At 37.6% G+C, this 57,671-nt stretch carries 52 protein-coding genes, 1 other RNA gene and 7 pseudogenes; 39 read left to right on the top strand and 21 right to left on the bottom strand.

Going from position 1 to position 57,671, the window contains the following annotated elements:
- Positions 1 to 309: 309 nt before the first annotated feature.
- The 9 genes from A3M5_RS0108305 to A3M5_RS0108250 all read left to right on the top strand — a co-directional run bounded on the left by A3M5_RS0108305 (position 310) and on the right by A3M5_RS0108250 (position 10,970).
- The gene (locus A3M5_RS0108305) at positions 310 to 1,128 is read left to right on the top strand and encodes a uroporphyrinogen-III synthase (RefSeq protein WP_018393302.1); all 819 of its coding nucleotides are present in this window, start codon (positions 310 to 312) and stop codon (positions 1,126 to 1,128) included.
- 239 nt (positions 1,129 to 1,367) lie between these two features.
- Positions 1,368 to 3,092 carry an assimilatory sulfite reductase (NADPH) hemoprotein subunit gene (gene cysI / locus A3M5_RS0108300; protein ID WP_018393301.1) on the top strand — a complete coding sequence of 575 codons (1,725 nt, stop codon included), beginning with the start codon at positions 1,368 to 1,370 and terminating at the stop codon, positions 3,090 to 3,092.
- A 210-nt stretch (positions 3,093 to 3,302) separates the two neighbouring features.
- The gene (locus A3M5_RS0108295) at positions 3,303 to 4,379 is read left to right on the top strand and encodes a bifunctional 3-deoxy-7-phosphoheptulonate synthase/chorismate mutase (RefSeq protein WP_018393300.1); all 1,077 of its coding nucleotides are present in this window, start codon (positions 3,303 to 3,305) and stop codon (positions 4,377 to 4,379) included.
- 330 nt (positions 4,380 to 4,709) lie between these two features.
- On the top strand, positions 4,710 to 5,189 hold the full coding sequence (locus A3M5_RS0108290; RefSeq protein ID WP_155894687.1) for a phosphatase PAP2 family protein: 480 nt from the start codon (positions 4,710 to 4,712) through the stop codon (positions 5,187 to 5,189).
- 26 nt (positions 5,190 to 5,215) lie between these two features.
- Positions 5,216 to 5,992: a uroporphyrinogen-III C-methyltransferase gene (cobA, locus tag A3M5_RS0108285; RefSeq protein WP_018393298.1), complete on the top strand. Its 777-nt coding sequence runs from the start codon at positions 5,216 to 5,218 to the stop codon at positions 5,990 to 5,992.
- Entirely contained in the window at positions 5,989 to 6,711 is a 723-nt protein-coding gene (locus A3M5_RS0108280) for a sirohydrochlorin chelatase (RefSeq protein WP_018393297.1), read from the top strand. Before cobA ends, A3M5_RS0108280 begins: the two co-directional genes overlap by 4 nt.
- 400 nt (positions 6,712 to 7,111) lie before the next feature.
- Positions 7,112 to 7,846, top strand: a complete 735-nt coding sequence (locus tag A3M5_RS0108270; protein ID WP_018393295.1) for a hypothetical protein — start codon at positions 7,112 to 7,114, stop codon at positions 7,844 to 7,846.
- Positions 7,847 to 8,516: 670 nt separating this feature from the next.
- Complete coding sequence (gene pdxR, locus A3M5_RS0108260) at positions 8,517 to 9,965, top strand: MocR-like pyridoxine biosynthesis transcription factor PdxR (protein WP_018393293.1); 1,449 nt, start codon at positions 8,517 to 8,519, stop codon at positions 9,963 to 9,965.
- Between the two features lie 297 nt (positions 9,966 to 10,262).
- Complete coding sequence (locus A3M5_RS0108250) at positions 10,263 to 10,970, top strand: IS6 family transposase (RefSeq protein WP_018393291.1); 708 nt, start codon at positions 10,263 to 10,265, stop codon at positions 10,968 to 10,970.
- Positions 10,971 to 11,126: 156 nt separating this feature from the next.
- Here the strand turns inward: A3M5_RS0108250 and A3M5_RS0108245 are convergent, their stop codons facing one another.
- The 4 genes and pseudogenes from A3M5_RS0108245 to A3M5_RS22595 all read right to left on the bottom strand — a co-directional run.
- Positions 11,127 to 12,605: an aminotransferase class I/II-fold pyridoxal phosphate-dependent enzyme gene (locus A3M5_RS0108245; protein WP_018393290.1), complete on the bottom strand. Its 1,479-nt coding sequence runs from the start codon at positions 12,603 to 12,605 to the stop codon at positions 11,127 to 11,129.
- A gap of 115 nt (positions 12,606 to 12,720) precedes the next feature.
- Positions 12,721 to 13,387: pseudogene (gene hemQ / locus A3M5_RS22600) on the bottom strand (hydrogen peroxide-dependent heme synthase); the annotation flags it as partial.
- A 7-nt stretch (positions 13,388 to 13,394) separates the two neighbouring features.
- Positions 13,395 to 14,708, bottom strand: a complete 1,314-nt coding sequence (locus tag A3M5_RS0108225) for an aminotransferase class I/II-fold pyridoxal phosphate-dependent enzyme (protein WP_018393288.1) — start codon at positions 14,706 to 14,708, stop codon at positions 13,395 to 13,397.
- 138 nt (positions 14,709 to 14,846) lie between these two features.
- A pseudogene (locus A3M5_RS22595) lies at positions 14,847 to 15,584 on the bottom strand (pyridoxal phosphate-dependent aminotransferase); the annotation flags it as partial.
- 728 nt (positions 15,585 to 16,312) lie between these two features.
- On the opposite strand from A3M5_RS22595, the gene A3M5_RS0108215 reads away from it, so the two are divergent.
- The gene (locus A3M5_RS0108215) at positions 16,313 to 17,020 is read left to right on the top strand and encodes an IS6 family transposase (RefSeq protein WP_018393286.1); all 708 of its coding nucleotides are present in this window, start codon (positions 16,313 to 16,315) and stop codon (positions 17,018 to 17,020) included.
- Positions 17,021 to 17,263: 243 nt separating this feature from the next.
- On the opposite strand, the pseudogene A3M5_RS22590 reads toward A3M5_RS0108215, so the two are convergent.
- Positions 17,264 to 17,413 (bottom strand): annotated as a pseudogene (locus A3M5_RS22590) (DUF6262 family protein); the annotation flags it as partial.
- A gap of 260 nt (positions 17,414 to 17,673) precedes the next feature.
- Positions 17,674 to 18,978, bottom strand: a complete 1,305-nt coding sequence (locus tag A3M5_RS22585; protein WP_018393284.1) for an APC family permease — start codon at positions 18,976 to 18,978, stop codon at positions 17,674 to 17,676.
- 131 nt (positions 18,979 to 19,109) lie between these two features.
- Here A3M5_RS22585 and A3M5_RS0108200 point away from each other — a divergent pair, with 131 nt between their 5' ends.
- A complete protein-coding gene (locus tag A3M5_RS0108200) occupies positions 19,110 to 20,006 on the top strand; it encodes a LysR family transcriptional regulator (protein WP_018393283.1) in 897 nt (298 codons plus the stop codon).
- 8 nt (positions 20,007 to 20,014) lie between these two features.
- Here A3M5_RS0108200 and A3M5_RS25330 read toward each other — a convergent pair.
- Positions 20,015 to 20,122 (bottom strand): annotated as a pseudogene (locus A3M5_RS25330) (IS6 family transposase); the annotation flags it as partial.
- A gap of 361 nt (positions 20,123 to 20,483) precedes the next feature.
- Between A3M5_RS25330 and A3M5_RS0108195 the strand changes: the two are divergent.
- The 3 genes from A3M5_RS0108195 to A3M5_RS0108185 all read left to right on the top strand — a co-directional run bounded on the left by A3M5_RS0108195 (position 20,484) and on the right by A3M5_RS0108185 (position 23,968).
- Positions 20,484 to 22,421 carry a primary-amine oxidase gene (locus A3M5_RS0108195; RefSeq protein WP_231373228.1) on the top strand — a complete coding sequence of 646 codons (1,938 nt, stop codon included), beginning with the start codon at positions 20,484 to 20,486 and terminating at the stop codon, positions 22,419 to 22,421.
- Between the two features lie 76 nt (positions 22,422 to 22,497).
- Complete coding sequence (locus A3M5_RS0108190) at positions 22,498 to 23,073, top strand: hypothetical protein (protein WP_018393281.1); 576 nt, start codon at positions 22,498 to 22,500, stop codon at positions 23,071 to 23,073.
- Positions 23,074 to 23,173: 100 nt separating this feature from the next.
- On the top strand, positions 23,174 to 23,968 hold the full coding sequence (locus tag A3M5_RS0108185; protein ID WP_018393280.1) for a helix-turn-helix domain-containing protein: 795 nt from the start codon (positions 23,174 to 23,176) through the stop codon (positions 23,966 to 23,968).
- Positions 23,969 to 24,626: 658 nt separating this feature from the next.
- On the opposite strand, the pseudogene A3M5_RS22580 reads toward A3M5_RS0108185, so the two are convergent.
- From A3M5_RS22580 to A3M5_RS0108165, 4 genes and pseudogenes are all read right to left on the bottom strand, one after another.
- Positions 24,627 to 25,058 (bottom strand): annotated as a pseudogene (locus A3M5_RS22580) (Fic family protein); the annotation flags it as partial.
- 93 nt (positions 25,059 to 25,151) lie between these two features.
- Positions 25,152 to 25,544, bottom strand: a complete 393-nt coding sequence (locus tag A3M5_RS0108175) for a hypothetical protein (protein WP_018393278.1) — start codon at positions 25,542 to 25,544, stop codon at positions 25,152 to 25,154.
- On the bottom strand, positions 25,544 to 26,344 hold the full coding sequence (locus tag A3M5_RS0108170) for a HipA domain-containing protein (protein WP_018393277.1): 801 nt from the start codon (positions 26,342 to 26,344) through the stop codon (positions 25,544 to 25,546). The genes A3M5_RS0108175 and A3M5_RS0108170 overlap by 1 nt, the downstream gene beginning before the upstream one ends.
- A 41-nt stretch (positions 26,345 to 26,385) precedes the next feature.
- Positions 26,386 to 27,375 (bottom strand): helix-turn-helix domain-containing protein, encoded by a 990-nt coding sequence (locus A3M5_RS0108165; protein WP_018393276.1) that lies wholly within the window; start codon positions 27,373 to 27,375, stop codon positions 26,386 to 26,388.
- A gap of 479 nt (positions 27,376 to 27,854) precedes the next feature.
- On the opposite strand from A3M5_RS0108165, the gene A3M5_RS0108160 reads away from it, so the two are divergent.
- Genes A3M5_RS0108160 through A3M5_RS0108150 form a run of 3 tightly spaced genes read left to right on the top strand, consistent with a single transcriptional unit; the run spans position 27,855 to position 30,000 of the window.
- Positions 27,855 to 28,991: a tyrosine-type recombinase/integrase gene (locus A3M5_RS0108160; protein ID WP_018393275.1), complete on the top strand. Its 1,137-nt coding sequence runs from the start codon at positions 27,855 to 27,857 to the stop codon at positions 28,989 to 28,991.
- An 18-nt stretch (positions 28,992 to 29,009) separates the two neighbouring features.
- The gene (locus tag A3M5_RS0108155; RefSeq protein WP_018393274.1) at positions 29,010 to 29,264 is read left to right on the top strand and encodes a hypothetical protein; all 255 of its coding nucleotides are present in this window, start codon (positions 29,010 to 29,012) and stop codon (positions 29,262 to 29,264) included.
- Between the two features lie 10 nt (positions 29,265 to 29,274).
- On the top strand, positions 29,275 to 30,000 hold the full coding sequence (locus A3M5_RS0108150) for a sulfite exporter TauE/SafE family protein (RefSeq protein ID WP_018393273.1): 726 nt from the start codon (positions 29,275 to 29,277) through the stop codon (positions 29,998 to 30,000).
- Between the two features lie 661 nt (positions 30,001 to 30,661).
- Here the strand turns inward: A3M5_RS0108150 and A3M5_RS0108145 are convergent.
- The 3 genes from A3M5_RS0108145 to A3M5_RS24040 form a co-directional block, all read right to left on the bottom strand.
- On the bottom strand, positions 30,662 to 32,014 hold the full coding sequence (locus A3M5_RS0108145; RefSeq protein ID WP_018393272.1) for an LLM class flavin-dependent oxidoreductase: 1,353 nt from the start codon (positions 32,012 to 32,014) through the stop codon (positions 30,662 to 30,664).
- 58 nt (positions 32,015 to 32,072) lie between these two features.
- Entirely contained in the window at positions 32,073 to 33,071 is a 999-nt protein-coding gene (locus A3M5_RS0108140) for an ABC transporter substrate-binding protein (protein ID WP_018393271.1), read from the bottom strand.
- 220 nt (positions 33,072 to 33,291) lie between these two features.
- On the bottom strand, positions 33,292 to 33,513 hold the full coding sequence (locus tag A3M5_RS24040; RefSeq protein ID WP_034298520.1) for a hypothetical protein: 222 nt from the start codon (positions 33,511 to 33,513) through the stop codon (positions 33,292 to 33,294).
- A 264-nt stretch (positions 33,514 to 33,777) separates the two neighbouring features.
- On the opposite strand from A3M5_RS24040, the gene A3M5_RS0108130 reads away from it, so the two are divergent.
- From A3M5_RS0108130 to A3M5_RS0108120, 4 genes and pseudogenes are all read left to right on the top strand, one after another.
- The gene (locus tag A3M5_RS0108130) at positions 33,778 to 34,545 is read left to right on the top strand and encodes an ABC transporter ATP-binding protein (RefSeq protein ID WP_018393270.1); all 768 of its coding nucleotides are present in this window, start codon (positions 33,778 to 33,780) and stop codon (positions 34,543 to 34,545) included.
- 25 nt (positions 34,546 to 34,570) lie between these two features.
- Positions 34,571 to 35,395 (top strand): ABC transporter permease, encoded by an 825-nt coding sequence (locus tag A3M5_RS0108125; protein WP_018393269.1) that lies wholly within the window; start codon positions 34,571 to 34,573, stop codon positions 35,393 to 35,395.
- A gap of 125 nt (positions 35,396 to 35,520) precedes the next feature.
- A pseudogene (locus A3M5_RS26820) lies at positions 35,521 to 35,601 on the top strand (IS6 family transposase); the annotation flags it as partial.
- A gap of 206 nt (positions 35,602 to 35,807) precedes the next feature.
- Positions 35,808 to 36,515, top strand: a complete 708-nt coding sequence (locus A3M5_RS0108120) for an IS6 family transposase (RefSeq protein ID WP_018393268.1) — start codon at positions 35,808 to 35,810, stop codon at positions 36,513 to 36,515.
- A 190-nt stretch (positions 36,516 to 36,705) separates the two neighbouring features.
- Here the strand turns inward: A3M5_RS0108120 and A3M5_RS22570 are convergent, their stop codons facing one another.
- Positions 36,706 to 37,029 (bottom strand): AbrB/MazE/SpoVT family DNA-binding domain-containing protein, encoded by a 324-nt coding sequence (locus A3M5_RS22570; RefSeq protein WP_018393267.1) that lies wholly within the window; start codon positions 37,027 to 37,029, stop codon positions 36,706 to 36,708.
- Positions 37,030 to 37,682: 653 nt separating this feature from the next.
- Here A3M5_RS22570 and A3M5_RS0108110 point away from each other — a divergent pair.
- Positions 37,683 to 38,666, top strand: coding sequence for a ketoacyl-ACP synthase III (locus A3M5_RS0108110; RefSeq protein WP_018393266.1), 984 nt, complete (start codon positions 37,683 to 37,685; stop codon positions 38,664 to 38,666).
- A 295-nt stretch (positions 38,667 to 38,961) separates the two neighbouring features.
- Here A3M5_RS0108110 and A3M5_RS0108100 read toward each other — a convergent pair whose 3' ends face one another.
- Together A3M5_RS0108100 and A3M5_RS0108095 are read right to left on the bottom strand one after the other, a co-directional pair.
- Entirely contained in the window at positions 38,962 to 39,231 is a 270-nt protein-coding gene (locus A3M5_RS0108100; RefSeq protein WP_018393264.1) for a hypothetical protein, read from the bottom strand.
- Between the two features lie 19 nt (positions 39,232 to 39,250).
- On the bottom strand, positions 39,251 to 39,610 hold the full coding sequence (locus A3M5_RS0108095) for a replication termination protein (RefSeq protein WP_018393263.1): 360 nt from the start codon (positions 39,608 to 39,610) through the stop codon (positions 39,251 to 39,253).
- 160 nt (positions 39,611 to 39,770) lie between these two features.
- On the opposite strand from A3M5_RS0108095, the gene A3M5_RS0108090 reads away from it, so the two are divergent.
- From A3M5_RS0108090 to A3M5_RS0108025, 14 genes and pseudogenes are all read left to right on the top strand, one after another.
- Complete coding sequence (locus A3M5_RS0108090; RefSeq protein ID WP_018393262.1) at positions 39,771 to 40,109, top strand: YolD-like family protein; 339 nt, start codon at positions 39,771 to 39,773, stop codon at positions 40,107 to 40,109.
- The gene (locus A3M5_RS0108085; protein WP_018393261.1) at positions 40,099 to 41,382 is read left to right on the top strand and encodes a Y-family DNA polymerase; all 1,284 of its coding nucleotides are present in this window, start codon (positions 40,099 to 40,101) and stop codon (positions 41,380 to 41,382) included. Before A3M5_RS0108090 ends, A3M5_RS0108085 begins: the two co-directional genes overlap by 11 nt.
- 442 nt (positions 41,383 to 41,824) lie before the next feature.
- Positions 41,825 to 42,021: non-coding RNA, 6S RNA (ssrS, locus tag A3M5_RS24035), on the top strand.
- 860 nt (positions 42,022 to 42,881) lie between these two features.
- Positions 42,882 to 43,103 (top strand): DUF6744 family protein, encoded by a 222-nt coding sequence (locus A3M5_RS25760; protein WP_018393258.1) that lies wholly within the window; start codon positions 42,882 to 42,884, stop codon positions 43,101 to 43,103.
- Positions 43,027 to 43,650, top strand: coding sequence for an AAA family ATPase (locus A3M5_RS23700; RefSeq protein WP_196803553.1), 624 nt, complete (start codon positions 43,027 to 43,029; stop codon positions 43,648 to 43,650). The genes A3M5_RS25760 and A3M5_RS23700 overlap by 77 nt, the downstream gene beginning before the upstream one ends.
- Positions 43,593 to 44,075, top strand: coding sequence for a hypothetical protein (locus A3M5_RS23695; RefSeq protein WP_051080831.1), 483 nt, complete (start codon positions 43,593 to 43,595; stop codon positions 44,073 to 44,075). The genes A3M5_RS23700 and A3M5_RS23695 overlap by 58 nt, the downstream gene beginning before the upstream one ends.
- Before the next feature lie 99 nt (positions 44,076 to 44,174).
- Positions 44,175 to 45,020 carry an ArdC family protein gene (locus A3M5_RS0108065; protein WP_018393257.1) on the top strand — a complete coding sequence of 282 codons (846 nt, stop codon included), beginning with the start codon at positions 44,175 to 44,177 and terminating at the stop codon, positions 45,018 to 45,020.
- Between the two features lie 209 nt (positions 45,021 to 45,229).
- Positions 45,230 to 45,628 carry an IS200/IS605 family transposase gene (tnpA, locus tag A3M5_RS0108060; protein WP_026221633.1) on the top strand — a complete coding sequence of 133 codons (399 nt, stop codon included), beginning with the start codon at positions 45,230 to 45,232 and terminating at the stop codon, positions 45,626 to 45,628.
- An 11-nt stretch (positions 45,629 to 45,639) separates the two neighbouring features.
- A pseudogene (locus A3M5_RS22560) lies at positions 45,640 to 46,752 on the top strand (RNA-guided endonuclease TnpB family protein).
- A 586-nt stretch (positions 46,753 to 47,338) separates the two neighbouring features.
- A complete protein-coding gene (locus A3M5_RS22555) occupies positions 47,339 to 47,542 on the top strand; it encodes a hypothetical protein (RefSeq protein ID WP_018393255.1) in 204 nt (67 codons plus the stop codon).
- Between the two features lie 537 nt (positions 47,543 to 48,079).
- Positions 48,080 to 49,294, top strand: a complete 1,215-nt coding sequence (locus A3M5_RS0108040) for an S-layer homology domain-containing protein (protein WP_018393253.1) — start codon at positions 48,080 to 48,082, stop codon at positions 49,292 to 49,294.
- A gap of 216 nt (positions 49,295 to 49,510) precedes the next feature.
- A complete protein-coding gene (locus A3M5_RS0108035) occupies positions 49,511 to 49,957 on the top strand; it encodes a hypothetical protein (RefSeq protein WP_018393252.1) in 447 nt (148 codons plus the stop codon).
- Positions 49,958 to 50,069: 112 nt separating this feature from the next.
- Positions 50,070 to 50,294 (top strand): hypothetical protein, encoded by a 225-nt coding sequence (locus A3M5_RS0108030; protein ID WP_018393251.1) that lies wholly within the window; start codon positions 50,070 to 50,072, stop codon positions 50,292 to 50,294.
- Between the two features lie 372 nt (positions 50,295 to 50,666).
- A complete protein-coding gene (locus A3M5_RS0108025; protein ID WP_018393250.1) occupies positions 50,667 to 51,557 on the top strand; it encodes an S-layer homology domain-containing protein in 891 nt (296 codons plus the stop codon).
- A gap of 404 nt (positions 51,558 to 51,961) precedes the next feature.
- Here the strand turns inward: A3M5_RS0108025 and A3M5_RS23690 are convergent, their stop codons facing one another.
- Positions 51,962 to 52,765 carry an RNA polymerase sigma factor gene (locus A3M5_RS23690; protein ID WP_018393249.1) on the bottom strand — a complete coding sequence of 268 codons (804 nt, stop codon included), beginning with the start codon at positions 52,763 to 52,765 and terminating at the stop codon, positions 51,962 to 51,964.
- A gap of 264 nt (positions 52,766 to 53,029) precedes the next feature.
- Here A3M5_RS23690 and A3M5_RS0108015 point away from each other — a divergent pair, with 264 nt between their 5' ends.
- Positions 53,030 to 53,770 (top strand): MBL fold metallo-hydrolase, encoded by a 741-nt coding sequence (locus A3M5_RS0108015; RefSeq protein ID WP_018393248.1) that lies wholly within the window; start codon positions 53,030 to 53,032, stop codon positions 53,768 to 53,770.
- 392 nt (positions 53,771 to 54,162) lie between these two features.
- Entirely contained in the window at positions 54,163 to 54,819 is a 657-nt protein-coding gene (locus tag A3M5_RS0108010) for an FMN-dependent NADH-azoreductase (protein ID WP_018393247.1), read from the top strand.
- Between the two features lie 534 nt (positions 54,820 to 55,353).
- On the opposite strand, the gene A3M5_RS25320 is transcribed toward A3M5_RS0108010, so the two are convergent.
- Positions 55,354 to 55,518, bottom strand: a complete 165-nt coding sequence (locus tag A3M5_RS25320; protein WP_018393112.1) for a hypothetical protein — start codon at positions 55,516 to 55,518, stop codon at positions 55,354 to 55,356.
- Positions 55,519 to 55,881: 363 nt separating this feature from the next.
- On the opposite strand from A3M5_RS25320, the gene A3M5_RS0107995 reads away from it, so the two are divergent.
- On the top strand, positions 55,882 to 56,529 hold the full coding sequence (locus A3M5_RS0107995) for a CAP domain-containing protein (RefSeq protein ID WP_018393245.1): 648 nt from the start codon (positions 55,882 to 55,884) through the stop codon (positions 56,527 to 56,529).
- A gap of 336 nt (positions 56,530 to 56,865) precedes the next feature.
- On the opposite strand, the gene A3M5_RS26815 is transcribed toward A3M5_RS0107995, so the two are convergent.
- On the bottom strand, positions 56,866 to 56,997 hold the full coding sequence (locus A3M5_RS26815) for a hypothetical protein (RefSeq protein WP_286130576.1): 132 nt from the start codon (positions 56,995 to 56,997) through the stop codon (positions 56,866 to 56,868).
- 1 nt (position 56,998) lies between these two features.
- Positions 56,999 to 57,671 (bottom strand): spore germination protein (locus A3M5_RS0107985; protein WP_231373227.1); only part of this gene is annotated, 673 nt, incomplete at its 5' end.

Genomic DNA, 57,671 nt, shown 5'->3' with positions numbered 1-57,671 from the left:
CATGAATCACTTTGCGTCCCATTCTCAAATGTTTATTAAATAATCTACAAGGCATAAAATCCGTTTTTTACGGTATCTTTGAACATTTCCTAAATTTAAAGCAGTGTATTTTGAAAATTGGTTGACTAAAAAAGCGCCAATGTGGACGGTTCCTTTTTTAAATGAGCATTTATGATTAAAGATAAATACTTTTTCTTGCCTTGCTGTTCGAAAAAACTGAATTTTTCGTCTGAAGCGTAGGGTGATAGCAATCTTTAATGCTAAAAAAGACGCAATAGAAAACAAATAAGTTGGAAAGAGGAAAGAAATATGGGAAATATACTGACTGGAAAAAGAATTGCAATCGGTGCTTCACGGAAAGTAGAAGAGATTAGTAACCTAATCGAAAGGCAGGGAGGTAATCCTATCGTTTTCGCTCTCCAAGGAACTGTGTTTTTAGCAGAGCAGGAGATAGAACCTGCTTTTAAGGAGTTTATTTCTGAAGGAGCAGACTGGGTTATCTTCACATCAGGAATTGGTACAGAAACGCTGATAAGCTTAGCAGAAAGATTAGGTGTAAAAAAACAATTTTTTAGCATCATGCAGCAAGCTAGGGTAGCTTCAAGAGGATACAAAACAATTTCCGCGCTTAAAAAAATCGGGATTAAGCCGGTTGCAGCAGATAGTGATGGGACTACTAGAAGCTTAATTCGCACTTTAGAAAAATATGATTTTTTAGGAAAAAGAGTGATGGTTCAGCTTCATGGAGAACCAGCAGCGGCATTAACAAAGTTTCTTGAAGAAAAGGGAGCTTTTGTATTGAAACTACTTCCTTATCAGCATATAGCTCCGGAAGCAGAAGTAGTGAAAAAATTGTGCGAAGAACTTCTGTCAAATGAACTGGATGCCGTTTGTTTTACAACGGCTATTCAAGTTCGGTCTCTCTTTACTTTTGCAAGAAAGCATGGCTGCCTGCCAGAGATTTTAGCGTCTTTTCAAGAGACACTTGCCGTTGCCGTTGGAAAAGTCACTGCAGAAGCTTTGGCGGAAGAAGGTATAGAACGAGTGATTGCTCCTGAACATGAAAGAATGGGTGCAATGATTGTTGAATTATCCCGCTACTATAAAAACCAATTGGTCATAGGATAAACTTTCTTCACTTTATTGGAATACTGCCTCTTACTTAACAGTTAAAGTGAGGATGCTATCGCCAGAAGCAATAAAGTATGGACTGCACGAAAAGTAAGTGGCTGGGGAAAAGTATCTGTATTGGATGGTTCTTTTTTAGGGATTTTTTTATCATAGTAAGAAAGAAGTTAACAGATTAAACTATCAGCTTTTTTGAAGTATCCAGGACTTGCAAAACTAGAAAAGAAGGGAGCTTTAAATTGGGTAATTTAAAACAAGCGTTAAAAGCACCGGAAGGCACTCCAAGTGACGTAGAACGTATTAAAAAAGAAAGTGACTATTTAAGAGGTACGTTGACTAAATCAATGCTGGAACCGCTTAGTGCAGGAATTTCTGATGACGATAACCGTTTGATGAAGTTTCATGGCAGCTACCTGCAAGATGATCGCGATCTTCGGAATGAACGGCAAAAACAAAAACTGGAACATGCCTATCAATTTATGGTGCGCGTCCGCAGACCAGGAGGCGTAGCGACACCAGAACAATGGCTTGTGTTAGATGAACTTGCACAAAAGTATGGAAATGGTACTTTGAAGCTGTCAACACGCCAGGCATTTCAAATGCATGGAATTTTAAAATGGAACATGAAAAAAACGATACAGGAAATTGATAAAGCTCTGATGGATACCATCGCAGCGTGCGGTGATGTAAACAGAAACGTAATGTGCAACCCAAATCCATACCAGTCAGAACTTCATGCTGAAGTATATGAATGGGCCAAAATGCTAAGTGACCAATTATTGCCGCGTACAAGAGCCTATCATGAAATCTGGCTGGACGAAGAAAAAGTGTCCGGTACTCCAGATGTAGAAGAAGTAGAACCGATGTACGGTCCACTTTATTTGCCAAGAAAGTTTAAAATTGGTATTGCGATTCCTCCTTCCAATGATATTGATGTTTTTTCACAAGACATTGGGTTTATTGCGATAGTAGAAAATGATAAACTTGTTGGCTTTAATGTAACGCTTGGCGGCGGAATGGGCATGACGCATGGAGACAAAGCGACATATCCGCAGCTTGGAAAACTCATTGGCTTTTGCAGACCGGAACAAATGTATGATCTGGCTGAAAAAGTGATTACCATTCAGCGCGATTACGGAAACCGTTCAAACCGTTCCAATGCCCGGTTTAAATATACGGTTGACCGCCTTGGACTGCAAGCGGTAAAAGAGGAATTGGAAAGCCGTTTAGGCTGGCATCTTGATGAGGCTAAGCCTTTTCACTTTGAACATAACGGTGACCGCTATGGCTGGGTAGAAGGCATAGAAGGAAGCTGGCATTTTACCTTGTTTGTTGAAGGTGGACGTATGATGGATGCTGGGGATTATAAACTTATGACTGGCTTGCGTGAAATTGCTAAGGTTCATACTGGTGATTTTCGTTTGACGGGCAATCAAAATCTGGTGATTGCCAATATTTCAAGCGAGAAAAAAGAACAGATTGCCGGATTGATTGAACAGTACGGTTTAACGGATGGTAAACATTATTCGGCCATACGCCGCAGTTCATTAGCGTGTGTAGCGTTCCCGACCTGCGGATTAGCCATGGCAGAAGCAGAGCGTTATTTGCCGGTTCTTCTTAATAAGATTGAATCGATCGTGGACGAAAATGGACTTCGCAACCAGGAAATTACGATTCGAATGACCGGATGTCCGAATGGATGTGCCCGGCATGCTCTTGGCGAGATTGGTTTTATCGGAAAGTCACAAGGCAAGTATAATATGTATCTTGGTGCCGCATTTGATGGAAGTCGCTTAAGTAAAATGTACAGAGAAAATATTGGTGAAGAAGAAATTCTTAGTGAACTACGTATCCTCCTTTCTCGTTATGCGAAAGAGCGGGATCAAGATGAACATTTTGGTGACTTTGTTATTCGTGCAGGTATTATTAAAGCTACAACAGAAGGAACCAACTTCCATGATTGATAAAAGGTATACAAAGTAAAAATGTTCCCTTCTGATTAAGGGGGCTGTTCCCCAATTTTTAAGACGGTGTTTAAACAGCTAGCCGCCGATACGCAACCGGCGGCTGATTGTTTAGTTTTGCTTGAATACGAATATGATCATAAGACTGAATAAGAAACAAATAATGGATAAGGAATATTTCGATTATCTATTTGAGGAAGGATGAAACACGTGAGCAACCAAGATTTGGAGCAATTAAGAAGTAAAATAGATGACATAAATATCCAATTACTGAAGTTAATTAACGAGCGGGCAGGGCTAGTTCAGGAAATCGGGCGTATCAAAGAAAAACAAGGCGTAAACCGTTATGATCCAGTTCGTGAACGCTCTATGCTTAATAATTTACTAGACAAAAATGATGGGCTGTTTGAACGTTCCACTATTGAGCATATTTTCAAAGAAATTTTCAAAGCAGGTCTCGAACTTCAAGAAGATGATCATCGAAAAGCGCTTCTTGTTTCAAGAAAGAAAAAGCAGGAAAATACTGTTGTGACGGTTCGAGGCTATAAAGTAGGCGATGGCAATGTTACATTTGTTTTTGGGCCTTGTGCGGTTGAATCATACGAGCAAGTAGCAGAAGTGGCAAAATCGATCAAAGGCAAAGGATTAAAAATGATCCGCGGTGGTGCTTATAAGCCGCGTACTTCTCCATATGATTTCCAGGGACTCGGCTTAGAGGGGCTGAAAATTCTAAAGCGTGTAGCAGATGAATTTGACCTTGCGGTTGTCAGTGAAATTGTTAATCCTGCCGACATTGAAACAGCCTGTGAATATATTGATGTCATTCAAATCGGTGCCCGTAATATGCAAAACTTTGAACTTTTAAAAGCAGCGGGAGCTGTGAAAAAACCTATTTTATTAAAGCGCGGTTTAGCGGCTACCATTGATGAGTTTATTAATGCAGCAGAATATATTTTGGCCCAAGGAAACGATCAAGTTATTCTTTGTGAGCGGGGCATTCGTACTTACGAACGTGCTACACGAAATACGCTTGACATTACGGCTGTACCGATTTTAAAACAAGAAACGCATCTTCCTGTTTTCGTGGATGTTACGCATTCAACTGGACGCCGTGATCTTCTTCTTCCAGCAGCAAAAGCAGGCATCGCAATCGGGGCAGACGGAATTATGGCAGAAGTGCACCCAGACCCGGCTGTTGCACTGTCTGATGCAGCTCAGCAGATGAATTTACAACAATTTGATGAATTTTATAATGAGATTTTAAAATCTGCACATGTAAAAGCATAAAATTAAGGTTCCTGTTTTTGTACGGGAGCCTTTTTTCACTAATACAGAAAATTGGATGGTTTAAATAGTATGCAATTGGATGGTTATAAGATTTCTAAATACCCTATAATAAAAAGTAGAATGCTTAATTAAGATATAAAATCCATTTAACAGGAATACAAATAGCTAATTTTGTGAAATGATTCACAAAGTTAGTGGTGAGTATCCACATATTTACGGACCGGTTCCGAGAAGTAGTAGATTTCCTTCATAGCCAATTACATTTTAGAAAGTGGAGATGCAAATGAAAAAAAGTTACCGTTAGTTGGAATCATGTCACTGAGCCTTTTAATGTCTGCCTGTAGTACAGAACATTCTGTACAAGAGGTGGAAGAAAAAGAAAAAGAAACAAAGGGCTTAGGCTGGACCCATGATCACCCTGCTGCTCCGACAGCTGGAGAGTGGGAGCCACTAGAACTTCTGGATGGAAGAGCCTATACCTTAGACCCGCCCCTTGAGAACAATTCTGATACAACAAAAAAAGATTTAAAAGAATTGCGTATACTAGCTGAAAATCGCACAGAAGAAGATATTCAAGTTATTAAACGCTGGTCTAGTGAAACAACGGGCCCGAATTCAAATTGGGTTGCCATAACGGAAGAGGTATTAGGAAAATATGGTTTAGCACCGCCAGAAGCTGCCAAGGTTCACCAAGTTGTCAGTGGTGCTATTTATACAGCGACTATTGCTGCATTTAATCAAAAGTATCTTTATCTTCGTCCAAGGCCGACAGATCTTGATCCAGATATAAATCAAAATAGAGAAGATTAACGCTCAATGAACAGGGAGGTGGCACGATGGGCAAGATATGGCTTGTCGGTGCAGGTCCGGGTGATCCGGATTTAATCACAGTAAAGGGTCTGAATGCAATCAAACAAGCTGATGTCATTTTGTATGACCGTTTAATCAGCATGGAGCTGCTTGATCATGTCAAAACAGGAACCGAGCTGATCTTTTGCGGAAAACTGCCGGACCGTCATTTTGTTCAGCAAGAGAACATTAATGAACTTCTTGTTAAACATGCGAAAGAAGGCAAGCAAGTTGTCCGTTTAAAGGGCGGTGATCCATACGTCTTCGGGCGAGGTGGTGAGGAAGCAGCGTTCGCTGTCCGTCACGGCATTGAATTTGAAGTCATCCCTGGTATTACTTCTGGGATTGCAGCTCCGGCCTATGCAGGTATCCCTGTTACGCACCGCGATCATGGCGCATCGTTCGCGATTGTAACCGGCCACCGAAAGACAGGAGCAGATGAGGAAATGAAATGGGCCTCTCTTGCTAAAGGTATCGATACAATCGCCATATATATGGGTGTTAAAAATCTTCCTTACATTCAAGAGCAACTTATCAAGCACGGCAAACCGCCAGAAACATCAGCTGCTCTTATTCATTGGGGAACGACACCAAAGCAGCAAACGGTCACAGGCACACTTTTAAACATATATGAGGTGGCTCAAAAAGAAGGAATTACGAATCCAAGTATGATCATTGTTGGGGAAGTCGTAAAAATGCGCGATCAACTGCAATGGTTTAAAGAAAAAGATGGATCTTTGACCGGAGGGGGCAGTGAACAATGAGAGCAATCCTCTACGTATGTCATGGTACCCGTGTAAGAGAAGGAGCAAAACAAGCAGCCGCATTTATTGAAGAAACAATGCCCATTGTTGATGCTCAAATTCAAGAAATTTGTTATTTAGAGCTTTCGGACCCATCGATTGCGGAAGGCATAGCGAAATGTGTAAAAAGAGGGGCCACAGAAATCATTGCCATGCCGTTTCTTCTGTTAACAGCTGGACATGCGAAAAAAGACATTCCAGAGGAACTAAAAAAAGCGGCACAGCAATATCCTGATCTTATGATTCGCTACGGACGCCCACTCGGTGTGCATGAACATATTGTTGATGTACTAATCGAACGAATGAAAGAAGCGGCACCTTTTCAAGAAGATGCATGTGTATTGCTCGTTGGACGCGGAAGCAGTGATCCGGAAACGAAACAGGACTTTGACCAGATTATCCATCTTTTTAAGAAAAAAACCAAGTTATCCGATGTACATATCGGATATTTAGCGGCCTGTGAACCTGCATTTGAAGATGCCTTGCATGAATTAGCTGCTACAAAGTCAAGACAGCTGTTTATCGTTCCATACTTGCTTTTTACAGGCATTTTAACGAAAACAATGGAGCGTACAGTAAGAAAACTTCAAACAGAAGCAGAGGTTCATTTATGCGGACATCTTGGCTACGACCCAGTACTTGGTCAAATACTCGCACAGCGTGTAGAAGAAGCGTTCTAATATATGAGGTGGCTCAAAAAGAAGGAATTACGAATCCAAGTATGATCATTGTTGGTGAAGTCGTAATAATGCGTGATCAACTGCAATGGTTTAAAGAAAAAGATGGAGTTTTGACCGGAGGGGGCAGTAAACAATGAAAGTGATAACATTGCCGGCCGGAAATTAGGAAAACAAATTGCAGAAGATATAATCAAGGGCTTGCAGGATGATGAAGCGCCCCTTGTTTATGAAGTGCCAAAACAAGCGGGTCACTAATGAAAAACTAGCTAACAGCTGAAATGCTTTTTAATTCAGAAAAAATTATCTATACTCTAATTTTATTGCATCAAGACCGCAAACAATTAGAAAGGAGGTAGTTTTCAAGATAGAAATTACAAGACGTAGAATAAAAAGACCTCCCATGACCAAAATTGAATACGAAGTATCAGTAAAAGAATATGTGGGGCTATGGTTTGAGAAAACATTTATTGTTGAATTTGAAAGTGATGTAATTGAAAGGACAGAAATCTTACACTTGCCTGTTGTTCCCCAAGATCTAGGGAGATTTAATATGATTTTTTACTTGAAGCCATTTTATAATAGAGACACTCTTTGGGATCAAATTGATGAACATCTAGGTGAAATTTTAGACTATTTGGCTTTTGAATATGGACTAAGTATAGAACGGGTCCAGCGTTTAGATGAGTTTTGTAAATCTTTTATTTTCGCAGGTACATGTGATTTTACTAAAGATCAAATAAGAAAAATGGAAGCAGAGCTTAAACAACAACAATATGATCCATACAGACGGCTTTACAGGATAGCTTTGCAAAATGAAGATCCAGTTGCTCGTTTTGTGCTTTTATACAATATTTTACTTGAAAAGCTGGGAGCCGGACAGGAAGGTAAAGAAGAACAGAAAGCGGTCGATGAGTTTATTCGTGTTCATTGTAAAGAAACATATAAAGTTGAAGAGGACATGCTTAGTTATGAAGAAAAGAGAGTTGAAACGATCTATACGTGGCTGAAAAACCAAATTGGACACACAAAAACAAACAGGGAAATGGAAGAAGTAAAATCAAAAATTCAAGAAAAACTAAGTGAATTATGCCTTATTGTACAGACAGCAATAAGACACGATGAAATTGTTCAATAATCTTTTCTTAATATTTTGCTTTTTTATTCCTACAGCTAGTTCCATTTAATATCATTTATTCCTGGCTATATAACAACAAGCCGTAGCTTTTTGGATTAAGCGATGTTTATAGCCTATTGGCTGCACTATGATTGTACAAAGCGTCCTGGAAAGTAATCCTTCGAAATCAGCAGCACCCATAAAGGTTTTGTTAAAAAGAGCAAATTTACATTCAGCGAACTTTCACTTTTTCTTGATGAGGAAAGAGGAGAAGTGGATGGTTACAATCATAAAAGTCTGGATTAATTTTACCTATAAAAAGATATTCTTGCCGATTTCTTTTATCTCATAAAAGGAGAGAAATTGTGAAAGTTGTTTATGCAATTATTGTAATAATTATGATCCTGGGGATTATCGGTACGTTGTTCGAAGCGGGAAATGTCGGCACAGATTGCGATAAGTTGACTAAGTGCAATATAAAGAATTTAATTATTATTTATGTTGTACTATTTCTTGGTTTAACTGCGGGTCTCTGGTAGGCAGTAGCTACATTTTAAGATAGGATGAACTATGATTTCTTTTGTTGGCCAATATATCTTCACTATCTAAAAATTTTTTACTCGAGGTTTGTGTAAACGGCCTTTTTTTGTACAAAAATTAAAGATAAGAATCCATGAAAGAAGGAATGTATATGGAATGGAGACCGGACCGAACGGCAAAACGGCCAATTTATAAACAAATTGCCGATTATATAGAGCAGGGGATTTCTAAAGGAATATTTTCAGCTGCCAGTTTGCTGCCCTCAGAGCGTGCTTTAGCCGAGGAGCTGCAAGTTAATCGAAGTACAGTTATTGCGGCCTATGAAGAACTTCAGTCACTTGGAATAGTGGAAAGAAAAAAGGGAAGCGGGACAAGAATCAGTACGGATATTTGGGGGATCGCGCATAAACGGATCCCAAATTGGGGGCGTTATGTGGAAGATGGTTCTTTCTTGCCAAGCCTTCCATTGGTTCAGCGTATTCGAACGGAAGCACATAAAAATAACTTAATTAATTTGGCGAGTGGTGAGTTAGCAACAGAACTGTTTCCGAACACTGAATTTCAAGAAATTCTCTCAGGACAGCCCTTTACAGAGTATCTTGGCTATGGTCATCCACAGGGAAGTGAATCACTGCGAGAAACCATCTGTGCTCATGTAAGTGAATCCAGATATATTCAAGCCGATCCAGCCTCTGTTTTAATCACATCAGGTGCCCAGCAGGCCCTGCATTTGATTATACAGTGCCTGCTAAAGCCTGGCGATGCGGTGGCGATTGAGGATCCATCCTATTGTTTCTCCCTGTCTATTTTTCAATCCGCTGGGTTAAGGACTTTCCGCCTGCCTGTAGATAAGGATGGTATAAATCCTCAAGACCTGATATCTCTTCATAAAAAACATAAAATTCGAATGATTTTTTTAAATCCGGATCATCAAAATCCGAGTGGAACAGTAATGTCTCTGACACGCCGGAAGAAAGTTCTAGACCTTTCTTCTGAATTCGGCATTCCTGTTATTGAGGACGATCCTTACAGTTTAACGTCTTTTAATGGAAAGATAAATCCAACGTTGAAATCTTTAGATCAAAATGGGAACGTGGTGTATGTAAGTTCATTATCTAAAGTTGTTGCCTCAGGACTGAGAATTGGCTGGGTCATAGGCCCTGCGCCAGTTATTCAGCGCCTGGCTGATGCCAAACAACAGGTTGATTTCGGTCACAGCGTTTTTACACAGTGGATTGCAAAAGAGTTTTTAGAGTCAGAAAAGTTTCAAGATCATATTGAACTACTTAGAAAGAAATTAGAAGCACAAAGAAATGAAATAACTTCTAGTCTTAATTATTTTTTAGAGGATCACGTTGAATATCTGATGCCGAAAGGTGGTATCCACATTTGGTGCAAATTGAAAGACGAGATAGATGAACAGCAACTATTAGAGGAATCGATGAAAAGGGGAGTTACTTTTGTTCCAGGAAGTATTATGGGGTCTCAAAAAGGATATATCCGCTTTACATTTGGTCGGGAAGAGCCAGAGGATATTCGTAAAGGAATATTAAGATTCTCGGAAGCTTTCAAAGCAATAAAATCTTTTTCAAAAAATTAAGAAAGAAAATTTGATTTAACTGTCTAAAGAGCCTCATGATTCTTTCATGAGGCTCGTAGTGTTGAAAAACAAACTTGTCAAGAGCAATTCAATTATTTTCAAGAGGATTTTCGTTCAAAAATCTCATGAATCCTTAATTTGATTTAGGGAGTTTTAGTGATTTTATGTCTTTTATTGAGTTCTTTGAATTGACAAAGTCTTTTTTGGTTCTGGTGCAAAAACTTAGGGACAGGTGCAAATCATCTTTAAATCTTGGACATGCTGATACTATTACTTTAAAAAAGGTGCCTGATCAGTATGAAAAAGAAACATTTATTCAAGTGGAAACATTATGAGCCTGACATTATTTTGTTAACAGTGAAGTGGTACCTGCGGTACAACTTGAGCTTTCGTAATGTGGTAGAGATGATGGAAGAACGGGGCTTATCGATGGCTCACACAACGATTATGCGTTGGGTTCATCAATATAGCCTGGAATTAGATGAAAGAGTACGGCGTCATCTTCGACCAACAAATGACTCTTGGAGAGTTGACGGAACGTATATCAAAGTAAAAGGTCAATGGATGTACTTATATCGTGCAGTGGACTCCAAAGGAAACACGATTGATTTTTATCTTAGTAAAACAAGACACAAACAAGCTGCAAAGTGCTTCTTTAAGAAAGCTTTGCGGTCTTTTCATGTTTCTAAGCCTCGTGTCATAACAGTAGACAAGAATCCAACCTATCCTGTAGCAATTAAAGAGTTAAAAGAAGAAAAACGTATGCCGGAAGGCATACAAATAAGACAAGTTAGATATCTCAATAATATAGTAGAACAAGATCACCGTTTTATTAAGAAACGTGTGCGCTCTATGTTGGGATTCAAGTCGTATAAAACAGCCACTTATATATTGAGTGGCATTGAAGCGATGCATATGATAAAAAAAAGGCAAGTTCACCAAGAAGTGAAGTCTGTCCAAAATGAAGTTGAATTCATACATAAGTTGTTCGGGATAGCATCATAACTCGCAAGTTAGCGAGTAATATAGGTTCTATCTTTTTATCAAATTATTTTCGCACCAGAACCAGGTAAGTGGGGTATTCTATCTTAGCATTAGAAAGTTTTATAGTGATTATCCTTAACGTTAATTCTTTTAAATTGGCTACGTAATAACTGAAATTTAGTTCAGCGCGTGGTATTCTTTAATAACACGCAACGATTTCAAATTCTGATCTTCTGCACCTTGAACAGGAAGTCCAGCTTCTACATTCTTTTTGATATATAATAAATTTTTTTCCGTCACAATTTCACCTGGAATAAAAATTGGAATTCCAGGTGGATAAACCATTACAAATTCAGCCATAATCCGTCCTGCCGATTCTTCAAACGGAATAATTTCTGTTTCACCACAAAAAGCATCCCGCGGAGTAATAGCAAGTGCAGGAATATCAGGCAGTAAAACGGTGCTATTCACATCTGTATTTCTCTTTCTTCTAAATTGAGCAGACAATTCCTTTAATGCTTCCACAAGGACTAACAAATCTTCTTTACTATCGCCATGAGTAATAATGCACAAGATATTATAAAGATCCGATAATTCTACTTCTATATTAAATTTTGTACGAAGCCAATTTTCTGTCTGATACCCTGTAATTCCAAGTTCCTTTACTGAAACAAGCAGTTTTGTTGGATCCATTGCAAAAGCAGCGTCTGTTTTTACAATTTCTTGTCCCACACAGTAAAGATAATCAATTTTATTGATCGAAGAGCGTGTCTCTTCCGCCAGGCGAATGGTATTTTCAAGCAATGCTTTTCCTTCAGTTGCTAACGCTTTTCTTGCGGTATCCAGTGATGCAAGCAGCAAATAAGAGGTAGACGTAGTCGTCAGCATACTTAAAATGGATTGTACATGCTTAATAGAAATACGATGGCTTTTTCTCACATTTAAAATAGAGCTTTGTGTCATAGAACCGCCTAATTTGTGGACACTTGTTGCAGCCATATCAGCACCGGCCTGCATAGCAGAAAGCGGAAGATCCTGATGAAAGTGGATATGAGCTCCATGTGCCTCGTCAACTAGTACTGGAATATCATACGAGTGGGCTATTTGTACAATTCTTCTTAAATCCCCTGCAATCCCGAAGTACGTTGGGTTGATCACAAGAACGGCTTTTGCATCAGGATGAATCTCTAGTGCTTTTTTTACCGATTCAGGAGTAATCCCATGTGAAATACCCAGAACAGGATCTACTTCTGGATGAATAAAAATAGGTATAGTGCCAGATAGAACAATTCCAGTCATAATAGACTTATGGATATTGCGCGGTACGATAATTTTGTCTCCCGGATTGCAGACAGACATAACCATTGTTATGATTGCTCCGCTTGTTCCCTGAACAGAAAAAAATGTATGATCCGCACCAAAGGCCTCAGCAGCTAAATCTTGTGCTTGTTTAATAATTCCTTTTGGCTGATGCAAATCATCCAAAGGTTCGATATTTATTAAATCTATAGATAACGCATTTCTCCCAATGAATTCTCTGAAATCTGGATCCATGCCGTTTCCTTTTTTGTGACCGGGAATATGAAATTGAACAGGATTCTTTTTCGCATGGTTTACTAATGCCGTAAATAGCGGCGTGTTAAATTGAGAATACAATCTTAATCTGCACCTCTTTGTTTATTTAGGATGTTAAAAATCTATACATGTAACAGGCGTATAAGCTTTTCTGCGGGAGTGCACTCCCTATAAAGAAGGAACCAAACTCACCCTAGCGTGCGCTCACCTCGTCAAAACGCATTTCATGAATCAGCTTCTTAAATTGAAACATATCATCCGCAAATAAGGCTACTCCCCATTCATAATTGTCAAAACCAAACGAGCCAAGAATGATTTGTTTTACTCTCCCTACATATTTTCGCCCAATCATGCTGTAATTGCGCATCATATGATTACGTTCTTCCATCAGAAGCATATACCAGTTGTCCTTCTTTCACGGCGCTTATTCATGGGATAAAAGCAAATATGGTTTGTATCAGGCAAAATAGGATACAAACGATCGCGTATCTCAGGTTGATCATAAGGATTTTTCTCTTTAGGAAGATAATTACTCAGCTCTACCACAGATACATAGGAAGTAGCTGGTAGGGTAAATCCTGCCAGCTTTGTTTTATTAAAAGCTGCTTCAATACCGTGGGGCTCATCTCCAGTCGGCCGAAGCATCATCAGCGTTATATCTGCTTTTTGTCCGAGTATCTGGTACAAACCATGGCTTCCATTTTTTCGTTTTGTGTAATTGACCAGTCATCAAGAAGCTGCAGGAATTCAGCAAGTATTTTTTGCCGCTCCTCATCAGATAGAGATTTCCATTTTATCCAGTCTATTTTTCGAAAATCATGAAGGCAATACCATCCCTCGAGGGTTTGGGTTGCTTGAGCCAAATTGTTCTCACACCTTTCCTGCTAAAGCTGATTCGGTTAAATCCTTTATTCCTTTAAAGATGAATTTAAACAGCTCTTCAATGTCCTGCTCCTCAACACATGAAAATGCGACACGCAGATCCGTCGAGTTGATCGCCACCACGCCTACTCCATACTCATTCAATAAATGAAGTCTAAGCGTTTCAGCATTCACTTCCTTAAGCTGCAAGCACATAAAATATCCGGAGTTAAACGGATAGTAGGACCAGTAAGGATTGTGTTCTTCTTGGCTCAATAGCTCTTTTACTTTGTTTGCTCTGCACTTCATCAGCTCAAATTTCTCCTGCTTTTCCCGTACATATTCTGGTGATTGCAGGGAATTCAGTATGACTGTCTGGGATAAATGTGAACCACTTGAGATCGTTCCCCTTATGATCCCATTTGTTTTCTTCTCCAATGCTTCCAACAGAAGTGAGCTTGAAGATCCATAGGTAATAAACCCCACTCTAAGTCCCCACACATAATTTTCTTTTGTTGCCCCATCTATTTTGACAGGCAGAATTCGAGGATGCAGCCCTGCCAGCTTTCCGAATAAAGATTCTTGAGATGAATCCTCATAAAACAGCCCAAAATAGGCATCATCTAAAATGGTTACAATATTAATACCTTCTTGAGCGGCTTCCTCAAGAACAGCAGCAATGGCACTCATTTCTTTCTCACTCGGTGTATACCCTGTTGGATTATTTGGGAAGTTTAATAAAACAATGGCCTTGCCCGCTTCCTTTTGCTGAAGCAGCACTGCTTTTAAAGCGTGTGTGTGAAAACAGTTCTCCTCATTAAAGAGCGGGAAAGTGGCCAACTGAGCACCTCTTCGAAGAGTAAATATAGATTGATAATTTCCCCAGTACTTATCTGGCACAATGACGGTGTCCCCTGTATCTGTAAACAAGTCAGCTGTGATACTTAATCCATGTGTTAAAGCATTTGTCACGATCGGCAATCCCATATGATAACTTCTCATTGATGGATTGTCCGTTAACAGCTTCTCTTTCCATGCTTTTCTTAAAGCCTGCTTCCCGGATGGCGGTGCGTAAGGATAAATATCCTTTGGTGCATAGCTATTAAACTGTTTTTGTATATGCTCGAAATGCATCGGCTCCTGCTCTTCAGTAGCGATGCCGATTGTGGCATTAAAACGGTATGCTTTTTTGCCTGCTTCAGCGCTTTGACTTAAAATTCCCTTTGGTTCATACATCTTTTTCCCTAAATCTGATAACATCTCATAAACAAATAAGTTTTCATGTTGTATGATTTTGTTTGATTGTTCAGCCAGCGCGTTCAATATGGCATCCTCCTGCTCTTTTACGAGTTATTCACCGTCTATTTTCAAAATCTCCTGCATTGCTTCTACCAAAATGGCATTCTCCTCCATGCTGCCTACTGAGATTCGAATATATTCAGGCAACCCCCATATATCGCCCTATCGGGTGATAACCCCTTTTTTCATCAACATTTCATAGATTTCTTTTGCGTTTGATCCAATTTTCACAAAAACAAAATTGCTCATGCTTTTTATATATTTCAAACCAAGATCAGAAAACGCATTATACAAAAACCTGCGTCCGTTCTCATTTAATTCCTGTGATTGTTGAACATGCTGATAATCTGTCATAGCGGCAGCGGCTTGAGCAAGCATATTCACATTGAACGGTTCTTTTACTTTCAATATATTATTAATAATGAACTCTGAAGCAGCACCAAACCCCACTCGAATGCCGGCAAGGCCATAAATTTTTGAGAAAGTCTGTAGAACAATAACGGGATAGCCTGAATCAATAAATTCGAATCCGTCTGTATAATCTTCCGCTGTTGCATAATGGCTGTAAGCTCCGTCAAACACAACCAGAATATCTTTCCGAAGAGAATCTAGCAGCTCCTTTAACTGAGTTCTCGATAAGTAAGTGCCTGTTGGATTGTTTGGTGAACACAAGTACAGAATTTTCGTTCGTTCTGTCACAGCTGAAAGCAGGGCAGCAACGTGATATTCAAATTGATCCGTAAAAGGAACAGGAACAATAGACGCACCCATTAAATGGGCTCCGAAATCGTATTCACTAAACGACGGAGAAGGAACTAAAATCTCATCGCCTTGCTCTAAAAATGTTTCAGAAATAAGAGTAATAAGCTCGTCTGCCCCGTTGGTCACAATCAGCTGAGTGGTCTTTAAAGAAAGAGTGGTTAATTCAAGTTATAAATGTCGACTGCAGCATCCAAAATACGAGTACGACTGATGATTTTGTAGCGTAAACTTTTAATAACTGCTCAAATGGATCCCCTTCTTCTGATGATCATGGTAATCAACTTAAAGCGTATTTATCATTTCCGAGGTCGTTGCTTTATTAAAAAGGAATTATGATTCCTTTAAGTAAAGCCTTGTAACATAAAAAAGATAATCTTTTCACATGACGAACAAAGCTTCTTTGCCGCTTGATATGTATTATCATAATAAAGTAATAAAAAAAATGACCATCCAATCGACACGCGTTTTAGCCATCCAATTTTTAATGTGGATTAGCATAAAAAAGAAACGTTAATGAAAGCGTTATCTGCCTTTATATTACTAAGCAATCGTCAATGATCAGGAATTAACGATGATACCAAAGCTTTTCTTTTGAATTTGACAAAAGTGTGAACAATAAAACTATTAGGAAAAAGTAAATTCGAGAGGCAAAATAAAAGGGTTAAAAAAAACGATTCCATAAAAGCCCGGAATCGTTTTTTCTCTGTTTATTTTCTAATATGATGCAAGAAATACCATACACTTTTCGATAATCGTTCTGCAGGACATGTTATGGTTCTGGTGCAAAAAATTTAAGACAATTGCAAGTAATCTCTAACTCATGGATATACTGATACTATACTACTCTAAAAAAGGACGTGCTCAGTATGGAAAATCAAAGTTTATTTAGGTGGAAACATTATCAGCCGGACATTATTTTGTTAACAGTAAGATGGTACCTGCGGTACAATTTGAGCTTTCGTAACGTAGTGGAGATGATGGAGGAACGCGGCTTATCGATGGCTCACACAACGATTATGCGTTGGGTTCATCAATATAGCCCGGAATTAGATGAAAGAGTACGGCGTCATCTTCGACCAACAAATGACTCTTGGAGAGTCGACGAAACATATATCAAAGTAAAAGGTCAATGGATGTACCTGTATCGTGCAGTGGACTCCAAAGGAAACACGATTGATTTTTATCTCAGTAAAGCAAGAGACAAACAGGCTGCAAAGTGCTTCTTCAAGAAAGCTTTGCGGTCTTATCATGTTTCTAAGCCTCGTGTCATAACAGTAGACAAGAATCCAACCTATCCTGTAGCAATTCAAGAGTTAAAAGAAGAGAAACGTATGCCCGAAGGCACACAAATAAGGCAAGTGAGATATCTCAATAATATAGTAGAACAAGATCACCGTTTCATTAAGAAACGTGTGCGCTCTATGTTGGGATTCAAGTTGTATAAAACAGCGACTTATATATTGAGTGGCATTGAAGCGATGCATATGATAAAAAAAGGGCAAGTTCACCAAGAAGTGAAGTCTGCCCAAAATGAAGTTGGATTCATATATAAGTTGTTCGGAATAGCATCATAACTCGCAAGTTAGTAGGCAATATAGGTTCTATCTTTTTATCAAATTATTTTCGCACCAGAACCGGAAAAAAACATATGTCACTTAAAATTCTCAACATGTTCATAAGTTAGAGATTACTTGCAATTTCTTTGAATTTTTTGCACTAGAACCTTAATATCAATTATTTCAAAATCCCATCATTTTCATAATAAGTTAATGCGGAGTCTGACCCTTTAATTGAATAAGGTAGGGAACAGTGTTCCCTCAGATTTTTTTGTAAACTTCTGCATAAGCAAATTTCAACTGCTCATGTAGTTCTTTATTTTCCTCATCTAATTTTTTTATTTTACGTTTTAATGAAGCGATAAAGGTGTCCTTATTGTTTTCATTCGTTTCCCGTTTAAGTTGATTTGGTGGAGTATAAAAATGATCTTCAACCAACTGGTGAGTTAGTTTAACAAGAAGCGCAAAAATGATCATTCTTTTTTCAAAATAGGCACTTATCTTTTGTTCATCTTTCAAGGTTAAGAGCGCTATTTTAATCAAACCTTATTCTGAAGCAACATCAATAACTTTTACTTGTTTCATTAAAAACTACAAAAAGGACTGAACCATAAAGTAAAACAAAGTAAAAACACCTTAAAAGCTGCTTTTTTGTCTATGGATAATCCATTTTAAGGATTAGGATCAAATCTTGAACAATCTTTTTTACAAAGCGACAATTCAACCTGTCTCAACATATCTTCCCGCTTATTCTCGATTCTCTGTAACCAAACAAAATAAATCGAAATCCCTGTAATCCCTGCCAAAATAAAAGAAGAAGAAAATAATAAGATACAGAGAAAACATACGGAAAGCAACAATGCCCCCGCTTTTAAAAACGGTGAAGCAAACAAGCGCAGGCATGCCAATACGCCAAGCAGCGCATTACATAAGAAGAAAGCGTTGGCGATGGAGACAAGCTGTTGGACGCTTATGATGTGCATCGTGTAGAGAACAAACATACAGGAATGGATGCCAAACATAAGAAGAAGTGCTTGGGATGGAACGTTGTTTTCATTTTTAAAGGAAAGCCGTGACGGTAACACGCCGTTTCCTGCTTGGTCACGGATAAGTCTTGTGACAGCACCGATGACCAGTAATACAGTACTGAGGCATAGGGCGATAGTGATGGTGGAAATGAGCGGGGTTGCCCAGCTTCCGAATAAACCTGCTAGTAAGGGCGCTAAGGATTGATCATCTGTGCCACTGTTACCTGCGTGTGTCCATTGAAATGCGAGTGCGACGGTCAAGCTGACGATGGCGATGATCGTAAAACTTAGGGCTACAGCCTTTGGAATGGTGCGTTCTGGAGACTTTACCTCTAATGAATAACTCCCAATTACTTCCCAGCCGATCAATGCCCAAAACAAGAGAAGCAGACTTTGACCAAAGTCATACACGGTAATCGGTTCTGTCAGACTGATACCGCCGTCCGTCGTGAACAAGGTATGTAGGCTCCCAATAAGCAAGGTGCCAACAATGAAGCTAGACATAAAGAAAGCAACTTTTCCTACCGATGTGATGTTACGCGTCAATATAACGTACACAATGCACAGCAAACCGAATGTGAGCCATTCCTCTTGCACAAATGTTTGAGAGGTCAGGAGTTGTAGGTAATGACCGGCCGTTCCGATGACAGCGACAGGACCAAAGCAGACAGCGAGAATGAAGAAGATGGCCGATAGATTTTTGATGTGCGATCCGAATGCTCGCTCTACCGCGAGCGCAACGCCCGAATCACCTGGAATGATAAGGCTTAATTTGCCAAACTGATAAGCAAATAACATGCTCAAACATAGCATGAACACCCAAGCAAAGATAGCATAGTTTCCGGCCGTTTCGTATACGGCCGGTGGGAGAATGATAATGCCCGATCCAAGGATGGGTCCAATCATCAAGCCGCTCAGTAGGACGAATCCAATTTTTTTGTTTTGCATAGTATCACCTCAAAAGTTCTTGAAACGAATGGTAATCTCGTATACTTTGATTATATGTAGAACTTTCCCATCGGTAAAATGAATAATCATGATGATAATCATCGGAAATAATGATGAAGGGAAGATGTATAATGGAAATACGACACTTAATTACATTCAAAGCGATTGTCGATATGGGAGGATTTACGCGCGCTGCCACGTATTTAGGATATGCCCAATCAACAGTTACAGCTCATATCCAGGCACTCGAACAGGAAATGAGTGCCCCTTTGTTTGATCGGATTGGCAAGAAGGTTCAACTTACAGAAGTAGGTTCACAATTTTTGACGCACGCTTCGGAAATGATCCAGCTTTATATGAAAGCAAAAGATGTTTTTCATATGGAAAAAGAAATAACGGGAACGCTACGCATCGGGGCGCCAGAGTCCCTTATGATTTATCGTCTACCGCTCATTATCCAAGCATATCGTAAGCGTTACCCTAAAGTGAATCTGATTATGAAATCGGGGTCTTGCTGGGACTTGCAGGAGGAACTTCGCAGAGGGGGACTAGATGTGAGCTTCTATTTACAAGCTCCGCATGAGGATCACGAGCTGCATACGGAAACACTCGTGGAAGAAACCCTGGTTATCATCCTACCTCCAGATGCCGATGATACAAGAACTCTTGCGTTATTTGTTTTGCAGGATAATGAAAATATTTTATTTACGGAACAGGGGAGCTATCGGGATTATTTCGAAGCATTTTTAAGAAGCAAGGGCATCGCAACAGAGGCAGGCATGGAGTTTTGGAGTATTGAGGCTATCAAACAATGTGTTATGTGCGGTCTTGGTATTTCTATTTTGCCTCTTGTAACAGTACAAAACGACCTTGACCAGAACAGGATTCGATCCATTTCTTGGGATTCCGGTTTGGGCAGTATTTCAACAATTATGTCCCATCATAAGGATAAGTGGCTGTCTCATGCAGCACGGGAATTTATGAGTATGGTGAGGGAGCATGCAGTAGGATGGAGGACGCAAGAATAGGAAGCATCTTCATTCACATTACGAAAGCTCAAGTTGTACCGCAGGTACCACCTCACTGTTAACAAAATAATGTCAGGCTGATAATGTTTCCACTTGAATAAATGTGGCTTTTCCATACTGATCACGCACCTTTTTTAGAGTAATAGTATCAGTATGTCCAAGATTTAAAGATGATTTGCAACTGTCCCTAAGTTTTTGCACCAGAACCAGAAAAGCCGTATCAACGTTAGTGACTGATACGGCTCTTTTTTATCTGTCGTTCATTTCTTATGAAAAGCAAAAAGCGCTCATGTCCAGATTTAACCATCCTGGTATCTAGAAGAATATGGTGAGCTTGAAGAAACCATGAAAATTTAAATTAATTGTCGAATAATACCGATTTGTACAAGGTTTCTAAAAATATATAGAGGTATTATTGATCCATAGTCATTATATAAAAGGGTTGTAAAGACTATCAACGACATTGAAGGAGGAAAAATGATGGAAAACCGAGTTTTACAAAAAGTGGGTCACCCTCTAGAACCGCTAACAGCAGACGAAATTATAAAAGCGGTTGCAATTGCAAGAAAAGAACAAGGACTAACAGATGCAGCTCGTTTTGAGCAAGTTGGTTTGTATGAGCCTGAAAAATCAGTTGTGTTAAATTTCAAAGAAGGAGATGCAGTTGTACGTGAAGCTTTCATGATCGTTTTGGATACGTCAGATAGCCAAACGTATGAAGGTGTTATCTCTCTTACTAATGAAAAAGTTGTTTCATGGACACATGTTCCAGGCGTTCAACCTTCATTCCTTTTTGAAGAGTATTCTGAACTTGAAGAAACAGTGAAAAACCATCCTGACTTCCATGCAGCGCTTGCAAAACGTGGCATTACAGATCCAAGCCTAGTTATGGTTGATCCTTGGTCTGTTGGTAACTTCGGTATTGAAGAAGATGAAGGAAAACGTCTTGCAAAGGCACTTTGCTTCGTTAGAAAATTTGAAGGCGATAATGCATATGCATATCCTCTTTCAGGTCTACTACCTGTCGTTGATTTAAGCACAATGCAAATTGTACGCATTGAGGACTACGGAGTAAGACCGATTGCGCCAACAGCTGCACCATATAAACCGGAGCAATCTGATGCTATCCAAGTACGGACAGATTTAAAACCATTAGAAATCACACAACCAGAAGGCCCTAGCTATGAAATTAATGGACATAACATTAAATGGCAAAAATGGGATATTCGAATTGGTTACACAGCACGCGAAGGTCTTGTTCTTAACACAGTAGATTATCATGATAAAGGGGTAAAACGCCCAATCCTATACCGTGCGGCTTTATCTGAAATGGTNGTTCCTTACGGAGATACAGATCCGGCTCATGACTGGCAATGTGCGTTTGATGCTGGTGAATACGGAATCGGCCAATTAGCTAACTCATTGGAGCGCGGTTGTGACTGTGTCGGTCATATCGACTACTTCGATGCTGTTATGGCAACAGGTAATGGTGATATCCATAGAATTAAAAATGCGATTTGTCTTCATGAAGAAGATTACGGAATTGCATGGAAACATACAGATTGGAGAACAGATGAGGTAGAAGTACGCCGTTCACGTCGTTTAGTAATTTCATTCTTCACGACAGTAGCGAACTATGACTACGGATTCTTCTGGTACTTCTATACAGACGGTAAAATTGAACATGAAGCAAAATTAACAGGTATCTTGAATGTTAGTGTGCTTGAAGAAGGCGTAAATCCGAAGTACGGATCATTGGTTGCACCACAAATTGGCGCACCAATCCACCAACATATCTTTAACTACCGTATTGATGTAAATATCGATGGCCAACAAAACTCTGTTCAAGAATTGAACACAGTAGCATCGAAGCCTGATTATGCAACTAATAAACAATTAAATGCTTTCTATCCGGAAGTAACAACATTCCAAACGGAACTAGAAGCGCAACGTAACATGAATCAAGAAACAGCAAGAGCATGGAAGATCATTAACCCTAACAAGAAAAACTTTGTAGGTGAGCCAGTAGGTTTTGAACTTGTACCTGGTGAAAATGCAAGAATTTTCTTACATGATGAATCAAGTATCGTGAAACGTGCAGGATTTATTAAAAATCATTTACACGTTACAAAATTTGATCGTGATCAAATGTATGCTTCTGGTAAATACCCGAACCAAGGGGAATGGAACGGAAGCACGCTTAATAATTGGGTAAAAGAGAACCGCAACATTGAAAATGAAGATATTGTTGTTTGGTATAATATGGCTGTTCATCACGTTGTACGTCCTGAAGACTGGCCAGTAATGCCAACTCATTACATCGGATTCATGTTGAAACCTCATGGTTTCTATAATGGAAACCCAGCATTGGATCTTCCACGTCCAGCAGCAATCAAAGGCGCTAGCTGCCATTAATAACTATAAAGTTGTTTGAAAAGGGAACTGTCATCAATTCCCTTTTCACCTTCTTATATAAAGGAAGTGAACAAACATGTTACTGACTATCAGCACCCTTATAGTCTTACTCTATACAAGTGTTTGTGTAGTAAAAATACATCAAGTACGAAAGAATTTAAAGAACATGACAGGCATGATGATCGTCATGGTATTGTGTATGGGAAGCAGTCTAACTATCGGATTAATTGTCGGAATTTTCTATACAAGTGATTTAGCTCACTCTACTATGATTGCCATGACATTCAGTCTGATTGTCGGATATTTAGCCGGAAAGCCTATTAACCTATTAGCTATTGGAGAAGGAATGGCTGGAGGAATAATGGGTGGAATGATGGGTGCAATGCTTGGAGATATGTTACCCCTAGGCAATTATGCAGCAATGCTCATTTATATGGATATCCTCTTTATTGTAAGTATTTTGTTCATCGTGGCAATGATGAATGTGGAATTAAAGAAAGATCAAGAAAACCTTACATTTAAACCAAGAACTTATCCGTGGATTATTACGACTATTATTTCAGTTATAATCTTATTTACTTTTACCTATATGGATACTAAATCTGTGGAACCTAGTAATCAAGTTAATGAGGGGCAACACCAACATCATTGATAAATAATTCCTTTCTAAATCCTTAAAGCCTTGTTTACAGTGAAACGGTGAATATATTATAGGTATTGCCTCCGTATAGAAAATAGAGGAGTGAACTTTTATGAAAACCCTTCCATTTTTTCCTTCTCAACCTGAAATCCAATATAGTATGGATAATTACATCGAGCAAAGAACCTTAGGGTCAGATGTTGCTTTGTATTATCAATTTAATACTCAAAAAGCAGCGGTTAACTCTTTTTCGCTTATTCCTGATGGATCAATTGATCTCCTTTTTTGTATCAGTCCAGAAAGCCATACAACCTTCCTTTTGACAAGTCCGCATCATCGAAGTGAGCAACTAGATTTTCAAAAAGATTGCGAATTTTTTGGTGTAAGACTTTTTCCGGAACAAAAGCTTCTTAAATTTAATTATTCCATGAGAGAACTTTTAGGTAAAAAAATCCCCTTAGAAGATATAATGCCTATGGACTCTTTTTTGATAGAAAAATCATTAATCAGAAAATCCTTTGGAGAAAGAATACATTTATTTGAAAAGTTTATTAAGAGTCTATCTAATGAAAGCGACCAGATAAGTCTTGTTGATTATTGTATTAAAAAAATTTACTTATCTAAAGGAAATATAAGTGTCAATCAATTATCAATAGCTACCGGATATTCGGATCGATATTTACGGAAAAAATTCGAAAAATTTATTGGATTTTCACCAAAGCAATTTAGTGAAATTGTTAGGTTTCAAAATTCTTTAGCAATGATTTTTAAAAAGAATGATTACAGTTCTTTAGATATCGTCTATGAAAATGGATATTATGATCATGCTCATTTTATAAGAGGCTTTAAAAAATTTACTCAATTGACACCGACTCAGTTTTTAGAACATCTTTCTCAGAATTTATAAATAAATGCTTCCTTAGATAGACAAGCAATAGAAGTTCTTAAAGGCTTAAAAAGAACTTATCCTCACATAAACATTGATGAACAGATTAAAAATGCAGAAAGAAGCAAAAGCTATTTATCTTCTGTAACGATTAATATGAATTTTGGTGAAGAGTTAACAAGTCGTGCATTATGTAAAATGGGTGTTAATTTATTTATCTATAATGGAGGAGGCCCACAGGAGATTAAATCTCTGAATCTTTGATATATCAGCCGGTGTCAGTTCATTCGCACCTTCAATTGGAGAGTGTACTTTAATTCATTTATAGATTATTACTTCAGAAACCCCATATTCGCTGGAAAGTTGGTTGACGGGTGTACCAGAACTAAAGATTGACAATTGTTCCTTTGAAATCTTGGTTGTAGCGTTTTTGTTTCATACGGATACGTCCTCTCTTATTTTCTAGGATAAGGACTTAATTTAAATGGATCCATACATCTATACTAGCTCCAACGTGTTTCTTCTATATATAATAGAAGAAACACGTTTTTTAATCTGTTTTTATAGATTGTGCTTTTTTAATTTCTGAATAAATGGTGGATCGAGGAACCCCAGTTAGTTTTGAAATATCCATCACACTCATACCGTTTTCCTCTTTTGCTTCTGTATCGTATCACATCATTAGTTGCTCCATTTGTTCTTTAATTAAATAAGGGGCTGGCAGTACGTGACTAGCACCTGAGATAAATACTTGCTGATCTCGGTAAATACCTGCATATTCAGCATCAATGCCCTTTAAAACGAGGCGATGTAAATTCTTCATTTGCCATTCAGATAAAGGTTCTTCTTTATGAACAATTTCCTCTACATAAGCAATGGCATCTCTATGGTTGATAACTTCTAAATGCTCACGCATCGTTTTTCCACCTACGGTAATAATTCCTTCTAAAACGACTTTTGTTTCATTAATCGTTAATGTATTGCCTTCAATGGCATTTGAGTTATATGTCCACTCAAGTAATAATTTCTCCCGCAAACTTGTTAACGTGTATTTAGGTAAAGGTCTTTTTTCCTCTAGCAGTGCCTTCTTTTGATTAATTTGTTCAAATATTTTTTGCACCTCTTTAAGACGCTACCTTCATTTTTAGTTAGTCCCCGTAAATTTTATCCATCGTTTCTTTCATATCGGCCTATTTGTTTTAATTTATTCCGTTTTTAAATCCGGATAGTACTGTTCTTTGCGCAAAGAAACATCCCTGTGGCGCAGATGCTCCTCTCCCTTGAAACGCAGCCAAATTTCATCATCCGCCATCACACCATGCGTTTTGCGTACGATTCCCCAGCGATTATATGCATTTAGGCCAAGTGCCTCTAGCAGCTCATCGGCATTAGCTCTTGTCGGCGGGAAAGTGCGCCACTTTAACCATTTTTCAAGTTCCTCACGTGTAATTGACCCTTCCATATCCGGTGAAAATTGTTTGTTAAAGCCCTTTATATAGTTTTTAATATAAGGTTGGTCACTGTTTTTAGGCTTCAAATCTACGCTTGCAATGATGTCATCAAATAGCATCACATCAAATTTCATGTAATCAATCATCACTTTTCACCTTCAATTAACAGTTTTTGAAACACGGGATCATCTAGCTGCATATCTAGAACTTCTTTTGCTCTCCCTAAATCATAGGAGGATGAGGCGAGTTTTTGGCGCAATTGATCTCTAATAATAAATGGTTCCTCTTGATAGAGACTTAATTGCTTATTAAATGCACGATTAAACGGTTTCGCTTTCACTTTACGCTTTAAAATTCGAAGAGCGACGTTCATGGGATAATCTTTTACATCAGATAATAAGCTCAATCCATGATCGAACATTGGCGCAAGCTGCCAGACATTTTCTTTGGCGTGATAAAGAAACAGGATGTTATTCGTATGGCGATCCTCATTTAAAATGAATGCATCAAATGCAAGCATTCTTGCCAATGCTTTTCTGGTATCTAAGCCCGTGAATACGTGAATTTTTTCTGTTAAGGCTTGAAATTTATCTACGGTTGAATAGTTTTTGTTGTCTAAAATATCACTGGTCGATTCAAAATTCGATTCAAATAAACGTTCCAGTGATACTTCCTGCTTTTGCAGCCCTCTAAAGTCATTTGAGTAGCATCCAATGGATTCATGGCCATCGGGGAATGCTAATAAACACGGTGTATAGGATACATATTCCTCAGAAGTGAGGGTAGAGCATTCTAAAATAAGAGAGGCCACATACTCAGCTAAGTGTTCATACCCTCTTGTGTTTTGCTTGATCCATTTCGTCCCGATTAACCATTTGGATTGATCCCCTTTACTCGAAGTACTTTTGATTTCGTTGGCGTCTTCTGGAATAAAAATACGTTCCATTGATCCACCTCCTATTTTTAAAAAATATGGATTCCCTTTATTTATAAATGCTCCCCAACTTTGTTTTTCATTTTTCGATACTCTTCAATGATGCTGCTGGCAACCTCCTGCATACTTGATCCATTTTGATCCGCAAGCTGCTTAATCCACTGTTTTGTTTCACGGGATAATCGGACAGATAAGGTTTCTTCTTCTGATTCGATAGCCAGGACACCACGTTGAAACCTGGCCTGACCTTCATCGATCCGTGATTGGATAAAGCTCGCCAATTCTTCAGATACATCAAAGCATACACAATCTTTCACTAACACAATCAGCCGATCTTCTTCCATATCCATATACATATTGGCTACGTGAGCGTATTGATAAAGCAGATCCACGAATTGATAGGTGAGTGAATAGCGGAGGGGAAGTTTCAGCTTGGCATAACCCGGTGTGCCGGTTCGCTTCCCAAACACCACTGGATAATCAGGTTTTAACTTATGTTCATAAATCCCTTCGTTATAGGAGAGCGTTTGTCCTGTTTTCGGGACGATAAAATACCAATCCCCTAATCCTTCACGGAACAGTCGTGCTTCCTGTATAGAAGAGGAGGAAAATCGATGATAAATGGCTTCATTGTTCTTGCGATTATAAAAGTGCCTTTGTTTTAATCGGTCCTCCTTAAGCCGTTCAGCATGTATCTCAGTAAACTCTTTCAGATCGGTTTCTTTTATAAAGGTGACTTCCCGTCCGCGGCTTTCCCGTTTGACGTAAGGGACCAATCCTTCATTCAAGTAGGTTTGCACCGTAGATCGGTTGGTTTGTAAACGATCAGCCGCTTCATTAAGAGTTAACCCTGGTTTTTCATTCGGCATTTCCTGAATGAATTGCTCAATAGGCTCTTTTTCGAATAGGAGTCCTCGGTATCCGCCCCATAAGTCTTCAACCGGTGTTAATTTGCCTTCCTCCACATATTTATGAATCGTCGGGACAGATTTACCGATCCGAGAAGCCACTTCTTTTGTTGTATAGTATTCTAGATTATTCAACGAAAACAACTCCTTATTTTTACATAAACACAGCTTCAGCCATTTTTTCTTTTTGAATGTCTTTTTGCTAGTTACTCTATTAATACATTGCTGATTTTTGTATGCATATTGTTCCTTCATATTGATTGGTGTTATCAATAAATAAACAGAGCCGTTTATCACTAAATTTCCAGTAATTTATTTGATAATTATAGTATATCTAAATTGATTAATTTAAACAATTATTCAACCGATTATTAATTACTATATATTATGATAATTTTTAATTAAAATGTATTATAATAAATGAAACAAATATCGTATTTTTTTCACTAGAATTAATTAATTTATAGAATAGTGTTCATTTATTTTAAAATAAATAAATGAATGGTTATAATAAAAGAATAATTAATATATTTTTTAATTTTATATATATAATACATATTTACATAAATTCATAATGCAAATTAACTGAGCAAAAAAGAAAGGATGAGATGGAGATGACGACTTTTTCATTAATGGACATAGAAATGAATTTATTTCCAGACGACCGGCAGGGAATTATAACAGATTTGGTGCAGCGGATGGATCAGGCGGAGAAGGAAAAAAAAGATAAGTTCCATTTTTTAAATGACCGCGATGTCCTTCATTATTTTTTATACCGGAACACGAACCTCAATGAAGCAGCCAACCGATCGGACCGGACGATTCGGGAATATGAACTGGAATTGGAGCAGATGATCCGAAACCTGTTGCAATATGCCGAAGAAATCGGGCTGGATATTGAGGATGTCGTCGAAGGCTCTCTATTCAAAAGCCTTTCACCACGTCATGTGCGCCGCTATCAGATGTGGCTGACAGAATCCAGTCCGTATGTGAAAGAGAATGGGCCGTATTCACCGGCCACGCTGTCACGAAAAACGGTCGTTCTCAAAAGCTTTTTCCGTTTTCTTTTTGAAAAGCGGTATATCACGGAACCGCTTCATGATAGTCTGTTAACCTCCACCGTGCGGAAAGACGACCGACCAAATCGGGACCTGGGGCCGAGTGAAGTGATTCAGCTGCTCGACTATTTTCACGATGCCGGCAATCCGATTGTATTCAGCTTGATCCACGTATTAGTTGGCACCGGTCTACGAAACGATGAACTGTGTCGACTGAAAATGTCCGATGTCCGATTTGATCCGATTCTCGGCGGCTTTTATCTGCATGTGATTGGAAAAGGGAACAAGGAGCGGGATATACCACTAAAGGAGAAGGTCATGGACAGCCTCATTTTGTACCGAAAAGCACGGTTTCTATCAGCCGCCTTCCCAGTGGGAAGTGACGAACCGCTTTTGCCAAACAGCAGACACATGGCGTTTCGTCCATCGTATTTCTCCACCTTCCTCGGCAATGCCATAGAAAAGGTGCCGATCCGTTCCATTCAGGCACGAACAAGCCGGATCACGCCGCACGTTTTCCGGCACAGCTTTGCGATTATCAGCTATGTGAGCGGTGCGAATATCTATGACATTATGCGCGCGCTTGGTCATGAGCAAATTGATACGACCATGATTTATTTGCAAAAGATTATGGATCGGGAGCAACATGCTATTCATAAGTGGAATCAGGACACGTTAGGTCGATATATATAATAGAAGAAACACGACAAAATGAAGCCGTTTTTTATCATAGGAAGGTTAAAATCGCGATTGAAGTTTTCTCAAAATAAACTAAAAAAGAAAGGTATTACAGCTATAACGATTACACATCCTCACATCGAAGAGTCCAATTTGACACATTATATTTCTCCAAAAGGAGAATACCAACTGTTTCAAAATGAAGACCATTGTGCAGAAGAAATGAGGGAGTGGGAGCTTTCTTCCACAAAAGAAGTGAAAAAACCAATAAGTGGGTTTGTTAAATAGGAGGGATGTTTTGGGGACTGAATTAATTTTCATATGTATTATATTAGTGGCTTCTATACTGCAATCAAGTACAGGTCTTGGTTTTTCCATAATGGCAACACCTTTCTTACTAATGTTATTCCTACCACAGGAAGCCATACAAATAAACATTATTTTATCTTTAATTATCTCAATATCATTAATTTTGAAGATAAGAAAGGATATTGATTTTATACTAGTAAAAAGATTTACTTTAGGGAGTATAGTTGGTGTACCTTTTGGTGTTTTAATCTTTATTAATATTAATATTAATGCTTTAAAATTAGGAGTTAGCATACTTCTCTTACTATTAACATTGTTACTGATTTGCAATTTTAAGGTTAAATCAACAAAATTAAGGGACTTCACAGTTGGTGGATTAGCAGGTGTTTTAACTACAAGTATCGGTATGCCGGGTCCTCCGTTATTGCTTTACTTTACAGGAACAGATACTGAAAAAGGGAAGTTAAGAGCAACTACTTTAGCTTTTTATCTCTTTATATATTTCATTAGTCTAATAACCCAAATAATTATTACTGGAACTAACAAAATAATATGGGAATCAAGTTTCTATTCAATTCCAATTGTATTTCTTGGTTTATTTATAGGTCAAATTATTTTCAAATGGCTTAGCCAACAGACTTTTAGAATATTTACATATATCCTTTTGATTTGTACAGGGGTCTATCTATTTCTCGAAAGTTTGAGTTTGTTATAGCCATAATTATATTCAATTAACAGGTGCGTTTCTACAATAAGTAGAGACGCTTTTACTATCGGGGTAGAATACTTCAACAAACAGAAAGTGCAGTATAAAAAGCCGAGGGGGAGCCAAAAAACCCTCGACGTTTAGGAGTAAATCTGTCGTATGCAGGAAGGAACCTCATACAGTATCAGTTTAACCGTCCATAAGAAATTTATGTACAACAAGCAAATTTATATCCAGTAGACACATAAAGAAAGGGATGACCAGTTAGGTATCCCGTTCTAAGTATAAGACTATTCAAATTCGGGGAGGGTTACACCCTCGTTTATATTATGGACAATTAAAGCTTGATTTATACATGGATTGCTATTTTACGTTAATTGAAAAAGTCGGTTCTGGTGCAAAAACTTAGGGACAGTGCAAATCATCTTTAAATCTTGGACATGCTGATACTATGGTTCTGGTGCAAAAAATTTAAGACATTGGTAAGTAATCTCTAACTTATAGGCATGCTGATACTACTTTAAAAAAGGACGTGATCAGTATCTCCAAGAGATTTGCAACTGTCCCTAAGTTTTTGCACTAGAACCAGAAAGAGCATGTTTTGAAAAAAGATTGATCAAAACATGCTCTTTCTAATATTTAATTGTAGGGGCTGCCCAAAAATATTTCCTTATAATAATGCAGATTGGTTTTTAGTAAATATATTTTCTGGACGTTTTAATCCTAAATGGTCACGCAATGTTGACCCTTCATAATCTGTGCGGAAGATGCCCCGCTCTTGAAGAATTGGAATCACTAGCTCTACAAAGTCATCTAATCCACCAGGGAAATAGGGTGGCATAATATTGAAGCCATCTGCTGCATCGTTTTCAATCCATAGTTGCAATTGGTCCGCAATTTGTTCAGGTGTACCTTTAATTTCTCTGTGTCCTCGTCCTCCCGCAATGTGTAGGTAAAGCTGACGAATCGTTAATCCTTCGCGATCAGCTAAATCTTTTAAAAGTTGGAAGCGACTTCTATATCCATTGACTTGTTCAGCTGGTGGTAAGTCAGGTAATGGACCATCCACTGGATATTGAGACAAATCGACATTGAGTGTGCTGGATAATAAGGCTACACCTGCTTCCTCAGAAATTAGCTCATCAAATAATTGTTTTTTCGCATTTGCTTCCTCTTCCGTATGCCCAATAATCGGAAAAACTCCTGGCATAATTTTTAATTCTTCTGGATCACGACCGTATTTTTTCATACGCCCTTTGAGATCCGCATAGAAAGCTTGTGCTTCTTCAATTGTTTGCCAAGCAGTGAAAATGACTTCTGCTGTACGCGCTGCAAGCTCTTTTCCTGCATCTGATGAACCTGCTTGCACGACAACTGGATGGCCTTGTACAGGTCGTGGAATATTTAACGGACCCGCTACTTTGAACCACTCACCTTGATGATTAGTCTGATGAATCTTCGAACCGTCTATAAATGTACCGCTTTCTTTATCTATAACTAAGGCACCATCTTCCCAACCATCCCAAAGTTTCGTCACAACATCCACAAATTCTTCTGCTCGTTCATAACGTTTTTCGGGAGGCAAATGATGATCTAGGTTAAAATTTTGAGATTCACTATCAAAAATTGAAGTAACCACGTTCCAACCTGCACGACCTTTACTTAAAAGATCAAGAGAAGCGAACTTACGTGCAACGTTAAATGGTTCATTAAATGATGTGGAAACTGTACCAATTAGACCAATTTTTTCGGTAACTGTTGAAATGGCAGATAATAATGTTAACGGTTCAAAAGATACACCTCCTCCCCCCGCACTTTGAAAACCATTATTAGAAAAGTGATACAAGTCTCGTAGAAACAATGCATCGAACTTACCCCGTTCTGCTGTTTGAGCAAGTTGTTTAATGAACTCGAAGTTCAAAATATCTTCTGACTGTGCTTCTGGATGACGCCAGGCTACTAAGTGGTGCCCTGGAATCATTAAAAATACACCTAATTTCATTTGTTTCTTTTTATTTGCCAATTTACATATTCCTACTTTCATTTAAATTTAAGGTGCTTTCTATAATATTTATTTTTGATTATTTGAAAGCTTCGTCAATGTATTGGTTGTTAATAAGCTCTTCAAAATTAAATGCCTTTTTGATATAACCAATTTCAACTAGTTTTTCGATTGAATCTTCATATGATTGAATGGACTCTTCAGTAAGGAAGATATTTGGTTTATCATCCATAATGATTTTTTTAATTGTTTCCGCTGGCACTTTAGTTTCCCCCTCGAAAATTTTAGCTGCTTCATCAGGGTTTGCAATTTGCCAGTCAGCTGTTTTTTTATAAGCTCTTAAATAAGCTTCCACAATTTCTGGATGTTCCTCGGCAAAACCTGTACGAGCAATAATAACTCCAGGTGATGATAGATTTTCTTCTATATTAAGTTCCCTAGCTATTCCTTTATCAATATTACCAGTTCTAAAAGGTTCCCAGATGGTCCATGCATCTAATTGATTGGTTCCAAAAGCGGATTGAGCATCATCTGGTTGTAAATTAATAATTTTTACGTCATCTAAAGTCAAACCATGGAGTTTTAAAGCTTTAACCAAATAAATATTAGCGGATGTTCCTAAGGCCACCCCAATACTTTTACCTTTTAAATCTTCAACTGTCTTAATTTTACTATTAGGATGAACTACAATCCCACCCGACAAAAAATTCTCACTTGTTTGACCAATGACTTCAAAAGGTAAATTTTTGTCTAAACTAGAAATAAGTGCTCCATCGCCGAGAAAGGATAAATCGACACGGTTGGCAGCAAGCGATTCTAATAGTGGTGGACCACTTTGAAATTCACTCCACTTAATTTCCGCATTCACTTTAGTGAATTCTTCTTCAAAGAAGCCTTTTTCTCTGCCAATCGTTAATCTACTTAAATTTCCATTTAATGAAACGTTTACTGTAATGGGTTCATCTACTTTCTGACTTTCTCCTGATTCAGATTTTGTTCCCGAGTTGCATCCTGCTAAAAGAATAGTTGTAATAATAGCTAGAATCCCCCCCCACACATAATTGCGATGCTTCTTCATAACGTTTCCCCCTCATTCTATGATTTTCTATATACAACTTTACCTACTTATATAGTGTGTTTAATAAACAGAAGAAAAAAAGAGATCCAACAAAGAGTTTCAGAAGATACTCTTTATTGAATCTCTGGTGATCCAGTCAATCCATCACTTCTATTAAATTTAACTATATCGCACGGTCGTATATATTTACAAGAATCTTAGCAGAAGTGCATATATTATGTCAATAATGAATTTGAGTCAATAATTTGGACACAAACATACTAAGATTTCTACTTCCTGTTTTAACCGAAGGTTTTCTTTCTAAATATCGGCTAACTCTTTTGACGTCTGATACACCATATTCGCTGCTTAATTCCTTGATCGAGCTTCCAGAGTGGTATAAATCTACAATCGTTTTCTCAAAATCATCATTATATTTTTTGCCTGCAGGTTTACGTTTCAATCCGGACACATCCTCCCAAAAATGATTGTAAGGACTTAATTAAACTGTGTCCATGAAACTATACTAACTCCAATTATTCCTATTAATTTAAGTGGTAATTAAATATTGAATTTAAATAAAATATGTGATAGATTATAATAAATTAATTATTTTGAATGAATTGACTAGTCAACTAGAGATCCAGTGAAATGGCACAAATGTCTTATTGTGTCTTTTTACTGAATCTCTATTTTTATTTTATTTCAGAAAGGATGATTATGAATTATGGTATCAACGTTAGAGATCCATCAAGTAAGTAAAACTTTTAAGAATGACCATGAAAACGTCCATGTTTTAGAAAATTTAAATATCTCTGTAAAAAAAGGAGAATTTTTATCCATCATTGGTCCCAGTGGTTGCGGTAAAAGTACTCTATTAAAGTTAATAGCAGGGTTGGATTTAGACTTTGATGGAACCATTGTTGTAGGGGATCAAGAAGTGAGCGGTCCTTCTAAAGATCGGGGATTTATTTTCCAAGAGCATCGCTTATTTCCTTGGTTAAACGTTGAAAAAAATATTGCCGGCAATCTACCATTAAAAGATCCAACTATACGCAAAAGAGTAGATGATTTAATATCACTTATTAAACTAAATGAATTTGAAAAGGCCTATCCACGACAACTATCTGGAGGGATGTTACAACGTGTCGCCATTGGAAGAGCCTTACTAAGAAATCCTGAAGTCTTACTACTAGATGAACCTTTTGGTGCATTAGATGCATTCACCCGTAGCCATCTTCAAGAAGCTTTACTTGAAATATGGGAAAGGAATCAAACAACAATGGTTCTTGTTACCCATGATATTGATGAAGCAATCTTCTTATCATCTAAAGTGGTCGTGATGGATGCCAAACCAGGTAGAGTAAAATCGATCCTTGCCATTGATTTACCTCATCCGCGAAATAGAATAGGAAAAGCATTTCAAGAGTTCAGAACCAATATTTTGAATCAACTCAATCATAAATTAGAGGAAATAGACGATTGGAGCATTTAATTAAGACAAAGAAAGGATGACATAAATGACTACATCTATGCAAACAATTGCTCAAAACAAAAGCATTACGGTTAAGAAAAAACAATCAAACAAAGGACAGACTGTTTCTCGAGGTTTATTCCTTCCGGTTGTAGTATTAATTTTATGGCAATCATTAGTATCCGTTGGTATCCTACCAGCTCAATTATTTTCATCACCATTATTAATTGTTACGAGTTTCATTGAACTTGTACAATCAGGAGAACTTATAGCCCATTTAAAAGTGAGTTTAACACGCGCATTTCTCGGTTTTGCTTTAGGTGGTTTCTTTGGACTCTTAATCGGTGTCATTGTGGGCATGAGTAAAAAATCTGAAGAATATCTTAATCCCACCATTCAAATGTTACGTACAATTCCTTTATTAGTTATGACACCGCTATTCATTATGTGGTTTGGGTTTGGTGAGTTATCTAAAGTATTACTGATTGCATTAGGCACCTTCTTCCCTTTATATTTACAAACCTTTTTGGGTATCCGTAACGTGGATCAAAAATTATACGATGTCGTTCAAATATTAGAGTATAGCCGTGTTGAGAAAGTTACAAAACTTATGATTCCAGCTGCTTTACCTAATATTTTACTAGGAATCCGTTTAGGATTAAGTGCTGCTTGGATGTGCTTAGTTGTTGCAGAATTGTTAGGCGCTGATACAGGAGTAGGCTTCATGATCCAGGATGCTCGTTCATTCATGCAAACAGACATTGTCTTTTTAGGGATTATCATTTTCGCTTTGGCTGGGAAAATATCTGACTCCATTGTGCGTTTTTTAGAAAATCGCCTTTTAAAATGGCAAGATAGTTTTAAAGCTTAGGAAAAAGGGACTTATTGGGGTTCTGATGCAAAAACTTAGGGACAGATGCAAATCATCTTTAAATCTTGGAGATACTGATACTATTACTTTTAAAAAGGTGCGTGATCAGTATGGAAAAGTAACATTTATTCAAGTGGAAACATTATCAGCCTGACATTATTTTGTTAATAGTGAGAAGGAAGAATTTCTGTATAGAAAACCTGGTTTCTTGAACAAGAACTAAGCTTTGAATAAAAAAGCCGATAATTCTACTTATAATGTAGTTTTTTATCGGCTTTATCATTCAAAATTGCGTTTAAACAATGAGGAGCAGGCATTAGGGTTCTGGTGCAAAAACTTAGGGACAGTTGCAAATCATCTTTAAATCTTGGACATGCTGATACTATTACTTTAAAAAAGGTGCGTGATCAGTATGAAAAAGCAAAATTTATTCAAGTGGAAACATGATCAGCCTGACATTATTTTGTTAACAGTGAGGTGGTACCTGCGGTACAACTTGAGCTTTCGTAATGTGGTGGAGATGATGGAGGAACGGGGCTTATCGATGGCTCACACAACGATTATGCGTTGGGTTCATCAATATAGCCCGGAATTAGATGAAAGAGTACGGCGTCATCTTCGACCAACAAATGACTCTTGGAGAGTCGACGAAACGTATATCAAAGTAAAAGGTCAATGGATGTACTTATATCGTGCAGTGGATTCCAAAGGAAACACGATTGATTTTTGCCTTAGTAAAACAAGAGACAAACAAGCTGCAAAGTGCTTCTTTAAGAAAGCTTTGCGGTCTTTTCATGCTTCTAAACCTCGTGTCATAACAGTAGACAAGAATCCAACCTATCCTGTAGCAATTAAAGAGTTAAAAGAAGAAAAACGTATGCCGGAAGGCATACAAATAAGACAAGTTAGATATCTCAATAATATAGTAGAACAAGATCACCGTTTCATTAAGAAACGTGTGCGCTCTATGTTGGGATTCAAGTCGTATAAAACAGCCACTTATATATTGAGTGGCCTCGAAGCGATGCATATGATAAAAAAAGGGCAAGTTCACCAAGGAGAGAAGTCTGCCCAAAATGAAGTTGAATTCATACATAAGTTGTTCGGGATAGCATCATAACTCGCAAGTTAGCGGGTAATATAGGTTCTATCTTTTTATCAAATTATTTTCGCACCAGAACCTTTCATATTTATTGATCCATATAATAAACTGCGCAAGTTTGTGCAAATTTGCGTGGAAGTATTCATATGTTTTTTAGACCACAGTAAACTGCTAAAGTTTGCGGCAATTTATTCTGCTATTCAGCACTTCATTCAAAATCACTGGATAGTGACGTACTTAACACTTTTTCTAGTTCTTTAAACATACGTTCATCAAAGTCACCGTTACCAAAAACAATATCTTTCACCTTGTCAATTTTAGTTTGTTGTTCATGAACCTTTTTACGTAAGAATGCTATGTCCTGTTCCTCCTCTTTTTTATAAGACTCGTGAGTGAACAAGACGGAAGAATCTTCATTTATGGTAAAGCCGCAAATCGAACCTTCTTTTAAATCTAAAACATCACGCACTGTTTTTGGAATAGTGAGTTGTCCTTTTGATGATAGGACGGCCCTATACATTTTATTTGTCATCAAAAATCCCCTTTTCAAAATCCTTACTTTATCCTTACCGAATAAAATAACATTTTCTTTGGTTATTGTCCAAGATTAACCGGAAATGGCACTACGTACATAGACCTTTTTCGCAGTCGTAAATCTGCGCAGTTTTGCGCAGAAAAATGAAAAGTTAACTTTTAAATTCAAACAAAGGATAGATCCATATAACAGTGGAAGGAAAGAGTGAAATTATCCAACTAATTATCTTATTTTTGATTTTTTGGCTCTTTAAAAATGAGAGTGACCCTAGCACGGTGGAAATAAGGACCATAGGAAAGATCATTAACTCTGTAATGTGTAGCTTTTGAATAAAGTTTGATAATTTACAAAAAAGATCGATAATTTACAAAAAAGTTTGATCAAAAGTCCTGTATTCATATGCAGGATTTTTTTTATTCCGCAATCGGTCGCTTTCCTGAAACAAGGAACAGCGCTTATTTTCATTTTAGGGCCATTTTTTTGAAGTTAAATTTTAGGATAGAACAGTATTTTACATTGAAAATTAAACAACTTTATTGTCGCCGATCAGTTAAAGAAAAATTTCTATGGTTTAAAATTAGTACCTATTACTAGTAATAAGTGATAAAATAAACAAAAGAAGTAAAATTTTTTAATAAGGTGGTTTTTTTATGCTCATATCCAAAGCTCGTATTACTGCCATAGGTTCATATGTCCCTGAAAGAAAGTTAACAAATTATGATTTAGAAAAATTAGTTGAAACAAATGATGAATGGATTGTTAAACGTACTGGTATTAAAGAACGAAGAATAACACACGAAGAAGAGTTTACAAGTGATATAAGTTATAAAGCGGTAAGGAACTTAATGGAACGATACGATAAATCAGTAGATGATGTGGATATGATTATCGTCTGTACATTAACTCCTGATTTCAAAACTCCAAGCGTAGCTTCATTAGTCCAAGCAAAGCTAGGCATAAAGAATTCTGGAGCAATTGATTTAAACGCTGCTTGTGCAGGGTTTACTTATGGGTTGCATGTAGCCAATGGATTAATCACTTCTGGTTTACACAAGAAAATTCTTGTTATTGGAGCAGAAACTCTATCTAAAGTTACCGATTATGAAGATCGATCTACCTGCATTTTATTTGGAGATGGTGGAGGAGCAGTGCTTGTAGAGTTTGACGAAAAACAACCAAGTTTTCTGACTTCACATTTGGGTTCAGAAGGGGATAAAGGAAAAAGCTTATATTGTTCAAACTTATCAAAACGTATGTTTGGAGAGGATTTAATCAATAGTGATAAAATCGTTCAAAATGGACGTGAGGTTTACAAATGGGCTGTTACTACTGTTCCAAAAGGAATGCAAAGCGTTATGGAAAGTACATCCATTCCTTTAAGTGATGTTGATTGGTTTGTACCTCATAGTGCAAATTTAAGAATGATTGAATCAATATGTGAAAAAACTGATTTTCCGATAGAGAAAACATTATATAGCTTAGTTGATTATGGTAATACTTCGTCAGCCACTATCCCATTATCATTAGATATGGGCGTACTTGAAGGGAAAATCAAGAAAAGTAACAAGATATTACTATATGGCTTCGGAGGTGGTTTGGCACATGCAGGATTGCTTATTAATTGGAACATATGATATGGAACCAATGCTTGATTCAAAAGATGAAATATCAAATCAGGCTCTTTTAATAATCCTTGATGAATTCTTAACCTGGCTCCAAAGACGTTAAATATCTTGTGCACCTTTTTTAAGCAATCATGCGCAATTGTTAAAGATCAACATTATAAAATGATCAATCTTTTTTATAAAACGACACATAAACCTGATAGATAAGAATCCATTTTGATCAATCTTTTTTCAAAATGGTTTCTTTTCGTTTGCCACTAAATAAGGATTCAATCGATATTTTTGATCAAACTTTATTCTAAAGCTACATAATGAACTCTGCAGTGTCTCCAATAATTACACCTAAGAACAAAAAAATAAAGTAGCTTTTTGAGCTGGTATAACCTTTGTGCTTTATCAAAAACAGGAAAGCTACACCTAGTAGGCCAAACAGATAACCAAAAACTGAAGCATAGAGAATAATAAAATAAATTTGATCAATTAAAAAATCACCATTCATTATTCCATGTATAAAGCTTAATGAAAAAACCGCTGTAATAATAGCGGATGCGGAACTTTTCAGATAAATAAGCATTTTTCACCCCTTCTTGTCTTTAATAAACGTCTTCTAGTGCTTTTCGTAGCAAACTCATGCTGCGATCAAGATCCGTTTTCACTTGTTTCTTATATAATTTTGCTTTTTCTAGATTAATCAACTCATACACAACCACTTCTTTATATTTCATGCCTTCTATTGCTTTTTTACGGCGAACCAAAATGCCATCATCAATTAACTCATGCAATGAACGATATACTTCGGAGTGCTGGGGTTCATAACCTAACTGTTTAAACTTAGCTTTTAGTTCATCCATTGCCTGCAAGCCATATACTTTGTGTTCTTCGACAAAGCTAATCATATAAAGCTTTAAAAAGGCCCGTTGCTTAATGAGAAACTTTCCTTCACCTCTTGGCATGTAAAGTTCACACTCCTTTTATTTAACATTGTACCTTTTTCATATTATATATCCCATCATAATACATAAACCAAACATTTATTCTGAATACGCTTGAATAAAGGAACTTACGTTTGTATACTATATAAAAAGAACCTTTGTTCCATAGGAGGGATACAAAATGCTCTATAATGACCGAAAGATGTTGAAATGGCAGGGCATGTTACTATCTGAACATGTGGAAATGATTAAAATGGACGAAACAGAAAAACCGCCGCTTTTTCTGGATGAACAAGCGGCAGAAGAGTTTAATCGAATGGTGAATGAATCGTATCATCAATCGAAACCGATTTTAATCGAAGTAAATACGTTCGGACTTCCTTATATTGAAGCTACTGGCATTGTACAGTCATTAAATAGCCATAATGGGCGTCTGATACTGATTGGAAAGGGAATGTTCTGTTTAAAGGACATTGTTTCTATTCGCTTTGTAGAAGCGGGCGACGAGTATGGAAATTGATTATAGTACACTGCCAAAACGCGATCTGCTTTTTATTGATGTTAAGTCTTACTTTGCGTCAATAGAAGCTGTCCGCCGTAGGATTCATCCGCTTCATGCGTATGTGATCGTTGTTGCAAATAAAGAACGGCCGGGATCGGTTATATTAGCTTCAAGCCCTAGAGTAAAGCAGGAAATGGGGATTTCCACTGGCTCAAGGAACTGGGAGATCAATCGAAATGATCCTCGATTAATCATTGTTGAACCCTCAATGGGGCTGTATTTGAAGGTAAATAAAATGATCGTGGACATCGTGAAGCGATTTGTTGCTGATGAAGACTTACACATCTACTCGATAGATGAGATGGTCATTGATACGACTTTTGTAACTAAATTGCATGGGAATAAGTTTGAAATTGCTCGGAAAATTCAGCAAACGATATTTAAAGAATTAAAGCTGGTCGTAACGATTGGAATCGGGGATAATCCCTTGCTTGCCAAATTAGCGCTTGATAACGAAGCAAAAAAAGCACCTAATGGGATGGCCTATTGGCGCTATGAGAACATTTCCGAAACGATTTGGCGTATTCCAAAGCTAACAGATATGTGGGGCATTTCTTATGGCTATGAAGAACGGCTGAAAAGGATAGGAATTGAAAGCGTCTACGATTTGGCGCACGCAGATAAAAATAAGTTGAAGGATCGGTTCGGTATTATGGGATTAGAGTTATACTATCATTCCTGGGGCGTAGACTACACCATTTTATCTGAACGGGACAGCCTTCCAAAAGGAGAAAAGTCATTCTCAAAGGGACAAGTGCTCATGAGGGACTATTATAAAGAAAATGAAATTACCATCGTTATAAAAGAAATGGTGGACGAGGTTAGTTCTCGGCTCCGTAAACATGGGGTAGCTGCTGCAAAAATTGCGCTGACCGTATCCTATTCTCGTGATATTGAGGAACGAGGATTCAATAAACAAATGCAACTACCGAAGAATACAAACCATACGATGGAGTTAACCAGTCATTTCATCCAGATCTTTCGACAGCACTGGCAGGGACAGCCTGTACGACAAATATATGTTTCCTGCGGTAAACTGCGCAAATTTGAATATGAACAACTTGATTTATTTACAACGGCAGATGTGATGGAAAAAAGCCATGTGATTGATACGGTGATGGGTGAGTTGAGGAGTCGTTATGGGAAAGATGCCATTTTCAAAGCATACAATCTAATGAAAGGTGGAACGTATTTAAGCAGAGCAAATCATATAGGAGGACATAAGGGATAATTTAATAAATTCAAATAAACTATATTGATATGATAAAAAACCGCTTGTTTGGATTTAAAATAAAGTTTGCTTATATGAAAAAAGATTGTTCAAAATCCTGTATTAATCTGAATGCAGGATGTTTTTATATGTTATTCAATTAACATTACACAAGTAGTAATGTGTAATTGTGTTTTTGTTTCGTCGAATCTGTCCTTGACCTGTTTAATTCTCTGAAAACACTTATATATCAACACTTATGTCAATTACTCCAAATAATCTTTATTCATTTTCTATACATCCGCAACAAATCAACGTTTTTCAGCCTGTTTCATTTTCGACTGCTACAGTTTTTTTGCATATTGCCTTTCTTTTTTTTTAGTGAATTAATTGTCAGGTTCATTTAGGAATACAGGGTAACAACTACCATTGAAATCACTGATTGATCCATGTAATATATAAATATAAGCTGCATTGTACGTAACGATATAAAGTTTAAACCTCTAAGCTATAACAGGGAGTTTTAAATTGAATCCGGAATGACAAGCCTCGTTCGTTTTCTCGCCAATGAGGACATGCAGGATGGTTTCTGCGAACACCCACTTTGAGGAGTGGTGGTTTAAAACTTTCTTCTATATCAACGGCAAAGGCGGCTTACATAATACTAATAAATTCAGGCCAGTTTCCTTTTGGAAGCTGGTCTTTTGTGTGTTATCGGTTTGTTTAATTGTCATCTTTTTATTGGCAGCCAGAAAAGCCAAAAACCTCCGAGTAAAAACCGAGTATTCTTTTTAGGGTGAGAGAATGTTCACGAACAATAAAGTTGTTAGAAAAATAATAAAGATATTTAAAAGTGACAATAAAGTTGTTTAACTTTTTCGACGAACTGTTGAGTAAGATGGAACTAAAGAAGTGCTTTATCCTAAGTATTCAAGAGGATTTTCATAGTATAATTATCAAAAGGAGGTATTACCATTGATTTTTCTTGAACAATTCCTTCCACTTCTTATATCGATAGTGATTTCTACTATTCCTATTGCTATTATCGCTTGGTTTCTCTGGAAAATACTTAAGGGTCAAAAAGAGACATCAATTCTTCTGAAGAATATTTCTGAGAAGCTAGACACTGAATAAAAAGCTGGTGTTTAACCTATTTACTCAACAGTTTCGGTCATTTGTTAACCAAAATTAAACAACTTTATTATCCCTATACATAATGAAATATTTCCAATTCTATTCACACAATGATTTCAACATGGTATACTTTACCTAGTTTTTATTTATCCTTGAAAGTCCGTAGCGTGCCAACCTTCCCTTTTTTAAGAGATAACGAGCAAAAGATGGACACTAATGTGTAATTAATTTGAGTACCACGCTTATTTTGCTATGCGCTTGGATACTCTAACGTGAAATGTTTAAAAAGGTAAGATATAAAAGGTAGAAGTTTATTTGCTGCACAGCAGCAATAAATTTCTGCCTTTTTTTTATATCCAAAATGAAAAAAAGGGAGCTACATCAACATGACAAATGAAAAAAAGGTGTTCGAAAATGTGTCTGCTGTACAACAACCAACAGAAGATTTAGCCATTATCGGTTATCTCACTTGGTACTCGGTTGGAGAAGATCTTTATGATCGGGAAGCCCTTCGGAAAGGATTGCTTTCTTATGGTATTTCGGAAGATTACTTGCCAAATCCTATTCGTTCAGCATTGTCTTTTACTCGGTCCTCCTGGAACGGCTAAAAGTGCACTGGTAATGGATATTGCAGGTCAATTTTCAGGCTTTAATTACTTTCAATGGTTACTGACAAGATTCAGTACACCAGAGGAACTATTCGGGCCACTAAGTCTACGCGCTCTTGAAGAAGATGTATATCGCCGAAATACAAAAGGAAAGCTTCCAGAAGCACATATGGCCTTTTTGGATGAAATTTTTAAAGCAGGCAGCGCGATATTAAATACGTTTTTGACTTTAGTAAATGAACGTATTTTCTATAACGATGGAACTCCAATTAAATCACCATTGCAAACCGTTATTGGTGCCTCAAACGAGTATCCAGAGGAAGACGAGGGACTTGAAGCGCTATATGACCGCTTTCTTCTTCGTTTTGATCTTAAATATATAGGAGAAGAAGGAAATTTTATAAAAATACTTCAATCGGAAACCACCATCGTTACTCCTCTACCTGCCATTTCATTTGACGAACTGGCTGACCGCAGATGGTTGCAGATATGGTTAACATTCCGAAAGATATTATTTTTACGATCAATTCCATTCGAAATGAATTAAAAGATAATGGCATACAGATTTCTGACCGCCGCTTTATGAAGGCACTACCGCTTATTCGAGCAAATGCCGCTTTAAACGGACGCTTTGAAGTGATGCCAGCTGATCTATCTATTCTGCGGAATGGATTGTGGGAAACACCAGATCAGCGCGAAACGTGTGCGACTGTAATTGATGCATATTCAGTAGATAAGGTACAGTCAGAAATTGAACGCATTCAAAAAGTCGTATTAGAAACCATGTCAGCGGTTCAGAGTGATCCTTCCTCTGAAATTGGAATGGAAGCGACTAAAAAAATGAAGTTCTGCATTGAGGATTTAGCGACACTAAATCAACAATACCCGAACCGATCTGCTGAAATCATTGCCATGCGTACTAAAGTGGACGAGGCCAATCAGAGAATTGCCAACGTCATGATTGGAGTTTAATCAAAAAAGAGAAAAAGTAGCAGTATCGAAAAGTCATTCCTCTTGTGTGGGATGGCTTTTTTCTGTTTAAAAATACGAAAAAGTGAAGGGGTACTCAAAATGAGTAAAAAAATCTATGAAATGGTGACAAATCAAATTATCGAACAATTAGAAAAAGGTGTTGTTCCGTGGCATCTTCCCTGGATTAATGGCGGGGCTGTCAACTGGGTTACACAAAAATCATACCGGGGCATCAATGCATTCCTTTTGCCACCTGGTGAATATGCGACCTTTAAACAGATTTCACATGCTGGTGGGAAGGTCAAAAAAGGCTCAAAAGGTAGCATTGTAGTGTTCTGGAAATGGATTGAAACGGAAGACAAAGAAACCGGAGATACGAAGGATGTTCCCTTCCTACGTTATTACAAAGTGTTTGAAATCAATACGCAGGTAGAAGGACTTGAGAGTAAACGGACAGAGGAAACTTCCTTTGATCATGAACCGCTGGAAGCGGCTGAACAGATCGTGAAGGGATATGAAACATCGCCGTTTATTCGTTTTCAACCAGGACGTACAGTGTACTATCCCGAAAAGGATGAAATCCAGGTACCGCCGCTTACGGATTTTAAACAGCCCGAAAGATTTTATTCTACACTCTTCCACGAAATGATTCACTCAAGTGGGCATAAAAGTCGTCTATCACGTACAGGCATTACTAAAACAGGCGTCGCATTTGGGGATGAATCCTACAGTCAAGAAGAGCTTGTAGCAGAACTTGGCGCCCAAATGCTTTGCGGTATTGCGGGAATTGAAAACCATACAGTCGAGCAAAGTGCCAGTTATATACAGTCATGGCTTAGAGCCTTGAGAGACGATACAAAGATGATTGTACAAGCAGCTGCACAGGCACAAAAAGCGGCCGACTATATCTTAAACGTCTCTGATAAAGAAGAAACGGTTAATTAAAAAAACAGAAGGTAAAAACAAGGACATTTGAGTTTCTTTTAACGTACTATCCGAAAGAATTCTTCTTCCTCAAGCATGTGAAGGGCGATAGCCCAACGGTAGGTGGGAGATGAATTTCGGTTTGGCGTAGCCAAAAAGCACTTGATTTTACTTTTTATTTTTTTGTCCTGGTATAATCGGTCTTATAAACAATAAAGGTTGGTATATCAATGAAATTAGATAGTAATAATCATTCAGTGTTCTTGCTGTATTATCACCTTGTATTAGTTGTGAAATACAGAAGAAAAGTATTTGATGATACCATATCTGACTATGCAAAAGATATGTTTGTAAGACTTTCAGAAAGCTACAATATAGCATTAGTCGAATGGAATCATGATGTTGACCATGTACATATCTTGTTCAAGGCACATCCCAATACAGAAATGACAAAGTTTATTAATGCGTATAAGAGTGCGAGTTCTCGATTAATAAAGAGAGACTTTCCACAAGTGAAAAAGAAACTTTGGAAAGAAATGTTTTGGTCAAGAAGTTTTTGTTTGATAACTACTGGTGGTTCACCAATAGACATAGTAAAGAAATATATTGAAAATCAAGGTGAACAGTGAGGTGAAATGATATGGTTAAGCATAATAAAGCATACAAATTCCGTTTGTACCCAACAGAAGAACAGGCATATCTTATGCGTAAAACTTTTGGTTGTGTGCGATTTGTCTATAATAAAATGTTAGCTGAACGTAAAGAAATGTATGAGAAATACAAGGACAATAAGGAAGAACTGAAGAAAAAAAAACTTCCTACTCCAGCAAAATACAAAGTAGAGTTTGAATGGCTGAAAGAAGTGGATTCGTTAGCTTTAGCAAACGCTCAACTAAACTTGCAAATTGCATACAAAAATTTCTTTAGCCGTCAAAATGATTTCCCTGCATTCAAAAGTAAAAAGGATAGAAAGTCGTACACAACAAATATGGTCAATGGAAATATTATGTTGCTTAATGGTCATATCAAATTACCGAAACTTAAAATGGTTCGTATCAAACAACATAGAGAGATACCACAAGACCATATCATCAAGTCATGCACTGTTTCTATGACACCAACTGGTAAGTACTATGCGTCTATCTTGACTGAATACGAAAAAGAAATCGTTCAAAAGGAAGTTGAAACTGTTGTTGGATTAGACTTTGCAATGGTTGGATTGTACGTTAGTAGTGAAGATGAGAAAGCCAATTATCCTCGTTTCTATCGTCAAATGTTAGACCAATTAGCAAAGGCACAACGAGTATTAGCAAGACGTGTCAAAGGTTCTCAACGTTGGAATAAACAACGGATTCATGTAGCTAAGTGGCATGAAAAGGTTGCAAATCAACGTAAGAACTTCCTTCACCACAAGTCTAAAGAATTAGCTATTAACTTTGATGTTGTAGCAATAGAAGACTTGAATATGAAGGGGATGTCTTAAGCACTTAACTTTGGTAAAAGTGTTGCTGATAATGGTTGGGGTATGTTCACAACCTTTTTAACCTACAAACTACAAGAACAAGGAAAACAACTTGTGAAAATAGATAAGTGGTTACCTTCTACAAAGACTTGTAGTAATTGTGGAAATATAAAGGATATCCCTATGTCTGAACGCACTTATGAGTGTTCTTGTGGACTAAAAATAGGTCGTGACCATAACTCGGCAATCAACATCAAAAATGAAGCAATACGCTTATTAGCGTTAGCATAAATAATACCAAAAACCTTTGGAACAAGGGAGTTAGCTCGGCAGTCTTAGACTAATTCGTTAGCTATCAAAAGTAACGACTAACCGAGAAGCCCCCACTTCAATTAAGCTCGTAAGAGCTAATAAGTGGTGGGTAGTTCACGAAGGAAAAACAGGTTGAAATAATATCACTTCTTATTGGCCCGGATGCATCTTCAAAGTATGTTAAGCCATTTTCTGAAAAAGTGGTGGATGCGAAGGATTTTGCTACCAAAAATGCGGAAAAAGTGTTAGCTATCTGAAGAGATAAATCGAAAAAAGTGTAAACGAGAAGACGGGAATAATAAAATCCCCGTCTTTTTTTAATTATTGGCTCTGTTAAATTACTCTGTTGATTTCTTTGTTATACTAGCGGGGCAAGTTAGTTGAACAAGTATAGTAAGTAAGAACAAATAAAAACAGGGGATGTTTATATGTATTGGAACTGGAATAAAACCACTATAAATTTCCATATTCATCTAAAAATTTAAAGGACTTGTTAGATACCGTATGCAGAAGTGAAAACAGATTTTCACAATATGATTTTAGCAAGTGGTGTGATAACTTCACAATGGCTTTCGATGATGATGAAGGTGAAGAATTGAATGATTTTGATTCAATAGCTTTTGGGATAGCACGAGATATTGAATGTCAATGGGATTTATTTTTGGAAAATACTTACTCGTCAGAAGAATTACAGAACTTAGACCTCCCAAAAGTAAAGTTACCTCAAGATTGGTTTATAGAGTGGTTAAAGCAATTAAACGAGAAATAGAGGTAATCAACTATGAATTATTATCTTAGATTTTTTATTTATCAATTCATCTTATTTTGTACACTTTTTGTTATCAATATTGTCTTTGATTCATACATTGGCAAACCGTTTACTCGTGTTGATTTAATAGCAATATGTATATTTATTCCTGTCGGTATAATCATTTTTAGCGTGATAGATAAGTTGTATAAGCAATTCAAGGCTATTCGATTGCGAAATAAGATTCTAATTTCCATACCAACTTTTATTTTATCAATCTTGTTTATAGGGTTACTGGAGCAATTGTTCTTTTAGTTCAAGAAGTAACCCACAAAAAGGGGCTCAGAAGAAATGTACTTAAACTAACGGGTGCGTTAGTTGAACAAGCTTTACAAACAAAGACCGTGTATTTCGGTCTTTTTTCTTTGATTAAAAACCAACAACAGAGTTTAACAGAGCCTAATTCTTTAATATTGTTTATTGATTCTTTTTACCCATTACAATTTATTCTTTTTCAAGTAAACTATTGTAAAATTGTGTAAAGGAGACTATTTTTTCTTGAAAAAGTTATTTACTTCATTTGTTTTTTCATTCTTATTGTTAGTTCCTATATTTGTGTCTGCCGAGGAAAAGCCTCAGTGGGAAGTGCCGTCGGAAATTTATAGCATTTTAAAGGGAAAAGCGGGCTTTACGGTGTATGCCCATGCGCATAGACGGGTAGATCTCTCGAAACTTTCGTCTAGATTTAGTGAAGTGTTTGAACAAACACCTAATTACATATTAGGCCGACCAAGTAACACAATGGATTATTTGCTGATTACCAAAGACGGATTTTTTGCCGGATTTACGTCAAAAGAAAAAGGGGCTGCCCTATATGAGCCGTCAAATGGCTCCATGCTGTGGCGAACCGTGCGCAATATAGCGTATGAAGATACGCGGGATGAAGACAACCAGTACGGCTATTTTCATTTTGGCCAGCCAAATGCCACGAATTTACTTCATATGTGGGTACCAGCCTATGATGTATTTATTCCAAATGACACGGTTATTTACGAGTTTGCGGCAAGTGGAAACGGTCGAAACGTGTACAAGCAGTTGCCGGTTGATTTGTTGAAAAAAGGAGAAAATAATTCCTTCACGTTTTCTGGAGCTGTTAATGGCATGGTATTTGCGCCGGAAGTGATGGATATGTATCAGAAGTTTATTCTTTTCTCGGGTAGCGAACCTGTGCTTCCCTACAAATCTTCGTCTGACACAATGTGGAAGCTGGAAAACTGGCTGTATCCGGCGTTTCTCGATGTTCGCTCTGATCATTGGGCACGCGAAAATATTACATGGGCGTTCCGAACTGGACTTATTAAAGGGTACCCGGACGGCCGTTTTCAGCCACTGTCTCTGATAAAAGAAGGCGATTTCGTTGTCATTGCCGCTAAGTATTTTGGTTTTCAGCCAGGAACTCCTTACGGCCACCGGACGCAACAGTACTATGATTTCTTTAAGCCATACAATTTGCCGTTGAAAGGTTATACAAATGAAGCAACTAAAAATGGAACGGTTACGCGCGGCCAATTAGCGCAAGTGATTGCCGCTTCGCAGGGAGCTGCTTACGGACCAACTGCAGCCGTTAGCTTTATGTACAAATATAATTTGTCATCCGGCACAACCGGCGTAAAAACGTTTGAAGATTATCATTTCAACGAGCCACTGACCCGTGCACAAATTTCGGCATTCTTCCAACGTATGGAAGCATCTGGTATAACAACATTGAAATAAGCCGCTAAGTAATTTAGCGGTTTTTTATAGATGTAAAATTAAATATTCAACTTATACAAGTACATAATTTGGAGTTAGTGTAGCTTTTGAATAAAGTTTGATAATTTATAAAAAAGTATGTAAGTCTAATTGAATATAAACGATTGTCTCTTATGAAAGTTGTCTGATTTAGTGCTGGCAATCTAAATTCAAAAAAAGATAAAAGGAGATACAAGTATGTATATTTGGAATATAAAAGAGTTGGCCGAGGCACTAAAAGAAAGACGAATTGCCGAAAAGTCGAAAAGAACGTATTTGATTGTAGGGATTGCTTTGCTGGCATTGGGAGTGCTATCGTACCCGTTCCTGTTGGAAACCGAAGGGGTCAACACACTGGACACGATAGATACGATGATTAATATAGTGCTCACTCTTATCGGGATATACGCCGTGTACAAGATCAATCAGAGAGGGGACCGCCAAGAATTTTGGCTTCGCTACTTGAGTTTATTTATCCCCTTGACACTTCGGGTTATTCTCATTGTAATTGTGCTGACGTTTATCGGTTACATGGTACTTCCTCTTAGCGATGAAACAAACTGGTTCGACCTTTTCGTTTCCATCGGAACAGAGCTTTATTTTATAGGGATGATGGTGAAGTATTTTAAAGTAATCAATAGGTAAAAAATTAGTCGTATTGATCAATCAACGTCTATAGCCTATCATTTATCAGACTTTTTTATAAATCTGTGGATTTAAAATAAAGTCACGATGTTAATAAAAAGGAGTAATTTTAGTGGAGAATTTACTTAGAAAAAGTGTTGTATATAGTTTTTTTATTGGAATAGGGATAGCCATTTTAGCAGTAAATTATAAAGAAGTTATTAATTTGGGTGAGGGGGTTACACAAACATCATATTTACCAGTTGCTGAATATATAATAACTGTGCTTAGATGTGGTGTTGTGGCATCTATTCTTGGTTTAATATGGGGATTGCTTCTATATAATAGGATAAAATAATTTAATCTATATTCTTGAACAAACGGGTGCAATAGTTTAGCAAGCTAAATTAAAAAAGTCGATTCTCTTACAGGTAATCGGCTTTTTTAAATGAAGGGTTTTGAAAGTACTGGCGTTACGCCCCGGTGCCCTGTGTTTGAGCTAGTTTTATATACAGGATTTTATGCAAGGTTCGGGTGGGTCTTAGTATTAAAAAGTTTTTTCTACCTATATACCTGTTTACGGATATTTTGGGAAATGATAGAATCGCTTCAATACATTGAAGATGGGAGACAATCGATTGAATAAGTATTCTTTATTTACAGCAGCAACGGCAGCCACAGTAGCAATATCCAGTTTAGCTACTCCAGCGCAGCATCCAGCCACCCTTTTATGGACGTAGGAGAACGATATGATGAAGCAGTTAGTTTTTTATATGATGATAGGGTAGTCAAGGGTATTTCTGCGACAAAGTTTGGAACGCAGCAAACATTGACTCGTGGTGATGCGGCAGTGATATTGGCGAATTGGTTGGGTCTTGATACGGAAAGTGCTCCAGATGCTGGATTTAAAGATTTGAATCCCCGTGTTAAAGGTTCTGTGAATGCATTGGCAGAGATTGACGTTATTTCGGGTGTAACTAAGACAGATTTTAGGCCTGGACAGCCATTAAGCCGAGGTGCGATGGCAAAGATTCTTGTAACAGCATATGATTTAGATAGATTTGCGAAACAAACGCCGTTCACGGATGTTGGCGGTGTATTTAAGCCTTATGTCGAGTCCTTGTACAGAACGGGCATTACGATGGGAAAAACAGCTACATCATATGGTACCAACCTCAATGTTACGCGTGGCGAGTTTGCAAATTTATTATATGGAACTCTTCTATTCATCTTGGATACTTTCTATTATCCGTTTGCAGAAAGTGCTACAATTACGTCATCGACAACAACGCAAATCGTTCTTGAGAAAGTGGTGCCGGCTCATTACACGGCAGAAGAAATAGGCAAATATCTTTCCTTTACAGTCGTTTACAGCGATGGAACAAAGTCTGAATTTGAACCGGTTTCTTACTCATTGTCAGATGACCGTCACGCATTAACGATTTCTCATGAAAATGAAAACTTTGCTGGAAAAAAGGGGACCTTGATTGTCGGAGAAATTGACCTGGGACCAGAAGCATCTTTTGATTTTACAGCTGTTAAGACTTCTTCTAGCGCTAACGTGAAATCCTCTTTTGAGTATGGAAATAAACTTCTGGCAACAAAAGCGGACGAACAATAATTAAACAGTAAAAAAGATGGTAAAGCATATCTTGCTTTACCATCTTTCTTTTTTCGTTTTTAATGGGTTTAAGCAAGAAACGCTGTTTATGCAGGATTTTATACAGGTTTTTGTATCGTGATGGAGCCGGAAATGCCGTAGAATCAACGATGTATATGTAGATTTAAAATAAAGTTTGATAATTTATAAAAAAGATTGATAAGAATGGCCTCTTGGGATATTACGTCTCTAAGAGGCCATGGAATACGGATTCAATTCGAACAATGTGAACGATCTTATGATATTTTTTCGCGGTTATTGAAGGATAGGGTTGTGTTTCATGGAACAGAGGTGTGATGAGGTAGTAAATAGTCTGCTCCAAGACATATGGAATCACATTTAACCATTCTATATAATCCCTTTTCTTACGCCGCGAATGAAAGTTTCTCCGTCAACTGAGTGAACAAAGTCAACCACTCTGACCGATAAAATGGCATGAAAACTGAATTTCCACTTTTTGTTCTGAGTTTAACAAGTACGTATGAAGTCCCCGACCCTATAATCGGTTGAATTGTCATCTGTGGATTAGAACCTGATTGATCACTTGTTACTGTCATACGCGGTTCTCCGATTTCTTTCTGGAAAAGGTCGACAAGCGTTTCTGGTTTTCCGTTTTGAAATGCGGTGATATACGTTGTGACGTTGTCGTCTTCCGAGTAAATAACAGCGTGATTTCTCACTTGTTTTAATTTCCTTCGAGCTCGATGAAGAACCGCCTTCACGGCTCCCTCGCTCGTACCCATCATCTTTGCCGATTCTTGTGTTGTGTAGTCTAATCCATCTACGAGCAGCATTGCTATACGCTGTTTTGGCGATAATTCCTGCAACAATAGTTGCATTGCGTCCATAAGGGCATCTGAATTTGTTGCTTTTCCTTCGGTCAGTTCTGAAATGTCCTGATTAAAATCTTCATTTGGCTTTCGTTTCCGATTTCCATCAATCCATGTATTGCGTGCAATTCGGAACAAATAGGCTTTGGAAACTGGATTTAATGTTGTTGACCACCGTTTATATGCCTTCGCCAATGTTTCTTGCATCAGGTCTTCTCCATCCCAAGTCGATTTCATCAGGGAACAGCAATAGTTCTTCAAGTCCCCAATGTAGGGTTGAACGGCGTTTTCGAAGTTTTCTTTCGCTTCAGTAGGAGTGTTTTGAACAAGCGGCCACATTGCAAATCCCTCCTTTATTTTGCCTTTCATTTATTATAAACGAAAAATGAGAACAGAAAGATACGACGGATACAAAAAAATATTGAAACCACCGTAACTATTTAGAATCCTTTTTCGTTTTGTTTATTGAGGAGTGAACTTTTCGAGGGGATCTTTATTAAGGATACGGATTTCAAATGCCAGCTTGAACAGGTATTGTCCTCATGCTCAGTAACCGATCCTCAGAACATTGGACACACTAAATTTTGATAGGGAGAGGAACATATGGAAATTTCGAATGGAGTAAAAATGCTTGAATTGCAGGTTGAAGCTTTCGGCGGTCGTCAAGAATTAAATCCTACTTTGATTTGGGACGATGATATTGCGATTCTGATTGATACAGGAACGCCCGGACAATTGGAACAAATACGTATAGCCATGAATGAAGCTGGTATCCCTTTTGAAAAATTAAAAGCCATCATTCTGACGCATCAGGATATTGACCATATTGGCAGCCTTCCTGAAATCCTGCAGGAATCCGATTCGTGCATTGAAGTTTACGCTCACCAGGTTGATAAGCCTTATATTGAGGGGGAATTACCTCTCATGAAGGCAAACCTTGAAAGTATGGCTTGGCAATTAGAGGGCCTTTCGGAAGACGAGAGTCGGAAAGTAGTGGCTCTAGTTAAAAATTCCCCGAGGGCTAAAGTAAATAGAACGTTGGTGGGCGGCGAGGAACTTCCGTTTTGCGGAGGAATTCACGTTATTTTTACGCCGGGGCATACACCGGGGCACATCAGTCTTTATTTGAAGCACAGCAAAACTCTTGTTGCTGGTGACGCCATGTTTAGTGTGGAAGGCGTTTTACAAGGACCTCATCTACCATCCACTCTGGATATGGATACAGCTTTCCGTTCTATAGCAAGCTATTTGGATTTCGATATTGACAACGTGATCTGTTACCACGGAGGGTTAAGTAAAAATAATGTTGAAGAACAGCTTAAAAGCATCGTCAAAAAAGTGTAAACATCTAAAAATATTGGAAAGGTTATAGTAATAAAGAAGCGGTGACTCTGTTGAATAAGAGTTTTGGTAAACAACTTTTTTGTCATTAATTTTGTGTGGGATCATCAGGTTAGTTTCAAATCGAAAGTGGACCTGAAGGAATTATGATTGGCTGTACAGAAATTGGATTTTTGATAAAGTCGGAGGATTCCGATGTTCCTATGTTTGACACAACTTATATACATGCTCTTGAAGCAGTAACTATGTTCTTAAAGAAGTAGTAATTTCTGCAACTCTTTCACATATTCAATTTGACAAAAATAATTATATCCTTTATATTAAAGATCGATTTAATCGACGATTAAATCGGTCTTTAATTGTGCCCTGAAATTCATTTTAAAGGAGAAACACAAATGAACAAAACACTTATCATTAACGCACATCCAAAAGTAGATGATACTTCTTCATATAGCTTGCAGGTTTTTAACCACTTTTTGAAAGCTTATAAAGAATTAATTCCTGATAGCGAAGCAATTGAACAGATCAACCTGTACAGTGATGTAGTGCCTATGATAGATAAAACGGTTTTAAGTGCATGGGAAAAACAAGGAAAAGGACAAGAGCTAACTAGCCAAGAACAAAAAGTAACGGAGCGTATGTCCGAGATTTTAAAACAATTTAAAAGTGCAGATACGTATGTCATCGTTTTACCTTTGCATAATTTTAATATTCCATCAAAGTTAAAAGATTATATGGATAATATCTTAATCGCACGTGAAACATTTAAATATACTGAAAACGGTTCAGTGGGACTACTTAAAGACGGACGAAGAATGCTTATCATACAAGCAAGTGGGTCAATCTATACAAATGATGATTGGTATACAGAAGTTGATTACTCTCAAAAATACCTGAAGTCAATGTTCAATTTCATTGGTATTGAAGATTACCAAGTCATTCGGGCTCAAGGAACTGCCTTACTGGAACCAAATGAAGTATTACAAAAAGCATATAAAGAAGCTGAAGAAGCTGCTTCAAGATTGGCTGCTAAAGAAAAAGCACTTCACTAAAGAAATCTTGCTTGGTAAATAATAATTTTATTATTGTAATGGGTGCATTTTTCAAGATTATCCTTTCGAATAAAAAACTTTATTCTACATCCAATGTAGCAATAATCGCTACTATACTTGTATATTAAATAACTTTAATAGCCCTCCATTCAATTAATCAAATGGAGGGCTTAACTTTTATTAGATTAAAAATAAACAACTTTATTATCCCTACACATGCTTTCCTATATTCTCAAAACATAATTTGAAGTAAATAAATGAGTGATGGCAGGCTCTGTCGAAATTTGAGGAACGAAAAGAATGGACTTTTGAAAGCGTTTTCAATTACAATGAAAACAGGTTGGATGGCATGCGTGGCTGTCACAGTACTTGGCGTAGGTGGGGCCGGTACAGGGAAGAGTTTTGTAAAATTAATTACTAAAAATATACATACTAGGCAGTATACAAAAAAAGAAAACATTCAGTCGTTCTAATGAACCTCAGATTGTTTTCTTTTTTGTAGGCTGTATTAAACTAGAGGCTTCCATTTATCAATTAATTTACCGCACTCAAATATAAATCGAGTGAATCATCTACTTCTGCTGCAACCAACTGAATGAACCCCGTATAATCCTTTGATGTATGTGCATTATCAAGTGCATCATAATAAGGTAAACGATTCTCCACTTTAATGACCACTGCCGGAAAGCCGTCTTTCATTAATTCTAGGTTCAGCTACATGCTGAGGCGAACCGTTACCTTTTTGTCCTGAATAAATATTTTTTGCATAATGAGTAAAAAAGTGCCTTTTAGGTGCTTTTTTTTATGTAAAGAATATGACAGAGCTTTTACACTTCTATTACCAAGAAAACTAGCGGAAAAATCCATTCTGTTCAAGATGGTACTGTGACAGGGTTTAAAAGGGTGGTGATTATAGGAAGCTACCATTTTCAAAAGGTAGCGAAATTTGCCATGCCGTAACCCATTGCAGGTGGATAAAAGATCATGCAACAATGAGTAGGCAGTCGGGGAGAAGGCATCCCTAGATTAAGAAAAACATATACTTTTAGGAGGTATGACAGAATGAAAAAGAATATTCGCATGGCGACAATCGCCGGTGCTCTTACATTAGGAATTTTCACAGCAGGTCAAGCAGAAGCAGCAACGCCAACATGCAACGTACCCACTCAGACAGTTAAACAAGGCAACGTTGAGGAATTAGAATATAACAATGATATTCAAACAGCAGAGCCGCAAGCACCAGTAACAGAAGAAAAAGCACCAGCAGCAGAGCCAAAAGCACCTGTAGAAGCACCACAACAGCCGCAGCAAACTGAACAAAAAGCAGAAGCAGGAAGCGTTAGCGCATTTGAACAACAAGTGTTTGAATTGGTTAATCAAGAACGTGCGAAACAAGGAGTGAGCCCACTTCAACTAGATACAAAGTTAAGCGATGTGGCACGTACAAAATCACAAGATATGAAAAATAAAGGCTATTTTTCTCATCAATCGCCTACGTACGGTTCGCCGTTTGATATGATGAAACAGTTCGGCATTACGTACAAAGCAGCTGGTGAAAATATTGCAAAAGGACAACAAACACCGGAAGAAGTAATGGATGCTTGGATGAATAGTGATGGACACCGTAAAAATATTTTAAGTGCTGACTTCACGCACATTGGCGTTGGATATGTAGACGGTCACTGGACACAAATGTTTATTGGAAAATAAGAAGAATCCCTTCCGAACTAATTATTCGGAAGGATTTTTTATTTGAAACTGTCTTTAAGCTTGACGGTAGACCCAGCTATGTAAATAAAAAAATAGAGTAGGCAACCCGCCGAAACGGATAAATCGTTTAGCTCTTACCGTTAATAAAATGATTTCAGGCTGGTAGTGCTTTCACTTAAATACATGTTTATTCGCCATACGATCACGGACCTTTTTGAAAGTAGTAGTATCAGTATATCCAAATTTCATAGATTTTTTGCAACTGTCTGGAAGTTTTTACACCAGAACCCATAAGACTATACTAACCCCAAGTTGCCAATTTGTTCACCTTGTTAACTAATTTACTGCACTCAAATATAAATCGGGTGAATCTTCTACTTCTACTGCAACCAACTGAATGAAATCCGTATAATCCTTTGATGTATGTGCATTATCAAGTGCATCATAATAAGGTAAACGATTCTCCACTTTAATGACCACTGCCGGAAAGCCGTCTTTCATTAATTCTAGGTTCAGTAAAAGTCTGGATGTACGTCCGTTTCCCAAACAAGAAGGGTACTGTTAAAGCTGTTGGGGTACCATCGACCAAGATGCCGACTCTACCCTCTAATATTTTAGCAGAGAATTTATCGGGTACCTCTGTGTTCTCGATTGTCGGAAAGATAGAAAGTGGCGCATCCTCAATAAACTCTTCAATGTAGCCTGATTCCAGGATCGCATCGGTGTCGATTGATTTTAACCGTCGCTTTACTTCTTCCACTATCTTATCGTTCGCAAGATTATGGATATAAATAATCCCTATAGTGGTTCGGGTACGCCGACCGATCTTCATCTGCTCTATCTTCAAATTCGGGTCTTTAATTCTTCTTCTAATAAGTGACGTATTGACACGTATGGATTCTGTAAAGGCTTCGTGAGAGCCTCTTACGACTCTCTCAGAAGCCGATTGTTCAACATTTCTGTGTTCCCATGCACTTGTTCCAATTTGGAGGGCCATGTTTTCCTCATCCAAAAAAAGGACAGTATCGCCGTTTAATATACTTTCAATGGCCTCTTCCATATAACTTATTTTTGATACATCATTCATGTTTAAAGCGCCGTCTTTAATACTGTCTATACTGAGTTCTTTGTCATCAAACGAC

The organism is Bacillus sp. 37MA, from assembly GCF_000372765.1.
GTDB classification, from domain to species: domain Bacteria; phylum Bacillota; class Bacilli; order Bacillales; family Domibacillaceae; genus Domibacillus; species Domibacillus aminovorans.
Note: the sequence above shows the minus strand (reverse complement) of the source record. Positions and strands in the feature narration are given on the sequence as shown.

Bases quoted from the DNA above. Each gene is read 5' to 3' on its own strand.
- A3M5_RS23695 (WP_051080831.1), top strand. From the start codon at position 43,593: ATGGTTAACATTCCGAAAGATATTATTTTTACGATCAATTCCATTCGA.
- A3M5_RS0108015 (WP_018393248.1), top strand. From the start codon at position 53,030: ATGGAAATTTCGAATGGAGTAAAAATGCTTGAATTGCAGGTTGAAGCT.
- A3M5_RS0108215 (WP_018393286.1), top strand. From the start codon at position 16,313: ATGGAAAATCAAAGTTTATTTAGGTGGAAACATTATCAGCCGGACATT.
- A3M5_RS0108170 (WP_018393277.1), bottom strand. From the start codon at position 26,344: ATGGAACGTATTTTTATTCCAGAAGACGCCAACGAAATCAAAAGTACT.
- A3M5_RS25320 (WP_018393112.1), bottom strand. From the start codon at position 55,518: ATGAAAGACGGCTTTCCGGCAGTGGTCATTAAAGTGGAGAATCGTTTA.
- A3M5_RS0108085 (WP_018393261.1), top strand. From the start codon at position 40,099: ATGGAAATTGATTATAGTACACTGCCAAAACGCGATCTGCTTTTTATT.
- A3M5_RS0108185 (WP_018393280.1), top strand. From the start codon at position 23,174: ATGAAAACCCTTCCATTTTTTCCTTCTCAACCTGAAATCCAATATAGT.
- A3M5_RS0108065 (WP_018393257.1), top strand. From the start codon at position 44,175: ATGAGTAAAAAAATCTATGAAATGGTGACAAATCAAATTATCGAACAA.
- A3M5_RS0108010 (WP_018393247.1), top strand. From the start codon at position 54,163: ATGAACAAAACACTTATCATTAACGCACATCCAAAAGTAGATGATACT.
- A3M5_RS0108130 (WP_018393270.1), top strand. From the start codon at position 33,778: ATGGTATCAACGTTAGAGATCCATCAAGTAAGTAAAACTTTTAAGAAT.
- A3M5_RS0108025 (WP_018393250.1), top strand. From the start codon at position 50,667: ATGGACGTAGGAGAACGATATGATGAAGCAGTTAGTTTTTTATATGAT.
- A3M5_RS0108100 (WP_018393264.1), bottom strand. From the start codon at position 39,231: ATGCTTATTTATCTGAAAAGTTCCGCATCCGCTATTATTACAGCGGTT.
- A3M5_RS0108155 (WP_018393274.1), top strand. From the start codon at position 29,010: ATGAAGCCGTTTTTTATCATAGGAAGGTTAAAATCGCGATTGAAGTTT.
- A3M5_RS0108250 (WP_018393291.1), top strand. From the start codon at position 10,263: ATGAAAAAGAAACATTTATTCAAGTGGAAACATTATGAGCCTGACATT.
- pdxR (WP_018393293.1), top strand. From the start codon at position 8,517: ATGGAATGGAGACCGGACCGAACGGCAAAACGGCCAATTTATAAACAA.
- tnpA (WP_026221633.1), top strand. From the start codon at position 45,230: ATGAAATTAGATAGTAATAATCATTCAGTGTTCTTGCTGTATTATCAC.
- A3M5_RS0108190 (WP_018393281.1), top strand. From the start codon at position 22,498: ATGTTACTGACTATCAGCACCCTTATAGTCTTACTCTATACAAGTGTT.
- A3M5_RS0108305 (WP_018393302.1), top strand. From the start codon at position 310: ATGGGAAATATACTGACTGGAAAAAGAATTGCAATCGGTGCTTCACGG.
- A3M5_RS0108175 (WP_018393278.1), bottom strand. From the start codon at position 25,544: ATGATTGATTACATGAAATTTGATGTGATGCTATTTGATGACATCATT.
- A3M5_RS0107995 (WP_018393245.1), top strand. From the start codon at position 55,882: ATGAAAAAGAATATTCGCATGGCGACAATCGCCGGTGCTCTTACATTA.
- A3M5_RS0108280 (WP_018393297.1), top strand. From the start codon at position 5,989: ATGAGAGCAATCCTCTACGTATGTCATGGTACCCGTGTAAGAGAAGGA.
- A3M5_RS22585 (WP_018393284.1), bottom strand. From the start codon at position 18,978: ATGCAAAACAAAAAAATTGGATTCGTCCTACTGAGCGGCTTGATGATT.
- A3M5_RS0108120 (WP_018393268.1), top strand. From the start codon at position 35,808: ATGAAAAAGCAAAATTTATTCAAGTGGAAACATGATCAGCCTGACATT.
- A3M5_RS23690 (WP_018393249.1), bottom strand. From the start codon at position 52,765: ATGTGGCCGCTTGTTCAAAACACTCCTACTGAAGCGAAAGAAAACTTC.
- A3M5_RS0108160 (WP_018393275.1), top strand. From the start codon at position 27,855: ATGACGACTTTTTCATTAATGGACATAGAAATGAATTTATTTCCAGAC.
- A3M5_RS22555 (WP_018393255.1), top strand. From the start codon at position 47,339: ATGGCTTTCGATGATGATGAAGGTGAAGAATTGAATGATTTTGATTCA.
- A3M5_RS0108140 (WP_018393271.1), bottom strand. From the start codon at position 33,071: ATGAAGAAGCATCGCAATTATGTGTGGGGGGGGATTCTAGCTATTATT.
- A3M5_RS0108290 (WP_155894687.1), top strand. From the start codon at position 4,710: ATGTCTGCCTGTAGTACAGAACATTCTGTACAAGAGGTGGAAGAAAAA.
- A3M5_RS0108095 (WP_018393263.1), bottom strand. From the start codon at position 39,610: ATGCCAAGAGGTGAAGGAAAGTTTCTCATTAAGCAACGGGCCTTTTTA.
- cobA (WP_018393298.1), top strand. From the start codon at position 5,216: ATGGGCAAGATATGGCTTGTCGGTGCAGGTCCGGGTGATCCGGATTTA.
- A3M5_RS0108125 (WP_018393269.1), top strand. From the start codon at position 34,571: ATGACTACATCTATGCAAACAATTGCTCAAAACAAAAGCATTACGGTT.
- A3M5_RS0108090 (WP_018393262.1), top strand. From the start codon at position 39,771: ATGCTCTATAATGACCGAAAGATGTTGAAATGGCAGGGCATGTTACTA.
- A3M5_RS23700 (WP_196803553.1), top strand. From the start codon at position 43,027: ATGGTATTTCGGAAGATTACTTGCCAAATCCTATTCGTTCAGCATTGT.
- A3M5_RS22570 (WP_018393267.1), bottom strand. From the start codon at position 37,029: ATGACAAATAAAATGTATAGGGCCGTCCTATCATCAAAAGGACAACTC.
- A3M5_RS0108035 (WP_018393252.1), top strand. From the start codon at position 49,511: ATGTATATTTGGAATATAAAAGAGTTGGCCGAGGCACTAAAAGAAAGA.
- A3M5_RS25760 (WP_018393258.1), top strand. From the start codon at position 42,882: ATGACAAATGAAAAAAAGGTGTTCGAAAATGTGTCTGCTGTACAACAA.
- A3M5_RS0108200 (WP_018393283.1), top strand. From the start codon at position 19,110: ATGGAAATACGACACTTAATTACATTCAAAGCGATTGTCGATATGGGA.
- A3M5_RS0108110 (WP_018393266.1), top strand. From the start codon at position 37,683: ATGCTCATATCCAAAGCTCGTATTACTGCCATAGGTTCATATGTCCCT.
- A3M5_RS0108270 (WP_018393295.1), top strand. From the start codon at position 7,112: ATGACCAAAATTGAATACGAAGTATCAGTAAAAGAATATGTGGGGCTA.